This is a genomic window from Paenibacillus camerounensis, assembly GCF_000723885.1.
GTDB classification, from domain to species: Bacteria; Bacillota; Bacilli; order Paenibacillales; family Paenibacillaceae; genus Paenibacillus_AQ; species Paenibacillus_AQ camerounensis.
Genome location: NZ_CCDG010000065.1, coordinates 1 through 41,721 on the forward strand (window position 1 = coordinate 1; position 41,721 = coordinate 41,721).

37 protein-coding genes and 1 pseudogene are annotated in these 41,721 nt (G+C 51.7%); 24 read left to right on the forward strand and 14 right to left on the reverse strand.

The window, feature by feature from the left end; all coding sequences use genetic code 11:
* Positions 1 to 133: 133 nt before the first annotated feature.
* Positions 134 to 769: an alpha/beta fold hydrolase gene (locus tag BN3772_RS23250; protein WP_425280453.1), complete on the reverse strand. Its 636-nt coding sequence runs from the start codon at positions 767 to 769 to the stop codon at positions 134 to 136.
* A 256-nt stretch (positions 770 to 1,025) separates the two neighbouring features.
* Here BN3772_RS23250 and BN3772_RS23255 point away from each other — a divergent pair, with 256 nt between their 5' ends.
* Positions 1,026 to 2,618 (forward strand): sensor domain-containing diguanylate cyclase, encoded by a 1,593-nt coding sequence (locus BN3772_RS23255; protein ID WP_042202609.1) that lies wholly within the window; start codon positions 1,026 to 1,028, stop codon positions 2,616 to 2,618.
* A 494-nt stretch (positions 2,619 to 3,112) separates the two neighbouring features.
* Positions 3,113 to 3,913 carry a cupin domain-containing protein gene (locus BN3772_RS23265; protein WP_086074723.1) on the forward strand — a complete coding sequence of 267 codons (801 nt, stop codon included), beginning with the start codon at positions 3,113 to 3,115 and terminating at the stop codon, positions 3,911 to 3,913.
* A gap of 55 nt (positions 3,914 to 3,968) precedes the next feature.
* Here BN3772_RS23265 and BN3772_RS23270 read toward each other — a convergent pair whose 3' ends face one another.
* A complete protein-coding gene (locus BN3772_RS23270; protein ID WP_042202612.1) occupies positions 3,969 to 4,961 on the reverse strand; it encodes an acrylyl-CoA reductase family protein in 993 nt (330 codons plus the stop codon).
* 125 nt (positions 4,962 to 5,086) lie between these two features.
* Here BN3772_RS23270 and BN3772_RS23275 point away from each other — a divergent pair, with 125 nt between their 5' ends.
* The 5 genes from BN3772_RS23275 (at position 5,087) to BN3772_RS23295 (ending at position 7,796) form a co-directional block, all read left to right on the forward strand.
* On the forward strand, positions 5,087 to 5,683 hold the full coding sequence (locus BN3772_RS23275; protein ID WP_042202613.1) for a TetR/AcrR family transcriptional regulator: 597 nt from the start codon (positions 5,087 to 5,089) through the stop codon (positions 5,681 to 5,683).
* 79 nt (positions 5,684 to 5,762) lie between these two features.
* A complete protein-coding gene (locus tag BN3772_RS23280; protein ID WP_042202616.1) occupies positions 5,763 to 6,308 on the forward strand; it encodes an ATP-binding protein in 546 nt (181 codons plus the stop codon).
* Positions 6,309 to 6,312: 4 nt separating this feature from the next.
* Positions 6,313 to 6,777, forward strand: a complete 465-nt coding sequence (locus BN3772_RS23285) for a hypothetical protein (protein WP_042202617.1) — start codon at positions 6,313 to 6,315, stop codon at positions 6,775 to 6,777.
* Positions 6,774 to 7,319 (forward strand): histidine phosphatase family protein, encoded by a 546-nt coding sequence (locus tag BN3772_RS23290; protein ID WP_042202618.1) that lies wholly within the window; start codon positions 6,774 to 6,776, stop codon positions 7,317 to 7,319. The genes BN3772_RS23285 and BN3772_RS23290 overlap by 4 nt, the downstream gene beginning before the upstream one ends.
* A 24-nt stretch (positions 7,320 to 7,343) precedes the next feature.
* Positions 7,344 to 7,796 (forward strand): GNAT family N-acetyltransferase, encoded by a 453-nt coding sequence (locus BN3772_RS23295; RefSeq protein ID WP_244444820.1) that lies wholly within the window; start codon positions 7,344 to 7,346, stop codon positions 7,794 to 7,796.
* A 56-nt stretch (positions 7,797 to 7,852) separates the two neighbouring features.
* Here the strand turns inward: BN3772_RS23295 and BN3772_RS23300 are convergent, their stop codons facing one another.
* From BN3772_RS23300 to BN3772_RS23310, 3 genes are all read right to left on the reverse strand, one after another.
* Positions 7,853 to 8,644, reverse strand: coding sequence for an ABC transporter permease (locus BN3772_RS23300; protein WP_042202621.1), 792 nt, complete (start codon positions 8,642 to 8,644; stop codon positions 7,853 to 7,855).
* 8 nt (positions 8,645 to 8,652) lie between these two features.
* Positions 8,653 to 9,483: an ABC transporter permease gene (locus BN3772_RS23305; protein WP_042202623.1), complete on the reverse strand. Its 831-nt coding sequence runs from the start codon at positions 9,481 to 9,483 to the stop codon at positions 8,653 to 8,655.
* A gap of 70 nt (positions 9,484 to 9,553) precedes the next feature.
* Positions 9,554 to 10,369 (reverse strand): ABC transporter ATP-binding protein, encoded by an 816-nt coding sequence (locus BN3772_RS23310; RefSeq protein ID WP_244444821.1) that lies wholly within the window; start codon positions 10,367 to 10,369, stop codon positions 9,554 to 9,556.
* A gap of 379 nt (positions 10,370 to 10,748) precedes the next feature.
* On the opposite strand from BN3772_RS23310, the gene BN3772_RS23315 reads away from it, so the two are divergent.
* Together BN3772_RS23315 and BN3772_RS23320 are read left to right on the forward strand one after the other, a co-directional pair.
* Positions 10,749 to 11,240: a DinB family protein gene (locus BN3772_RS23315; protein ID WP_042202625.1), complete on the forward strand. Its 492-nt coding sequence runs from the start codon at positions 10,749 to 10,751 to the stop codon at positions 11,238 to 11,240.
* A gap of 97 nt (positions 11,241 to 11,337) precedes the next feature.
* Positions 11,338 to 13,500, forward strand: a complete 2,163-nt coding sequence (locus BN3772_RS23320; RefSeq protein WP_042202657.1) for a CotH kinase family protein — start codon at positions 11,338 to 11,340, stop codon at positions 13,498 to 13,500.
* A gap of 842 nt (positions 13,501 to 14,342) precedes the next feature.
* Here BN3772_RS23320 and BN3772_RS23325 read toward each other — a convergent pair.
* Together BN3772_RS23325 and BN3772_RS23330 are read right to left on the reverse strand one after the other, a co-directional pair.
* Positions 14,343 to 14,801, reverse strand: coding sequence for a DIP1984 family protein (locus tag BN3772_RS23325; RefSeq protein ID WP_042202628.1), 459 nt, complete (start codon positions 14,799 to 14,801; stop codon positions 14,343 to 14,345).
* Positions 14,802 to 14,894: 93 nt separating this feature from the next.
* On the reverse strand, positions 14,895 to 16,613 hold the full coding sequence (locus BN3772_RS23330) for an ABC transporter substrate-binding protein (RefSeq protein WP_042202629.1): 1,719 nt from the start codon (positions 16,611 to 16,613) through the stop codon (positions 14,895 to 14,897).
* Between the two features lie 114 nt (positions 16,614 to 16,727).
* Here BN3772_RS23330 and BN3772_RS23335 point away from each other — a divergent pair, with 114 nt between their 5' ends.
* The 3 genes from BN3772_RS23335 (at position 16,728) to BN3772_RS23345 (ending at position 21,129) form a co-directional block, all read left to right on the forward strand.
* On the forward strand, positions 16,728 to 18,239 hold the full coding sequence (locus BN3772_RS23335; protein WP_042202630.1) for a DUF4153 domain-containing protein: 1,512 nt from the start codon (positions 16,728 to 16,730) through the stop codon (positions 18,237 to 18,239).
* Between the two features lie 119 nt (positions 18,240 to 18,358).
* Positions 18,359 to 19,057, forward strand: coding sequence for a Crp/Fnr family transcriptional regulator (locus tag BN3772_RS23340; RefSeq protein WP_042202631.1), 699 nt, complete (start codon positions 18,359 to 18,361; stop codon positions 19,055 to 19,057).
* A gap of 374 nt (positions 19,058 to 19,431) precedes the next feature.
* On the forward strand, positions 19,432 to 21,129 hold the full coding sequence (locus BN3772_RS23345; RefSeq protein ID WP_052380664.1) for a methyl-accepting chemotaxis protein: 1,698 nt from the start codon (positions 19,432 to 19,434) through the stop codon (positions 21,127 to 21,129).
* 53 nt (positions 21,130 to 21,182) lie between these two features.
* On the opposite strand, the gene BN3772_RS23350 is transcribed toward BN3772_RS23345, so the two are convergent.
* On the reverse strand, positions 21,183 to 21,608 hold the full coding sequence (locus BN3772_RS23350) for a hypothetical protein (protein WP_042202633.1): 426 nt from the start codon (positions 21,606 to 21,608) through the stop codon (positions 21,183 to 21,185).
* Between the two features lie 462 nt (positions 21,609 to 22,070).
* Between BN3772_RS23350 and BN3772_RS23355 the strand changes: the two genes are divergently transcribed.
* From BN3772_RS23355 to BN3772_RS23375, 5 genes are all read left to right on the forward strand, one after another.
* Positions 22,071 to 25,898, forward strand: coding sequence for a galactose-binding domain-containing protein (locus BN3772_RS23355; protein WP_086074725.1), 3,828 nt, complete (start codon positions 22,071 to 22,073; stop codon positions 25,896 to 25,898).
* A gap of 157 nt (positions 25,899 to 26,055) precedes the next feature.
* Entirely contained in the window at positions 26,056 to 26,973 is a 918-nt protein-coding gene (locus BN3772_RS23360) for an AraC family transcriptional regulator (protein WP_042202637.1), read from the forward strand.
* 178 nt (positions 26,974 to 27,151) lie between these two features.
* Entirely contained in the window at positions 27,152 to 28,027 is an 876-nt protein-coding gene (locus BN3772_RS23365; RefSeq protein WP_042202638.1) for a DMT family transporter, read from the forward strand.
* Between the two features lie 117 nt (positions 28,028 to 28,144).
* Positions 28,145 to 29,065, forward strand: a complete 921-nt coding sequence (gene cysK / locus BN3772_RS23370; protein WP_042202640.1) for a cysteine synthase A — start codon at positions 28,145 to 28,147, stop codon at positions 29,063 to 29,065.
* A gap of 21 nt (positions 29,066 to 29,086) precedes the next feature.
* Positions 29,087 to 30,124, forward strand: a complete 1,038-nt coding sequence (locus BN3772_RS23375) for a hypothetical protein (protein ID WP_042202641.1) — start codon at positions 29,087 to 29,089, stop codon at positions 30,122 to 30,124.
* A 965-nt stretch (positions 30,125 to 31,089) separates the two neighbouring features.
* Here the strand turns inward: BN3772_RS23375 and BN3772_RS23380 are convergent.
* From BN3772_RS23380 to BN3772_RS23395, 4 genes are all read right to left on the reverse strand, one after another.
* Positions 31,090 to 31,644: a VanZ family protein gene (locus BN3772_RS23380; RefSeq protein ID WP_052380665.1), complete on the reverse strand. Its 555-nt coding sequence runs from the start codon at positions 31,642 to 31,644 to the stop codon at positions 31,090 to 31,092.
* 47 nt (positions 31,645 to 31,691) lie between these two features.
* A complete protein-coding gene (locus tag BN3772_RS23385) occupies positions 31,692 to 32,555 on the reverse strand; it encodes a D-Ala-D-Ala carboxypeptidase VanY (RefSeq protein WP_042202642.1) in 864 nt (287 codons plus the stop codon).
* A 120-nt stretch (positions 32,556 to 32,675) separates the two neighbouring features.
* Positions 32,676 to 33,770, reverse strand: coding sequence for a sensor histidine kinase (locus tag BN3772_RS23390; RefSeq protein ID WP_042202643.1), 1,095 nt, complete (start codon positions 33,768 to 33,770; stop codon positions 32,676 to 32,678).
* Positions 33,763 to 34,458, reverse strand: a complete 696-nt coding sequence (locus BN3772_RS23395) for a response regulator transcription factor (RefSeq protein ID WP_039872408.1) — start codon at positions 34,456 to 34,458, stop codon at positions 33,763 to 33,765. The genes BN3772_RS23390 and BN3772_RS23395 overlap by 8 nt, the downstream gene beginning before the upstream one ends.
* Positions 34,459 to 34,708: 250 nt before the next feature.
* On the opposite strand from BN3772_RS23395, the gene BN3772_RS23400 reads away from it, so the two are divergent.
* The 6 genes from BN3772_RS23400 to BN3772_RS23425 all read left to right on the forward strand — a co-directional run bounded on the left by BN3772_RS23400 (position 34,709) and on the right by BN3772_RS23425 (position 38,629).
* Positions 34,709 to 35,614: a sensor histidine kinase gene (locus tag BN3772_RS23400; RefSeq protein ID WP_244444822.1), complete on the forward strand. Its 906-nt coding sequence runs from the start codon at positions 34,709 to 34,711 to the stop codon at positions 35,612 to 35,614.
* Positions 35,583 to 36,248, forward strand: a complete 666-nt coding sequence (locus BN3772_RS23405; protein WP_042202644.1) for a response regulator — start codon at positions 35,583 to 35,585, stop codon at positions 36,246 to 36,248. Before BN3772_RS23400 ends, BN3772_RS23405 begins: the two co-directional genes overlap by 32 nt.
* A 43-nt stretch (positions 36,249 to 36,291) precedes the next feature.
* On the forward strand, positions 36,292 to 36,945 hold the full coding sequence (locus tag BN3772_RS23410; protein WP_244444823.1) for a YcnI family copper-binding membrane protein: 654 nt from the start codon (positions 36,292 to 36,294) through the stop codon (positions 36,943 to 36,945).
* 179 nt (positions 36,946 to 37,124) lie between these two features.
* Complete coding sequence (locus tag BN3772_RS23415; protein WP_042202646.1) at positions 37,125 to 37,619, forward strand: SMI1/KNR4 family protein; 495 nt, start codon at positions 37,125 to 37,127, stop codon at positions 37,617 to 37,619.
* Between the two features lie 52 nt (positions 37,620 to 37,671).
* Positions 37,672 to 38,124: a hypothetical protein gene (locus tag BN3772_RS23420; protein WP_042202648.1), complete on the forward strand. Its 453-nt coding sequence runs from the start codon at positions 37,672 to 37,674 to the stop codon at positions 38,122 to 38,124.
* Between the two features lie 49 nt (positions 38,125 to 38,173).
* Complete coding sequence (locus tag BN3772_RS23425) at positions 38,174 to 38,629, forward strand: hypothetical protein (RefSeq protein WP_042202650.1); 456 nt, start codon at positions 38,174 to 38,176, stop codon at positions 38,627 to 38,629.
* Between the two features lie 505 nt (positions 38,630 to 39,134).
* Here the strand turns inward: BN3772_RS23425 and BN3772_RS23430 are convergent.
* Positions 39,135 to 40,238 (reverse strand): PRK06851 family protein, encoded by a 1,104-nt coding sequence (locus tag BN3772_RS23430; RefSeq protein ID WP_042202652.1) that lies wholly within the window; start codon positions 40,236 to 40,238, stop codon positions 39,135 to 39,137.
* Positions 40,239 to 40,500: 262 nt separating this feature from the next.
* Between BN3772_RS23430 and BN3772_RS23435 the strand changes: the two genes are divergently transcribed.
* Complete coding sequence (locus BN3772_RS23435; RefSeq protein ID WP_042202654.1) at positions 40,501 to 41,046, forward strand: hypothetical protein; 546 nt, start codon at positions 40,501 to 40,503, stop codon at positions 41,044 to 41,046.
* A gap of 330 nt (positions 41,047 to 41,376) precedes the next feature.
* Here BN3772_RS23435 and BN3772_RS31380 read toward each other — a convergent pair.
* Positions 41,377 to 41,721: pseudogene (locus BN3772_RS31380) on the reverse strand (hypothetical protein); the annotation flags it as partial.

Sequence of the window (41,721 nt, forward strand, 5' to 3'; positions counted from 1 at the left end):
ACGGCATAGCCGTTTCTACTTGTCAGCTGAGCAAGAGTAACAGGTACTAATCTCTGCTGGCTTGAACAATTATGGCCGCGATCGCTTCCGGCTCTGTGTGAACCGTAGTCATATGATCTCCTCTGCCCTCAATCTATCTGAACATTCCCAAGCGGCTAGACTGCCCGGGATGCCAGCCGGTGGCGGCTTGGGGCAGTACGGCATTCTCGGTCAGATACAGGTAGCTTTTGGGAAGCTCCAGACTGTAGAACCTTTTCAAATCAAGCTTCTCAAAAGCCGGGCCGGCGGGTTCGGGAATAGCCTGTTGGAACAATGCCTGTGCCTGTTCAAGTGTAGCAGTATTCACAAACACGTCACGGAACAGAGGGAAAGGCAGCATGATTGTGTTTTTGCCAGAGGCTTTTAGCAGATTGCGGAACAGCTGCTGTATTGGAGCCGGGAACTGGTCGGCAACGCTCTGTCCATCCGGCAGCACAAAGGCATCAAAAAAGACGAGACTTCTGATCCGCTCCGGCACCTGCTCGGCAGTTTTCTGTACAACCGTTCCGCCGAAGCTGTGGCCAAGCAGAATGATGTCATGCAGGTCTTTTTCTTTTATGAAATCTACTACAGACTGAGTGACCTGCTGATGTGTAACTATAGTATTCTTGCTGTCACTGCCGTGTCCGGCATATTCGGGAGTGTAGACGGTATGGCCCATTTTCCTCAGCGCTGCTGCCGTTTCATCCCAGAAGGATGCATCTACCCGTGCTCCTTTTGCCTGCAGCAGCTGTTACAGTATTACTCAGCAGTCCTGCTATCAGGATCAGTAAGGCAGCTGCCAGAATAATTGTAATCCGGTTTGTTGTCCGCTTCATCATGCTTGGCCTCCATTTCTTTTCGAAAATCTTTTGAATGATGTCCTGAATGCAACTGAAAGATGTATAGAGTATTATCCAACTGGAAAAGAAATCTGGATGTGGATTCTCCATTCCAATCGTTTATAATTAAAGAAATATACCTGGCCGATCAGGGGGTTGAGAGAATTGTCCAGACCAGTTGCAGCAGAACCCAAACCCGGGAAGAAACTCAGCCTCACTTTGCTGCTCATGGCACTGGTGACCCTGGTGTTTCTGTTAACCACAACGATCCTGCTGATAGGTTCATATCAGTCCAAGAAGAAATCCCTTATAGAGACAACCCTTAATCTCAACTATGCTAATGCCGCAAGAATGAGTAAAACGGTCGATTCGTTATTCCGTTCGATGCGCAGCAGCCTGCTGTTCAGTGCGAATCAGATTGCCAATCTGAAAGACGTATCTCCTGAAAGTATTGATGCTTACCTGGATCTTACGCGTAACAGCAGCAATTATTTTAATTCGATTATTCTGGTTAATGCTAACGGCACCGTTCTTAATAATTCACCGGCAGAGCTGGGCATAGTGGGCAGGCAGATTACTTCCCTTCAAGTCAAGGAAGCGCTCCGCCAGAAAAAGACTTACCTGTCCTCACCGTATATTGCGTCGTCAACCGGCAGAATGCTGTTCTTTATGAGCGAGCCGTTGTATAACAAGGACGGGCATTATCTCGGACAATTAGGAGGTACGGTCTATCTGGAGGATTACAACATTCTGAATATGATATTCGGGAACAATGTTATCGACGAGTCAGGCTCGTATTTTTATATTGTCAGTGCCGAAGGACATTTGCTGTATCATCCGCAAACCGGCAGGCTGAATGAGGATGTTAGTGCAAACGAGGTTGTCCGCAATCTAAAGGCCGGCCTCAGCGGCAGAATGGAGGCTGTAAATACGAAGGAAATATCCATGCTTGCCGGCTATTCTGCAGTACCCTCCAACGGCTGGGGTGTGGTGGTGGTCTCGCCGGCGCATAACATTCAGGAGCAGCTGATGGTACATCTGAGCAAAATTGTGGCGTATACAATTATTCCTTTTGTCGTTCTGCTGTTCTGTGTGTTTGTCCTTGCGCACAGGCTAGCCAAGCCTTTTGTGGTCCTTGCGGACCTGGTACACCGGATCGGCAAAGAAAAGATCGAACTGCCTGAGCTGAAGCCCCATTGGAACCGTGAGGTGGATCTGCTTACGACTGCAGTAGTGCTTGCCTGGAAAGACATACAGGAGCATACTGACCAGCTGACTCAGGATGCAATGACGGATCTGCTCACCGGCTTGACCAACCGCAGATCGCTGGATATCAGCATCAGCCAGTCTATCGCCGCACGTGTACCGTTTTCGGTCATTGTCCTGGATGTGGATAAGTTCAAATTTGTAAATGATTCTTACGGACATCTGGCCGGTGATGAGGTGCTGCGCCAGGTGGCCGGGATTCTTGAGGAAAGCATCCGCCCCGGCGATATTTGCGCCCGATACGGCGGAGAGGAGTTTGTGCTGCTGCTTCCGCGGACTAAGCCGGAGCATGCATACACCGTTGCTGAACGGATCCGCAAAACACTGGAAGCGACTGAGGTCCCGCTGCCGATGAAGGTGACATCCTCGCAGGGCATCGCGCATTACCCTACGCATGGACGTACCAGGGAGGAGCTGCTGGGCCGGGCCGATGAGGCGCTGTACACAGCTAAGCAGAGCGGAAGAAACCGGACTGTCATATATAGCGAATAGACTGAAGAGCATCTTCCGGCCGGAAGATGCTTTTTTTGTTGAACAGGAAATTATACAATGCAAAAAAATGGGGATAACTCCGATGGAAAATAAAGGAGGGGGGACGTGAAGAACCAGGAGACATGGAAGAAACGACCTGATACCAACCCCCACATTGTATTCGTTTTTTCGCATACATTTGGCCAGTTTACCCTTATGGTGGCAGAATGTATTCGTTTTTTCGCATACATTGGGCTAGTTTGCCCTCTTGGTGGCCTATTGTATTCGTTTTTTCGTATACATTAGGCCAGGGTATGTGCCTATATTCGCTATTTCAATACAGCTGCCAGAAGTCAGCAAATTAGGTTCTTAAGTACTCTATATAGATCCACTCTTCGGGTGGATTTGTTCTTGAATACAGGTAGCATAGCAAATTAATCGTCACCCGGGCATAGGCAGATACATATTCTACCCCAGAAAGAAAAAAACGGGCTCAAAGAGAGGAAGAAGCGAAAATGACTTCATACATGGATTACAAGTCTCCGAACACACAATTTACGGCAGATATGAACTGCAATCTGCTGTTTAAGAAGGATGACTGCAACTACATTAACGTACTGGGGATCAAGCAGCTGAACACGCTGGATAACATCTCGCTGCTGGATATTTTTCTGAGCAAATCGAATGTGGTTGAACCGCATTACCATCAGAATGCCGCTGAGCTTGTATATTGTATATCCGGTGCAGCCGTGGTATCCCTGCTTAATCCTTTTACGAATGAGCTGCTCCATTTCCCGGTTACTCCGGGCCAGGTGGCGAATGTGCCGCAGGGCTGGTGGCATTATGAGATTGCAACAACGGACTGTACGCATCTGCTGGCAATCTTTAACGCGCCTACGCCTGAGGTTATTCTGGGATCGGATATCTTAAGTAAAACACCGGCCAATGTGCTGGCACATACTTATTGCCTGAATGAGGCTATGGTAAAAGAAACACTGGCTCCGGTGAAGCCGATGACGTTCATCGGACCGCCTGCAGACTGCTGTGAACCGCAGAAGGCTGCTGCCGAAAATGTTCAGGCTGCCGCCAATATGGCCCCTAATATAGCTCCTAACATGGCCCCTAACATGGCTCCGGTAATGGCAACAGCGAATATGCCTTATTATATGCCTCAGCCGTCGTCTGTTCAGGGCTTTGGATTCCAGCCGATGAATACTCAAGCCTACTACCAGCCATATGTGCAGCAGCCTTACCGCCAGCTTCCATATACACAGGGGACTCCGGCTTATGCTAATGCCGGAACAGATAACGAATAGCAGCTGCTGACGCAAATAGCCTCCCGTGCTTGCGAAGACCCGGGAGGCTATGGTGCTAGGACAGGCGGACAACCACTCTGCCTCTTGTATTTGATTCAAGGATATCAGCCAGGGCAGCCGGAAGCTCAGCCAATGTGATCTCCCGGTCAACCAGCGAATCCAGATTGTCCGGCTTCAGGTCACTAGCCATCCGCTCCCAGATGAGGGTCCGCTTACCGGCAGGGCAGGAGACAGAATCAATGCCCAGCAGGCTCACCCCGCGCAGAATAAACGGCATTACCGTGGTCGGTACTGCGGTCCCTGCGGTTAATCCGCTGGCGGCTACCGCTCCGCCGTAAGCGATCTTGCTCAGCACGGCTGCAAGAGGGCTTCCGCCCACGGAGTCAACAGTAGCCTGCCAGAGCTGCTTGTCCAGCGGCTTCACGGCCGCGCCGGCTACGTCCTCGCGGGAGATCACTTCAGCTGCGCCTAGCTGCTGCAGATAACCGGCTTCTTCCGTTCTGCCGGTGCTGGCAGTCACCTGATAGCCCAGCTTGGCCAGCATGGCAACCGCGGTCCCGCCAACACCGCCGGTTGCACCGGTCACCAGCACTTTGCCTTTATCAGGAGCTGCGCCGTGATCTTCCAGCGCCTGGATGGACATCGCAGCGGTGAAGCCGGCTGTCCCGAAAATCATCGCTTCACGCAGGCTTAGCCCGCCAGGCAGGGGAATGACCCATTCAGCGGGAATGCGGGCATATTCACTGAAGCCTCCATAATGCGAGACGCCGATCCCGTAGCTCGTGGCAATTACCGGCTGGCCCGGTTGAAAGCGGCTGTCCTCTGAGGACACGACGGTTCCGGACAGGTCAATACCGGGGATGAACGGGTAATGGCGGACAATATTTCCGTCTGGAATACTGGCAAGTCCGTCCTTGTAATTAACACTGGAGTATGCAACCTTGATCAGCACGTCTCCGGCCGGCAGTTCATTCATCGTGAGCTGCTTGACCTCAACGCTGAAGTCTTCCTTTTTATCTACAACTAAAGCTGTAAAAGTCTCAGACATGTTATTTTCGCTCCTTATGCGCAATCAGTATACTTAATATTTATTCTGACCGGTCAACTTTTTTATAGCTATGATATAATATACATTAAATTAAGCGGACAATCACGCTACACAGCGGAGGTCGTATGGTAAAGTACAAGAAATCCGATGAAAAACGCAAACAGATTCTTTCGGCCGCGTTCCGGTCTCTGTCAGAGCACGGTTATGATGCGGTGACCCTGCAGACCATTGCGGATTACGCAGAGGTCAGCAAGGGAGTAGTCCACTATTATTTTGCGAGCAAGGAAGCCGTACTGGTGGAGCTGCTGGAATGGCTGACCGGCAAAATATCCGCGAGGGAGAGGGCAGCGGTAGCGGAGCAGCATACAGCGGAAGGCAAGCTTGCCGCATATATTGATTCTGCGTTTGCCGGTCCGGTGCAGAACCGTTCATTTTACCGTGTCTATCTGGATTTTCTATCAAGGGCAAGCCGCAGCCCGGTCTACCGGGAGATCAACCAGCGGTTCTATGACAGCTGTGCGGGTATCAGTGCGGAGGTGCTGCTGCTTGGCCAGCAGGAAGGGATTTTTAATCAAGAGCTGACACCTGACAGGGCCGCCCCGGTCATCCGGGCGATCATTGACGGCTGCCTGATCCAGTGGCTGATGGCCGGCCGGGATGAGCTGCATGCTGATTTTAAGGATTCATGTTATGCGGCGGTAAGGAAAGTTCTTAGCGTGTAGCTAATGGTTACATTTTTGCAGAATCTGATCACTTATTGTGTGTTAAATTATGGATAGTTAAGACACTCAGGAGGTGCTGATGAAGCGCAGAATACATATCATGGGGGCCTCAGGATCCGGAACCAGTACACTCGGGCAGGCACTTGCCGGCCGGCTTCCGCACAGGCATCTCGACAGCGACGACTATTTCTGGGAGCACAAGTATACGAAGCAGCGCGATATCATTGAGCGGCTAAGCAGGATAACATATGATCTGGACCAGCATGAGCCCTGGATTCTGTCCGGGGCGGTGTGCGGCTGGGGAGACGGGTTGCGGTCTTATTTTGACCTGGTAATCTTCCTGTGGATACCTCCTGAGCTTAGGCTGGAGCGGCTGAGGGCCAGGGAATATGAACGTTACGGGACGGAGAGTCTGCCGGGCGGAAGCAGATATGAAGATGTGCAGGCCTTTCTGGAATGGGCAAGCCTGTATGACACAGCAGGGCCGGAGGTACGGAGCCGGAAGCTGCATGAGGCGTGGATGCTGGAGCTGGACTGTCCCGTTCTACGGCTGGAGGGAGACTTTCCGGTTGAGGAACGGGTGGAGGCTGTATTAGACTACTTATCCTGTGGAAAGGAGGGCTGAGGCTATGAGACGGACTACGGCGGTACGAATCCTTTTACTGAACGGGTTTATCGCGGTGCTGCTGCTCCTGGCTGCCTGCAACAACGGCACACTTCATCAGACCTACACTTATTCAGGAGAAGGGGAACACTGGTCAGCCATCTATAGCGAGACAAATACGGAGAAGCCTGTTATCTCAGAAGGAAAAGCAACGTATTATCAAGCTTCCAGTGATTACAGCTTTCAGCTGGCCTATAAAGGGGAAGCCAAAGATCTTAAGGAATTTAAGCAGTTCACATACGGATTCGAGGCGCCTCGCCACAGCTCCAGGCAGTCGATGGAAGGGCCGGTAAGAATGGAATCTCTGCACATGTACGGCTCAAGCAGCGGTTCGTTGAACCGGGGGCAGGCGGTCATTACGGTAAGTGTGGAGTGGGATGGACAGAAGGAGCAGTTCGTGCTGCAGACAGACGGCGATGAGCCGGAGTGAGGCTTGGACTGGTCAGGCACTATAAGGTGCTGCATCCGCCGCTGCGGGGCTGGGTGACAGGAGGTCAGTTTAACCAGTGGCTAACGGAGTATGATGAAGCGGAAATTCTCCCGGGGGATTGTATAGGGTATACACACAGCTGGGATTACTGCATAAGCAGTGATCTTTCAAGAGCTGTACATACTGCCCGAAGGATATTCTCCGGTGATGTGAAGTATAGTCCGGAGCTTAGGGAAATTGGCATAGCAGCAGCTTACGGAAGCTTGTCCGGCCTCAGGCTGCCTTCCGTGTGCTGGATGGTGCTCGGCCGGCTGCTGTGGCTGACCGGTCATGCTTCACAGCCTGAGAGCAGGCGGGAAGCTTCACGGCGTGCTAAGACAGTGCTGGATAACATGGAGTCGATGCCAGAGCACACAAGTGTGCTGCTTATAACGCATGGCGCGTTCATGAAGCTGCTGGAAAAAGAGCTGCGTCGCAGAGCCTATACGGGCCAACGGATGAACCATCCGCGAAATGGACAGCTTTATGTATATGAGAAATAACATCTGCCTTCGTAAGGGAGAGTCATGCCAACCATGGTAACGATTAAAGAAATTGAGACGGATTCACTGGCGGAATTAAATGAGCTGTACCGGGAGCTGACTGGCGAGCTGACAGACCCGGCCAGGCTCGGGGAGACGTATGCATCCGTTAAGGCTGACAGCAGATACATCTTGTTAGGCGCCTATGTAGACGGGGAACTGCTGGGCTCGCTGATGGGCATCCTCTGCCAGGATCTGGTCGGGGAGTGCCGGCCGTTTATGGTTATTGAAAATGTCGTGGTCTCTGCCCGTGCCCGCCGCCAGGGCCTTGCCAAGCAGCTGATGACCGCGATCGAAAAGCTCGCCTGTGAGCGTAATTGCTACTACATCATTCTCGTCTCCGGGGAGAAGCGCAAGGAAGCCCACGTCTTCTATGAGAAGATGGGCTACCGGGAGGAGCGGGTGGAGGGGTACCGCAAGCATCTGAGCTCTCATTGAGCCGGCAGACGCCAAATAACCATTTAATAGTGAAGCTGATCACCGCATACAGGGGGTCAGCTTCCTGTGCTTTTGTAGTGCCTTACGCCAATGCGCCAGACCAGCAGCGAGAGTCCGAGAAAAGCCGCCCCGGCGGGAAGTGACAGGTAGCCGAGCCATGGCGGATAATTCCAGCCGCATACTGCCGCAGCCGGATAGAAGCTGATGAACAGCATTGGCAGCATAAAGCTGAACACCGATTTCAGCACCCTTGGCATATAGGGCTCCGGGCAGCGGGTAATCTGGTAACTTGCATTGGTCAGCAGATAGATCCAATCCAGTCCCTTTATTGTGAAAAAAGCGAGCCCAGAGGTCAGCACGAACACTCCGCAATACATGACACAGCCGCCCGCGAGCGCCATAATGAGAATTACGGTTTTGCCGAGCGTCAGCTGCACTCCAAGCTCATTAAGCGCCCAGCCTGCTGCGCAGATTCCTGTGATTGGACGGACGAGCCGGTGCAGATGGAAGCGGGAAGCGGCAACCTGTATGAACAGGGAGCGCGGCCGCAGCAGCAGGCGGTCGAAGTCACCGGAACGCAGCAGATGCCAAGGAAAATAGTCAAAGCCCCTGCATAAGCTCTCCGCAAGTCCGAAGGAAGCCACCGCCAGCGAATAGACAAGAATAATATGGGCAACGCTCCATTCCCCGATATTGCCAAAGCGGGAGAACAGCAGGACTGTAGCAATCGGGTCTGAGACCACGACAACCAGCACCTGGATCAGCATCAGCCACCAGCCTTTATATTCCATGCCGGACAGCAGATGCATCCGCAAATATTTGAAATAGATTTTACTTTCCGCAATCATATTGTTACTCACCCTCCCTGGACAATAATGTTCTTCAGCTTACGGTTCATGATCAGCCGGCCTGCCGTGATAAAAAGAGTACTCCAGATACACTGCAGTCCAATTGCAGGCAATGCTGCAGCCGGCGGCATACTGCCGATATACAGCTGGCCCGGAATGTCGGCGAAGCCGCCGAACGGCTGAAGGTAAAGAAAGGTCTGCATAAAGTCAGGCCACAGCCGCAGCGGAAGATACGTCCCGGACAGAATTCCGCTCAGCAGCAGAAGGATATGGCTCGGACCGTCACCCCAGGTAACATTCAGCCGGATTGCCGTCACAAGCATCGCAAATGAGGAGCAGAGCACAAAAGCCATAACGACTGAGAGCAGAAAGCAGAGCAGTCCGGCAAAGGACTCAGGAGCACTCAGCGCATAAGCGGCGGGCATCAGCAGACCGGTCAGCACGGTAGCGACACTGCGGATCCAGGAGGTGCCCAGCTTGCCGGCCGAGCTTTTGACGAACCAGTGGGTGTACAGATTCATTGGCCGGCACAGCTCTATCCCGACGTCGCCGTTGTTGATCTTGCCCATAATTTCACCGTCAATACTCATCGTCTGCAGCACGAACAGCCCCTGGGCGATCCACACATAAGAGATCGTCTGCGGCAGGCTCATCCCGTTGTTGTTCCATGAGCCATGTTCGCTATATGTATAAAAAACAGTAAACAGCACGCACTCCAGCAGCGCCCAGAACACTCCAACCACTGTTCCCGAAATGGCCGATACCCGGTACTGCAGGCCTTCAGCCATCCGTATACGGAAGAGGGAGGCTGAGGCCCGGCAGGTATTTTTAATGTCCATTGCAATTGTACACCTCCAGAATTAGATAAGATAGAATTAACGGCACCTTTATGAGGCTATGCCCGTCAGGTTATGTAAGTGCCAGATCGTTGTACATGGCGGCTATCATTGCATCGGTGTTGACCTTCATCACTACCTCAGGAGCGTATTTCTCCTGCAGTCCGGCCAGCTTGCCGTCATAGAGCAGTGTACCGTGCCCGATTACCATCACCCGCTCACACAGTGCTTCAATGTCATCCATATCATGGGTAGTCAGCAGCATAGTAACCCCGTGCTTACGATTTTCTTCCTTCAAAAAATGGCGCAGGGCCAGCTTCGATACCGCATCAAGGCCGATTGTCGGCTCATCCAGAAACAGAATGTTCGGCCGGTGCAGCAGCGCTGCCACCAGCTCACAGCGCATCCGCTGTCCCAGCGAGAGCTGGCGGACCGGTGTCCGCAATAGCGCTTCCACACCGAGTGCCGCCGTTAGCTCGTTCAGCCTGATTGTGTAATCACCGGGGGGAATTGCATATATATCCTTCAGCACATCAAATGAATCTGCCACCGGCACGTCCCACCACAGCTGCGACCGCTGCCCGAACACGACACCGATTTTTGACACATGCTCCACACGGTTCATCCATGGCACTTTGCCAAGGATGGTGCATTCGCCGCTGTCCGGTGTCAGAATTCCGCTCATTACCTTAACAGAGGTGGATTTGCCGGCGCCGTTTGGGCCGATGTAACCCACCAGCTCCCCCTCCGCAATATCAAAGCCGATCCCGCCGAGCGCCTCCACCTCCGTCACATTCCGCATAAAGGCTCCCTTCAGGAGCCCCCATTTGCCTTCCGGCCGTTTGTACACCTTGAAGCTTTTCTTAATATCCCTGAGTGTAATTTGCATTTGCTCCGCCTCCTTAGCGCAGATGATCATACCATTATGGGGATGGATGGGACAGCGGCGCATAACACCCTGTAGTGCCATCACTGTTAGCAGCGGGGGAGTAAAGGTGCTTTTTTCTCTATTTTCCATAAAAATGCTTGCCAGGTTGACATTTCCGTGCTATATTAATTTTATAGTTAACGCAGGAAAACTAGATGTTTTTTTGTATCATATACATATGAATTATCTTACCGGTAACCTTGGTTGCCGGTATTTTTGCGTTGTCCGGGGATGGCGGCAGCTGCACTGGTATTATCATTATTTTTACCGGGCACGAATTCCGGGTGTGATAGACTGGAGCTACAGGGAAGAATCAAATTATGACTATCGGAGGGTTAAGATGCAGACATTGTTCCGCTATAACTGGATGGTCCGTGAAGAGTGGTATAAATGGTGTGAGACACTGAGTGAGGAGGCGCTGCTGCAGCCGAGGACAGGCGGAGCCGGCGGAATTCTGAAGACGCTGTTCCATATTGCGGATGTGGAGTGGAGCTGGATTATGGCGATGCAGGGCAAGCCTGATTTTGAAGAGGATTTTGCGGAATACAGCACCTTGGGTAAGGTAAAAGAGCTGGATGCCCGCTTCCGGCCGGAGGTTGAAGCATTTGTGCTGGGCTGGCACGAGGGGCTGGAGCGGAATGTTTATGTGGATAAGCGTTATGAAGGAGCTCATGTGACCGATGCCTGGGGTGAGATTATGCGCCATATTATTGCTCACGAGATCCATCACACCGGGCAGCTGTCGGTCTGGGCGAGAGAGCTGGGGGATAAGCCGGTGTCGGCCAATGTGATTGGACGCGGGCTGCGGGAAACGTTGCCGGGTGAGGAATAGCGGGGAATTCAGCCTTCTTTCAGGTTCATATTTTAAGCTTTTACACAGGCTTTACAAAATATGAATCTGCATAAGAGGAGGAATACACGTTTTGAGAATGAAGAGTATGTTCAAAAAAATGATGCTGACGACACTGTCACTTGCGGTGGTAGCATCGGTTGGAGGCGTTACCGGCAGCCCGTCTGCCGCTTTTGCCGCTGAGGCAGGGGTAAGCCAAGCCTATGAATCCCTGTTCACCCCGGATAAAGTGATTAATGTGAAGGTGACGATTGACGATGAGGACTGGGAGAGCATTCTGGCAAAGCCCCTGGAGAAGGAATATAAAAGTGTAACGGTGGATGTGGACGGCACGGTGCTGGAGAATGTCGGCTTTTCAACTAAGGGTAACCTGACTCTGAAATCAGTGGCGGCGATGACGGATTCCGACCGGTACAGCTTCCGGCTGAAGTTCGATAAGTATGACAAGACACAGACGCTCTTGGGCCTTGATAAAATGGTGCTGAATAACAGCTATTCGGACCCGTCGTTCCTGCGCGAGTATCTGCATTATGAAGCACTGCGGGCGATCGGTGAGGATGCGCCGCTGACTGTGTTCACGAATCTGTATATCAACGGTGAATTATATGGCTTCTATATCGGCGTTGAATCTGTGGATGACAGCTATCTGGAGCGTAATTTCGGTGAAGGTGCAGACAGCGGTGTTCTGTACGATACAGAAGAGAAAAGCTATCTCCAATATGAGGAGGATGGCGATTACGAAACTTTGACCTATGACACCGGCACGAAAGATGACAAGGCTTCGCTCAAAAATTTCATCAGCGTGCTGAACGCTATGCCTGACGGCCAAAAAGGCGATATTGAGAGTGTGCTGGACGTGGATTCCGCACTGAGATATATAGCCGCAAATGCAGTGCTGGGCAACTATGACAGCTATAACGGCGATAAAGGCCATAACTATCTGCTGTACGGGGATGCAGCCGGTAAGTATACCGTCATTCCCTGGGATATGAATATGAGCTTTAACGGGTATTCCACCGGAGGCGGCGGGGGGAGAATGCAGGCTGCAGCCGGAACTGCCGCTGCCGGTACAACGGCTGCTGCCGGAACGACAGGGACAACTACTGGAACCGCAGCAGTAAGCGGAACATCGGGCACAACGGGTACAGCTGCAGCTTCATCGGCTGTCAATGCGGTGACTGCTTCGATCGACACGCCGACACTCGGCATCAATGTGGATCAGGTGCCGCTGATCGGCAATCTGCTTGAGGTGCCGGAGTACAAAACCAGGTATAACGGCTATGTCTCTGAGCTGGTTACGTATCTGGAAGGTATCCAGGACCGCATAACAGGACTTACCACTCTGATCAGACCTTACGTTCAGGCAGATCCGACTAAGTTCTACACGATGGATCAGTTCGAGAACAATGTAGCCTATACAGCCGATACGGGAGGCAGCGGCGGCATGATGGGCGGCGGAGGCGATATGACGCCTCCGGACGGTACGAATGGAACACCGCCAGCGCGGCCAGATGCAGCAGCCGGACAAGCCGGAGCTGCTGATGGAACAGTACCGGCAGGAGGTACAAGTAACGGAACGGCACCGGCAGGAAGCGCAAGTAACGGAACGGCACCGGCAGGCACTTCAGCAGCAGCTGGAGGAACAGAAGCTGCCGGTCCGGGAGCCGGCGGTAATGCCGGGATGTCCGGCGCAGGCGGACAAGGCATGGGCACCATGGCCGCAGGGTCGCTGATGACCTTTGCCCTGAACCGGCTGGCCAATCTGCAGGAGCAGCTGGGTCTGGAAGTTACGCCGCTGCCGGAGGTGGTTGCAACCAAAGGCAGCACGGCAGCAGCAGGTGCAGCCGGATCAACAGCAGCGGCCTCTTCTTCCGGCAGTAAGGCGATTACTGTTAAGCTGAACGGAACAGCAGTAAGCTTCCAGGATCAGCTCCCGCTGAACAAGGACGGCCGGGTGCTGGTGCCGGTCAGTGCGATTTTTAGTGCGCTTGGCGCTGAAGTGACCTGGGATCAGGCCGCGAAGAAGATCACTGCCGTTAAAGGCAGTACGACCATTACGATGACTATCGGCAGCAAAACGGCTTACGTCAACGGAACAGCTGTCACACTCGATGTCCCTGCCCAGATCATTAACAACCGGACATTAGTACCAGTGCGCTTTATATCCGAAGGCTTGAATTTGGATGTAAAATGGGACGCTGCGGCTCAGACCGTTACAGCAGCGGATAAAGCTGCTGAATAGTTCAGACCAGTTAGTAGAAACGGGGCTGGAGTCGCTCGCGATGAGCTGTATCTGGTAGAGTCGCTGCAATGAGCTGAATGTGGTAGAATTGCCGCGATGAGCTGGAAGTGGTGGAGTCGCTGCGATGAGCTGTATGTGGTGGAGTCGCCGCGATGAGCTGGAAGTGGTGGAGTAACCGAGCTGAGTTGGAGGTTGTGCGTTAGTTCATCTGGCGCTGTTGCATCAGTCGATGAGAATTAGCTGGAATTAAGTCATCTAATTCGGGCCAGCATCCCTTGAAAAGGAGATTAGTTGGAAAAACGTCAGCTAATATCGCCCTTTTCGGCTCCAACAAGGGGATTAGCCGTAATTAGGTGAACAAAATCCAATTAATTACTCTAAATGTTGATGATTGGCAGAATTAGGCGGACAAAATCCAACTAATTGCTGGGAGCGACGCACGGCCCATACAAAAAAGCAAGGAGCGAGGCAGCGCCTCGCAAACATGCTGGGAGCGACAAACCGCTTCGCACAAACATGGTAGAGTGGCGCAACCCGTCCCACAACAAAGCGGCAGCCGGAAGGAACACTTCCGGGCTGCCGCTATTTTTTATACAATTTAAAGCTAACAAGTCCCCGAACCCGCCCTCACCGGAATCATACATCAGCACATGGTAGTTAACATTAAAAGAAATTCAGCCTGGTTACATGCTAAGCGCACTCTTGTTACATTATTGGGCTAAGCATTAAGTTGTGCAGATTTGGCCCGGCATCTGCTTCAAGGTCCAACTTACCCGGTTGGCGGGTTGTGCTCACCTGTATGTGTCCGGCTACCAACTTGCTATACAGTCTGACATCCTTCACTATTCCAGCAGATCTGTACTCCAGTTCTTCTCCTGAATGCGGAAATCCAGCTCACGGTACTGCTTGGACAATTCATCGACGTCCTTCTGCAGGGAGGTCACCTCAATGGTTGTATAGAACTTTACCTCCTGCCGGCCGTAACGCTCCTGCTTAATGGAGGCCTCATTAAGAAGCTCGTTCAAAATATTACGGTGCTGCATAATCCGCTCCCGTTCCGCCAGCGCTTCCGACAGGGTCAGGTCTGCACTAAATGGACTCAGGGAGTTCGTCTTGTTGATCTTCTTGACCCAGACGGCCAGCTCATCCAGTGTATGCTTCAATTCCTGAAGCAGCTCAGCAGGCGGCTCTGAAGGCTGATCGCCTTCCTGAACCTTGATGACTCTTCCCAGGCGCTGCTTCAGCTGCGCCACCTTCCGCTGGCAGTCTGCCCGCAGCACAAGTGCTTCCGCTAGTCTCATTCTAAATCCCCTCCGCTATAAACATAGTAACTCTAATATACCAAACCGGAGTTATATTTACCAATATACTATTGACGTTGACGGATTCTGGAATCACAGCTCAGGCGGAAACCACAGATGCCGCAGATCCACCCAGCCCTGGCTGTTAAAGGTAACCCCGCGGACAGAGGGGAGGTAGGCGGTTTCGGCAGGCTTTTCGTACAGGATATGCAGCTGATGCTTCTGCCGCAGCCTGTTCTCAATCTCCTGAAAGCCAGCTCCCCTTGCCAGGCTGTCCGGCTCCCGGGCGATCAATCGCAGCCGTCCTTCTATATCTGCCCGCACGGGCAGCTCCAGATGCTGTACCATAGTTGCATAAAGATCGAATAGCCGCAGCTGCTCATCCTGATCACGCAGCAGCGAGAAGACGATCAGGTCTGCCTGCAGGCGGACCGGGCCTTTGAATTCCTCCGGTGAGACGGATAAGACATGACAGGTGTAGCCGCAGCTGTTAAGCTTGGCAGCCACTGCTTCTGCATCTCCGGCATACTGCGGGATAGTTGCAATCTGCAGCATTGGTTCTTCCTGTGCAACAACCTCATTACCCGGCTGAACCGTCTCGACCTGCGGTCTTCCCGCTACTTCATCACCTGAGGCTATTGGGCCGCCGAGACACGACAGTACGTCTGCCCGGACCAGCGGATCGCTGAGCGGACCTTTTTTCTTCGTATTGCAAGTCACGAATTTGCGTACGGAATACTCCGAGTGAATCCGGCTCCAGGCAGCTGAACCGCCGGAGGACGGATTATGGATGATATGAAAGGCAGAGCTTGTCTCAGGTGCAGCTTCAGCAATATTCCACGGGACATGAAGGATTTCAACCCGGTCCAGATGCGCACGGCCCTGAAAATAGTAAGGGAACACCTCCAGCGTACATAAATCCTCGCTCATCTCCACCAGCTTGAACGGTCCTGTACCTGCCGGCCTGCGTCCGAAGCTGCCGGCAAAGGCGGCCTCCAGATCACGCGGAACAATCGCTGCCCGGCTGGTGCAGAGAAAGGGAAGGAACAGCTCATTCGGCTGCTTGAGCACGAAGCGCACGGTAACCGGATTAAGTGCCTTCACTTCCCGGATGTCCTTAAAAATTTTGCTGTACAGCATCCGCTGCGAGGTATTCATCATCCGCTGAAACGAATAAACGACGTCCTCGGCGGTGAGCACCTTACCGTGATGGAACAATACATCCTTACGCAGATGAAAGGTCCAGATGCTGCGCTGTGCGTCTGCATCCCAGGCATGCGCAAGGCCGGGGTTGATCCGTTCCTGTCCTCCGGTGCGGGTGACCAGCCCGTCAAAAACATGGCTGGATACAAAGGATTCAGCCAGCAGATTCATATACAGGGGGTCCAGATTATGCAGCTGCTGCCTGACCGGAAGCCGCAGTGTATCGATCCGCTTATCGCTGCGCAGCTCCGAATGATGCCCGAAATAGGCCAGCAGCCAGCCCTGCAGCGCATCCTGCAGGGAGGAGGAGCGCGCGTGCCCGCGGATGCCTTCAATAGAGCTGCGGATATCACTGCTGCTGATTGCCTGCTTCATGGAGCTTAATGCAATTTCTTCGGCGTCCGCAAGGAATTTCAGGGAAGAACGGCGTCCGCGGCCCCGGCTCGGGGTCCAGCAGATCCAGCCTTGCTCTGACAGCTTGTTGATGACATGCAGTGCGTTACGGTGAGTGCAGCTCAAGGTATGGGCAAGCTCATCCAGTGTAACGGAGGCTTCTTCTGCTCCCCCATGCTGTGAATGCAGCTTCAGAAATTGGCCGTGCAGCTTCATTACAGAAAGCTCCCTTCAATAAAATAGGAAATGAGCAAATTATTTTTTCTCTTTTTCTTCTTATTTTACCAGCTAGAATTAGTATGAGAAAGTAAAAAACTGGAGGGTATTCCCATGAATAAGAAAGTCCCCGTTATTCCGAGGTCTGCGCTTTCCGCGCTGGCTGCGGCATTGCTGCTGGCAATCGTGCACCAGTATTTATTTTATGGACATATGCCTGGAGTTTCGTATCCGATCTTTGTTGTGTTGTTCTATGGTTTTATGCTGTACTACGCGAAGGAACAGCTCCGCCCGCTGAAATGGTTCGATTATGTATGGCTTGCGGCCATCTTTCTGCTGGCAATGACCTTTATGCTGTTCTCGAACTGGTTTTTCTACGGACTTAATTTGCTTGCGCTTCCAGTCTTGATCCTTTTACATATGACCTATCTGCTCAGCTACCGCCGGCCTTCATGGAGCGGAATTCAGCTGATCGGCGCTGCGCTGGAGCATTTTTTTGCCCAGGGTCCGCGCCACTGGCCTACAGTGTTTACCACAATCCGCAAAACGGGCGGAGAAGGCATGAAAAGCGAGCATAAACAGATCTACCTCAAAGTGCTGGCCGGGCTGCTGCTGTCCTGTCCGCTGCTGCTGATTGTCGTTTCACTGCTCTCGTCGGCGGATGGTGTATTTAATGAGCTTCTGAATACATTTCCTGATCTGCTGGAACGGATCTCATTTGGTGAAGGCTTTGGCCGGTCGCTCTGGAGTGTGGCGCTGGGAATCGGCCTGTTCAGTTATTTAATGGGTTTTGTTGCCTATAAACGTACGGAGCGGCAGGTTATTGTGCCGAAGGAAGGTGAGCCGCAGCTGGAGCCCTTCGAATTGTCCGTTGACCCGGTAATTATTACTACTGTCCTGACAGCGGTGAATGCAGTCTATGTGCTGTTTGTGAGTGTACAGTTTTCCTACCTGTTCGGTGCATGGGAGGGGGCTTTGCCGCAGGGGAGCACGTATGCCGATTATGCACGGAGCGGATTTTTCGAGCTGATTATGGTGACGGCGATTAACTTCTGCCTGCTGCTGCTGTCTCTGCTTGCCCTGCCCCGGGCCAAAGCCAGACTGCTGTCCGTCATCCGTATCCTGCTGTACATTCTGGTTATGTGTTCGGTAGTGATGCTCTATTCGGCGTATTCCCGGCTCACGTTATATGAAGAAGCTTACGGCTATACAGAGATACGCTTCCTGGTGCATGCCTTTATGATTTTTCTGGGTCTGCTGCTGATTCTCGCTGCCGTACGGATAAGCAAGACCGATTTTCCGCTGATAAAATGGTACGTGGCACTCGGCCTGCTGTCCTATGTATTCATGAATTACATCGGGATGGACCGGATTATTGCTTCCCAGAATATTGCCCGGTATGAGGCGGCAGGGGATATGGATAAGTATCATCTGACCGGACTGTCCTGGGAGGCGGTTCCGCTGCTGATCAGCTTCAGTAAAGAGAATGATGATCTGCTCAAGCAGGAGCTTAGTGAGAAATGGACGAATCAGCGCGGGGAGGCGCAGCAGGAGTGGCCGTCCTTCAACATGTCCAAACACCGGGGACAGCAGGCGCTGCGGGATTATATCCATTCGTTAAAATAACCTTGAGGCAGGCGCTCTTACGATATTGTGCGGGATTGTGTTACAGTAAGGGCATCATGTTGGTGCTCCCGCGCGGAGCATAACCTTGTATAATTGCAGGTGCTCAAGGAGGAAATACAATGCAGTCCATGATTGATCCTGAAGCTGTCCGGCGGCTGGCGGATAGAAACGGTCTTGGTAAAATATTCAGCAGCACTGACATTGCTGCAATGGAGCTTCGGCGCTACGGGGACGGTGAAGTGATCTGCTCGGTCGGGGACCGGCTGGAGAGCATGTTCATTCTGATGGAGGGCAAGCTTAAGATTCACACGCTGCTGCCCAACGGAAAGTCAATGCTGGTGCGGTTCGCTAGGCCGATGTCGGTGATCGGGGATGTGGAGCTGCTGCGGCAGTATCCGGTCAAAAATGAAGTCGTGTCCGTCGGCAGCAGCCTGCTGCTTGTGGCCTCGCGGAAGATGCTCCTGCGGGAGCTGGAGGAGAATACGGCGCTGCTGCGTTTTCTGATGGGGGAGCTGAGCCACAAAATGTATACCCTCGGCCAGACCTCGGCACTGAATCTGCTCTACCCGGTGGAGAACCGGTTTGCCAGCTATCTGATGTCCCTGTTCGAGGAGACGGTCGGCGGCCAGCGGGTTGAGGAGATCCGTACCTCAAGCTTAACGGAGACGGCTGATCTGCTCGGCACAAGCTACCGGCACCTTAACCGGATCGTCCGGCGCTTCATCGACGAAGGCATTATCGAACGCAAGCGCGGCAGGCTGAGTGTGGTGGATCAGACCCGGCTTGCTCAGCTGGCTAACGGAAATCTGTATGAATAATTAAGGTTTAAGAGAAAGACCGCTGTACCGGTATTTGACCGGGGCAGCGGTCTTTTTATAAATATTACGCCAGAATGTATATGTTTTACGCCATCCATAATCCTTATCTTTCTCGCAGGAACGGTTACCGCCTTCTCTGAAGGACGGCATAGCCGTTTCTGCTTGTTCAGTATTGATATACACTTTCAGTTAACGTTCAGTTTATGCTCAGGCGGATTTAAGGCTGATTTAAGGCTGACCGCGTAGGATGACAATATAGAAGGAAGCAACACCATCTGATAGACAGGAGGACATGCACTGGGGCAGAAGTGGAAGATACATATGGAACAAGAAACTACCGGTATTACTGACCACATCACAGGGAGGCAACATTTATGCTAAAAGGAATCAGGGCTAGAATCCTCATGGGGTTCGCTGCCGTCATCCTCGTCTTTATATTGGCAATCGCCGGAAATACACTCTTTCAGGGCAAAGCAACGATGCAGACAGACCAGATTAACCGGAATTACAGCAAGCTGACACGGGTTCAGGAGCTGACGGATAAGATCCGCACGGCAGACGGTTTGGCAGCCAGATACGTGATGAGCAACACTGACGATGAGCGGACCAAGTATCTGACAACGTATGAAGCCGTGATTCCGGAAATCACAGAAGCAATCACAGAGCTGAAAAACGCCGGATTGAATGAAGCAGAGCTGTCTGGAATCACGAATCTGGAGAGTGAGTGGAGCAACTATCTGACAGTGCTGGAGAGTGCCTTCGCAATGGCGAAGGAAGGAAATTTCCCGGGTGCGCAAAAGGAGTTCACGAACCTGTCGCTGGATACCATTATTGAATCGCAAATCGTATTTGAGGAAGTTTTGACCACAGAAATAACGGCTGCACAGAGCCAGGCGGCCACGCACCGCGGTTCAGCAATGGGCTTCAGCTTTGGTGTAACGGGACTATCGGTGCTGCTGGCGGTGCTGATTGCGCTCCTGCTGTCAGGACGGATTCTGAAGCCGATCCGAGATGTTAATAAACAGCTGCAGGAAATTGCCGAAGGCAGGGCTGACCTGACCCGTAAGCTGACTGTCCGCAGCAGGGATGAGATCGGTCAGCTGGCGCATACCTTTAACCAGATGACAGGCAATCTTGGCAGCATTATCGGCCAGGTTAGCCAGTCGGCCGACAGTCTGGCTGCATCCTCCTCCAGGCTGACCGCGGACAGCGGAATGACGGCTGCAGTGACTGAGAAGATCGCCGGTATTATGGGCAGTGTAGCTTCCGGTACGGACAAGCAGATGAACGATCTGCAGACCAATATGACGACCATTGTGGAGATGTCCGCTGCAATCCAGCAGATTGCCTCTAGCGTTCAGGATATTTCCGATGCCTCAGTTCGCTCCGCCGAGTACGCCGCTTCAGGAGACGAATCGCTGCAGGCAGCTGCCCGCCAGATGGACACTATTAATGCCTCCATTGCCTCGTTATCACAGCAGGTTATGGGCTTTGTAAACCGATCGCAGGAGATCGGCAGTCTGGTGGGAGTCATCAAAGGCATTGCCGCGGAGACGAACATACTGGCGCTGAATGCGGCTATCGAGGCGGCGCGGGCCGGTGAGCAGGGCAGAGGGTTTGCGGTAGTCGCAGATCAGGTCCGCAGGCTTGCGGAGCAGTCCGGTGAATCCGCGAATCTGATTGCCGAGATGGCGGCAAGCATCCAGACGGAAGCTTCCGGCGCAGTAGCAACCATGAAGCTCAGCATGAGCGAGGTGGAGGATGGAACGGGTATTATCGGGAATGCCGGACATGCCTTCGGGGAGATCCGGATTTCCATTGACTCACTGGCCGGTCAGGTGCAGGAGGTCTCCGGAGCGGTCGAGGAGATCACGGCTGCCACTGATGAGATTGTCGAGTCCATCCGTAAGGTCACTCAGATCTCGGAGACAACCGCTTCCAGCACCCAGCATGTCTCCGCCGCTTCCCAGGAGCAGATGGCTTCCGTGGAACAGATCGCTTCCTCAGCCAGCACGCTCAGCACAATGGCCCAGGGTCTGCAAGGGCTGGTGGCCCGGTTCAATATTGCCTGAAGCTGCCCGTAGAATAAAGAACGGGAGACCCTGCCTGATAAGCAGGGTTTTTTCTATTGTTGCTCTTTTGCAGCACGAAGGAACCTCAGGTCTTTAATCAGGCCGATGGTAAAAAAGACGGCAGTCAGTATCAGAGAGACCGGTCCCGTAATGAAGATCAGCCAGAAGACCGTACCGCCGTTGAAGGCGGACAGGCATATCAAAGAGATGAAGTTAACAACGAAGATGATAACCGGATAATTCAGCCAGCGCAGAAACCGGATTCTTTTGACCCATTTGAATACGATGATCAGGTATACAATCAGTGCGGGTGTTGTCATCAAAAAATAAGGCCACACTTCTTTGCCCTCAGGTACGCTTGCCTCACTGAAAAAGTTATGCGAATCACCGTACGGAATAACGGCGAAGATAAAATACAGGATAACCGCAGCAGACACCGCCAGCATGCAGAAATCCGTATTTTTGTGTTTAGCTGTCATAAATTGTCCTCCTGATCTTGATTACTCTATTATTCTGGACAGTAGAAAGAATTCCTTCCAGAGAGTTGTTTTGCACATACTCCAGATAGGATCGGTCATCGACTGCTACCCTCCCATAACTTATATTATTACCATAATCAGTTAGTTGATAGTCTAATCATAAGTTCGGTCTGCTGATCCTGCGATTGCGGCTTTTGTTCTGCATGTATACGCAAAGGACGGGCCGTTCTTTTTGTTGTGTATGCGGAAGCCGGACGGTGGACGCAGCGTACAGGGGACAACGGACTAACAGCTGACCCGGGAGGGGATAAGGCAAGAAGGTTTTGTAAGCGCATTCTTTATGAAGCGGATACACACATTCTTAGGAGGTGTCTGAACGTGTCAACGGGAACCGGAGCTTCTTTTAAAAAATCATTATGGATCTATAGCCTCATTGCTCTGCTGCTTATTGGACAATTCGGGATGATTCCGGCTGTAAGCGCCGCTGCGGGAAATCTGGCCCAGGGGAAAAGCATTACAGCAAGCTCAGTCGGTGATATATATGCGGCTGGGAATGCGAATGACGGTAATCAGGGGACGTACTGGGAGAGCGCGAGCAATGCTTTACCGCAATGGATCAAGGTCGATCTTGCAGCTGAGAGCAGTGTTAACCAGGTTGTACTCAAGCTCCCCGCAGGCTGGGAGGCAAGAACGCAGACGCTGTCCGTCCAGGGGAGCATGAATGATTCCTCATACAGCAATCTGGCAGCATCCTCAAGCTACGTATTCAATCCGGCGGCGGGCGGAAACAGCGTGACGATTAATTTCACCCCGGCTGCAGCCAGATATATTAAAATCAATTTCACTGCCAATACCGGCTGGCCGGCTGCCCAGATATCCGAGCTGGAGGTTTACGGTACAGCCGCTGCAGCACCGGGAACGTATGAGGCAGAAACGGCTGCTTTAAGCGGCGGTGCCAAGGCCAATACTGATCACAGCGGGTATACAGGCAGTGCTTTTGTAGACGGTTACCTGACGCAGGGAGCAGCTGCCACTTTTACGGTAACTGTAGCCGGGGCAGGGAATGTTGATGCGGCACTAAGGTATGCGAACGCCACGGGGAGTGCCAAGACCCTCAGCATCTATGTCAATGGAACTAAAATCAGACAGACAGTGCTCCCCAGCCTGGCTAACTGGGATACCTGGGGAGTCAAAAATGAAACTTTGGCACTGAATGCCGGGTCCAACACGATTGCTTATAAATATGACCCGTCTGACACCGGAAATGTCAATCTGGACCAGCTGGTACTCACGGCCTCAACTACTCCTACAGCAGCTCCTACAGCCAGTCCGACAGTGGCACCAACTATTGCTCCAACAACAGCCCCGACTGCGGCGCCAACCATTGCTCCAACGCCTTCTCCAACTGCAGTGCCTACACCGACATCAACACCGGTTTCCACACCTACAGCTACTGTTACTCCGGGACCAACGGCTACGCCGACTTCAGGGCCTTCCTCAAATCTGGCTATAGGAAAAGCTGTCAACGCCTCATCTTCTGTCTTTACCTTTGTCCCGGCTAATGCCAATGACGGCGATGTGACCACTTACTGGGAAGGCGCAGGCGGGAGCTATCCGAATACACTGAGCGTGAACCTTGGTGCCGATGCCAATATTACCTCTGTGGTTGTGAAGCTGAATCCGGCTTCTGCCTGGGCAACCCGCACGCAAACTATAGAGGTATTAGGCCATAATCAGACTAATGCGGCATTCTCTACGCTTGTACCTTCAGCGGCCTATACTTTTAATCCGGCCAGCGGCAATTCAGTGACCATTCCGGTTACCGCTAAGGCCAGTGAGCTGCAGCTGAAGTTTACGGCCAATACCGGATCAAGCGCCGGCCAGGTGGCGGAGTTCCAAATCTTTGGAACACCGGCTGCCAATCCGGATCTGACAATAACATCATTGGTCTGGAACCCGTCCGCTCCTGTTGAGACTGACAACATTACACTACATGCCACAGTCAAAAACGCGGGAACTGCAGTGTCCCCGGCGACGAATGTAAACTTCTATCTGGGAACAGCACTTGCGGGCACGGCACAGGTGGGTACGCTTGCCGCCGGTGCTTCAAGCACTGTATCTCTGAACATCGGGGCGAAGGATGCAGGAACTTATGCAGCAAGTGCCAAGGTGGACGAAGGCAACACGGTGATCGAGCTTAACGAAGGGAATAACAGCTACACAAGTTCGTCTTCGCTGACTGTCGTACCGGTGTCCAGCTCCGACTTGGTTGCCGGAGCGGTCAGCTGGTCTCCGGGAAATCCTGCGGGCGGCAATATTGTAACCTTCACGGCAGCGATTAAAAACCAGGGGACAGCCGCATCGGCCGGAGGAGCACATAATATAACACTGACCCTGACAGATGCAGCGACGAATGCAGTCATTAAGACATTGACCGGCTCTTATAGCGGCGTTATCAGCAGCGGTGCTACAACAGCACCGGTTACCCTGGGCACCTGGACTGCGGTGAACGGAAAATACAACGTAAAAACGGAAATTGCCGTAGACGGAAACGAGCTGCCGGTCAAGCAGGCCAACAACACCGAGACGCGTCCGCTGTTCATCGGCCGCGGAGCCAATATGCCATATGACATGTATGAAGCAGAGGACGCCGTTACCGGTGGCGGAGCAGTTAAGCTGGCAGCAAACCGCAATATCGGCGACCTGGCCGGCGAAGCGTCCGGCAGAAGAGCGGTAACGCTCAATACAACCGGGAGCTATGTGGAATTTACCACCAGAGCCAGTACCAATACACTGGTAACCCGGTTCTCCATTCCCGATGCAGCCGGCGGTGACGGCATCAGCTCAACCTTGAATATTTATGTCAACGGGGTTTTTACTAAGGCGATTAATCTGACCTCCAAATACGCCTGGCTGTACGGCTCCGAGACCAGTCCGGGCAACCTGCCAAGTGCAGGCTCCCCGCGTCATATTTACGATGAGGCCAACATTATGTTTGACAGCACCATACCGGCCGGGAGTACGATCCGCCTGCAAAAGGATGCTGCCAACACCTCACAGTATGCCATCGACTTCATCAGTCTGGAGCAGGTTGCGCCCATAGCGAATCCTGATCCGGCCAAATATGCCGTACCAGCGGGCTTCACCCATCAGGATGTACAGAATGCCCTGGACAAAGTACGGATGGATACAACCGGCAAGCTTGAAGGGGTGTATCTACCTGCAGGCAATTATGAGACGTCCAGCAAATTTCAGGTGTACGGCAAAGCGATGAAAATAATCGGTGCCGGCCCGTGGTACACCCGGTTTTATGCTCCAGCCAGCCAGTCCAATACGGATGTCGGCTTCCGGGCAACTGACTCCGCCAATGGATCTACGTTCTCAGGCTTCGCTTATTTCGGCAATTACACCTCGCGGATTGACGGTCCGGGCAAAGTATTCGACTTCGCCAACGTCGCGAATATGACGATTGACAACATCTGGACCGAGCACATGATCTGTATGTACTGGGGAGCGAACACGGATTACATGACCATCCGCAACTCCCGGATCCGCAACACCTTTGCAGACGGCATCAACATGACCAACGGCAGCACCAATAATCTCGTTTCCAATAACGAAGCGCGGGCAACCGGCGATGACAGCTTTGCGCTGTTCTCGGCGATTGATTCCGGCGGTGCTGACATGAAGGACAATGTGTATGAGAATCTGACATCCATTCTGACCTGGCGTGCGGCGGGTGTTGCGGTATACGGCGGTTATGCCAACACGTTCCGTAATATATACATTGCAGACACGCTGTGCTACTCGGGCATTACGATCAGCTCACTGGACTTCGGCTATCCGATGAACGGCTTTGGCGCTTCGCCAACGACGAATCTGCAGAATATCTCGGTTGTCCGCGCAGGCGGCCACTTCTGGGGCTCGCAGACCTTCCCGGCGATCTGGGTATTCTCGGCGTCCAAGGTGTTCCAGGGCATCCGCGTCAGTGATGTGGATATCATTGATCCGACCTACCATGGCATCATGTTCCAGACCAACTATGTCGGCTCGGCCCCGCAGTTCCCGGTAGCGGACACGGTCTTTACCAACATCTCCATCTCGGGAGCCCAGAAAAGCGGCGATGCCTTCGATGCCAAATCAGGGGTCGGCATTTGGGTCAACGAAGCGGCAGAGCAAGGCCAGGGTCCGGCGGTAGGGTCGGTTGTATTTAACAACCTGAAGATTACCAATACGGTGACACCGATCAAAAATAACACGTCCACGTTTACGATCACAGTCAATCCGTAAGCTGCTGTTCCATACAGGGCCGTTTCCCGGATGCACCGGGGAGCGGCTTTTTGACGCTGGGCAGTGAGTACGCCCGAGCTGATGATTCGTTCATTGCATGAACCAGCATCTGCTTGCTATGCTTGATAGCAGAAGACAGAAGATGAGGGGATACCGGATGAACAACGATTATAAGCAGCGTATCGGGGCAGTTCTGCAATTTATTGAAGAACATATTGGAGAGGACATCAGGCTGGACACGCTCGCAGAGGTTTCCAGCTTTTCCAAATATCATTTTTCCAGAGTGTTCTCCGCCATTATGCATAAAAGCCCGGTGAACTATCTGACGGAAAGAAGACTGCAGCATGCAGCAGCCTATCTGACCACGACCAGCAAAACGATGCTGGATATATCCGCGCTGTGCGGATTCAATTCGCTCTCGAGCTTCAATGCCGCGTTCAAAAAGGCTTATAACACCACGCCCAGCGCCATGCGTAAATCCTTACTCAATCCTAGCAACATTCCGTCAGTCACCGGCAATAAACCGGAAGAATTGTCAACCTCCAAAGATTATGATTTGAAGAGTACCAGCAATAATTTTCTAAGGAGAGTGTGGGGAATGAACATTGAGCTAAAGGAGCTACCAGGCTATAAGGTGGCCTATGTAAGGCATGTCGGCAGCTATCTTGAAACGTATAAGGCTTGGGAAACGCTCGGGGCATGGGTGCGGAGCAGCGGTCTGCCGGCTGCAGAAACTTTTATCGGCATATCGCTGGATGATCCCGGTGTAACTGACGAGAGCTTATGCAGGTATGATGCCTGTATAACGGTTCCGGATGGATTTACGGCGGAGGGGGATGCGGGTATTTCGTTTAGAGACTTGCCCGGCGGTACGTATGCGCTCTATAAGTTCTATGACACCATCGACAAGCTGGCCATTGCGTATCAGAGTGTGTACGGCGGGTGGCTGCCTTCAAGCGGGTATGAGCCTGATGACCGTGACGCTCTCGAGTTCTGTATGAATGATCCCTATTCTGACCCTGAGGGCAAGGCCAAAGTTGATCTGTATGTCCCTATCAGACGGACCCTATGCTAAACTATGGCTTTCGTGTAAAATGTAATGAAATTATGCTTTTGAAAGTGAGTTGAACAGTAATGATGGCTGCACCGCGGTTTGAGTATGATGTACCAGCAGTTCTTCTTCCTTAACGGCAGAAAACTGCAACTCCGTTAAGGACAAACAAGGACTTGTCTAACAAACGGAGGGTACACAAATGAAGAAGTCGAAGGTAATGGGATCATTGTTTTTATCACTGGCTGCCAGCATCTGGGGCGGTATGTATGTTGTTGTAAAGCATGTGGTTGAGGTTGTGCCGCCGCTCGAAATCGTGTGGCTCCGCTATTTGATTGCCATTATTGCCCTGCTGATTATCGGCGTTGTGACCAAGCAGCCGTGGCGTATTGCCAAACGGGATATGCTGCTGATTATTATGATAGGCTTGATTGGCAACACAGTCTCCATCCTTACACAGGAAGCGGGCACTATGCTCTCTACTGCACAGATGGGCGCTATCATTACTTCAACGACACCGGCGTTTATGGTGCTGTTTGCCCGGATCATCCTTAATGAGCGGATTACGCTCCAAAAAGCATTGTCGATCATTTTGGCAACTACAGGTGTAGGTGTTATTGTAGGAACCGGGAGTATTGATCCTTCGCTGCGGCTTGGCGGCATTTCTCTGCTTGTTGCGGCACTTACCTGGGCACTAATGTCTGTCCTCGTAAAAAAAGTGCCGGGACAATACTCGCCGATTGTTGTCACGTTCTACAGTATCCTCGTAGCGTTTGCTGTGATTACTCCGTTTACGGTAAGCCGGCTCCCAAGGCTCGATCTCCAGGCGATGCTGCACCCGTCGATCTGGGGCGGTCTGCTGTATCTGGGGATTATTTCGACAGCCTGCGGCTTTCTGCTGTGGAACCGCGGCCTGCAGCTGCTGAATGCATCCAGCGGCGGATTATTTTTCTTCCTGCAGCCGGTCGTCGGTACACTGCTGGGGTGGCTGCTGCTTGGTGAACAGATTGGTTTGACTTTTTGGACAGGCACCGCATTTATATTTATAGGTGTACTATTGGTTGTCCGGGAGAAATGAGTGACCGGGAAATGTAACAGTTAAGTAAACGGCGGCGGTCAGGGACTTGTTCACACAGGTCCTTGGCTGCCGTTAATTGTATAATGGATATCATGAAGGCTAAGGGAGGACGAAAGGATGACATTAAAAGTAGTGAATAACATCGCCGAGCTGATCGGGGATACACCGGCTGTGCGGCTTAACTGCCTGACCGGCCCTGATGATGCGGAAGTATACGTAAAGCTGGAGATGTTCAATCCCAGCGGCAGTGTAAAAGACCGTGCGGCCTATAATTTGATCCTTCAGGCGGAGCTGGACGGACGGCTGCAGCCGGGCGGAACGATCATCGAGCCGACCAGCGGCAATACCGGCATTGGCCTTGCGATGAATGCTGCGGCAAAGGGCTATAAGGCCATTCTCGTTATGCCTGACAACATGACGAAGGAGCGGATCAACATCCTGAAGGCTTATGGCGCTGAAGTGGTGCTGACTCCGGCAGCAGAGCGGATGCCTGGCGCAATTGCCAAAGCGCTGGCGCTGGGTGCAGCCACTCCGGGCAGCTTCATCCCGCAGCAGTTCGAGAATGCTGCCAACCCGGATATTCACCGCACGACGACCGCGCCGGAAATTCTGGAGCAGATGGAAGGACGGCTTGACGTGTTTGTAGCCACCTCGGGAACCGGAGGAACCATTACCGGGACTGGCGAGGTGCTGCGCCGGGAGCTGCCGGGCATCCGGGTGGTCGTTGTTGAGCCGTACGGTTCACCGGTGCTGTCCGGCGGACAGCCCGGTCCGCATAAGCTGGTCGGCACAAGCCCCGGCTTCATCCCGGCAATCCTCAACACAGAGGTGTATGATGAAATCGTTCAGGTGGAGGACGAAGCTGCACTGGAGACTGTCCGTGCGCTCGCCGGTAAGGAAGGAATCCTGATTGGTCCTTCCGGCGGTGCAGCCGTCTGGACCGCACTGCAGGAAGCGCGCCGGCTTGGCCCCGGCAAGCGGGTACTGTGTATTGCACCGGATACAGGGGAACGCTATCTGAGTATGGGAATATTCTAATTCCCGGACGGAGGGAATAAGATGAGGCAAAAGATGAGAGGATATCATGGATTCAAGACACCCGGCATGTCTAAGCGAATGAAGCCGGCTGCTGTGCTAGCGGCTGTTATGGCAGTTACTCTGAGTCTTGCAGGTTGTTCAGATACTGGCGGCGGGCAGAATGCTAATCAGGGAGATGCAAGTCCGGTTGCGTCAGCAACTGCTGCTGCTGGAGCTGGAGTGTCCACGGCTGCTCCAGCCGCCGCGGAGACGCAAACGCCTGGTCCGGCGGCTACGCCTGCCGAGGCGGCGGTGCTAGATCCGGCTGCGCTGCAGCCGGTGTTCGGGTTTGCCGGGGAAGCCGGCAGGCAAATCCTTGTCACCCGGGAGGCAAATGGCGAGGAAGGGCAGATGCAGGCACTTGATGCTGCTATAGGCAGCAGCGGGCAGGTGCTCAAGGTGCGGTTCGCAGAGTGGCAGTCGGGCAATGACCAGAACAACGGCCGGGAGCTGGCCGTTAATCTGCCGAATATATCCGGCTATGTATTTACGGCCGATGGCGATGCTGCGGTTCCGGATGAGACCTATTATCTCGTGGATTCCTCAGCCTTCAATCTGGAGGCCCTGATCCCGGTTGAACCTGAACCTGCTGAGAGTGAGCAGCTGCCTGAAGCTGATCCGGTACGCAACAGCATAACGGATGCCAAGCACCGGGAGATCTATTCTGCCTGGAAGCTGGCCTCTCTGCCGCCGGGCCGGGAGCTATACCTTGTCCAGTTTGTACGACAGAACAAGGATATGCTGTTCAGCCTGGTGCTTGAGGAAGAAGGCAAGCTCAGCTTCATGGATTACCCGGCCGAGATCACCGACAACGAGTACTCGGTCTGGCGTGTCGATGACGGAGGTGAGATCATCCCGCAGATGTTCTCGCTGCTGTTGGCAGCCAGGACAGCCGATGGTCTGCTGCTAGGTGTGAATTGGTTCGGCGCAGAGGGGATCAACAGCTTTTTCCTGAAGCAGAGCGGAGAGATGTTTAAGGAGCTGGATATCCAGTACGGCCGGTATACTTCGCCGCTGTAGCTGTAAATGGAAAAGTCGATGATGTAGAAGGAGCTGACGCTTTCGAGGCTAACATCGATGATGTAGTTGTAGCTGTGGCTGTAGCAGTAGCTGTAGTTGTAGAGGTAGCAGTAACTGCAGATGTAGATGAAGTGTCAATGACGTAGATGGAGCTGAGGTTTTCGAGGCTAACATCGATGATGTAATTGTGGCTGTTGCTGTAGCAGTAGCTGTAGCTGTAGAGGTAGCAGTAACTGCAGAAATAGATGAAGTGTCAATGACGTAGATGGAGCTGAGGTTTTCGAGGCTAACATCGATGATGTAATTGTGGCTGTATCTGTAGATGTACCTGTAGTTGTAGTTGTAGCTGTAGATGCAGATGCAGATGTGGATGTAGCTGTAGATGTTTCGAGGCTAACATCGATGATGTAACTGTACCTGTAGGGTATAAGTCTCTGCTGTCACGGCTAATCTCAAAGTTGCTAATTCTTCACTGGTGCGTCCTGCCTTTAGTTTGATTTTCGCCACTTAAATTCAGTGAAAATTGGTTTTTTCACCCATTAGGTGGAAAAAAGTCACTTATTTCAGCCCTAAACCCGGTTTTAGATCAGATGGAGTGATATTAAGTGTCCTTTTTCCAGCTAATCGTCCCGTTCCAGCGTTTGCTAGAGAATTAGGTGACATCTTTCCACTTAATTTGTTTAGCAACAGCCTGGAACACCCGATTCCATCAAACAGCAGCCAACAGCCTGCCGGCACATAAGCACGCCAGCCCATACATTGCCGCTATTGCTTTACTGTAACGGCCAGCCCATACATTGCCGCTATTGCTTTACTGTAACGGCCAGCCCATACACTGCCGCTATTGCTTTACTGTAACGGCCAGCCCGTACATTGCCGCTATTGCTTTACTGTAACGGCCAGCCCATACACTACCCGCCGTCACTATACTGTAACGGCCAGCCCATACATTACCCGCCATCACTTTACTGTGACGGCCGGGTTTTTTGGCCTGCGCGCCACATTCGTAGCAGGACATAGCCGAGCAGACCGCCTAAGGTGTTAAGTAGCAGATCGTCGACGTCGAACGTTCCGATTGAGAACAGCCCTTGCGCACATTCAAGCACAGCGCTTAACCCGAAGGAGCGTATCATTACGCCGAACCAGGAAAGCTGCCGGTTAGAGGACAGCAGGGCAATGAAGATGCCATAAGGCATAAACAACGCAATATTTCCCGCAAAGTTCACCAGCTTGGTCACGGTAATGGGATCAAACGTATTGAAGACCGTTTCGAGCGGAGTGAAGTTGCCCAGCCGCAGCTGGCGCAGAATCGTATCCGGACTGCGCTGCAGCTGATGCCACAGAAACCGGTAATCAATCGGACTGAACTTGAACAGGATGATTTTGAACAATACATAAATATAGACGGCAAACAAGGCTTGCAGACCGGCCGAACGGAGCTTGGCTAAAGAGGCAGACTGCTGGTCGCGGCTTTTCACAGAAGCAGCTTTTTTTTCACACATGACTCTGGTCTGGTTCATAATGGACTCTCCTTTCTAAGGTGAAGGATGCTGCGGTGAGCACGGTATTATAGCTGTGACGTGACGATTACACCGTCCATGTTGTTGCCGGATATGTCATATTGCTGCCCGGCAGGTATGGGGATGAAGGCGCTGCTGCCGTCAACAGAATGGTAAGAAATCTGGTATAGAGTTCCCTTAACCTTTACCGTAAAAGACTGCTGCTCCTTCAGGAATGTAAGATATTCCTCCAGTGTAAAGTGCTTGTCGCGCATAATGATGCTGTGCGGCAAGCCGACATAACGGAAATGCCAGGGCTCGTACTGGATACCCGTGATGTCCGACTTATCCTTGGGATAACGGAGGATGAATCCATAATCCCAGGCGTTAGCCTCCAGCCATTGCCCTTCTGGCGCACGGCTCATCTCCATCTGCGAGGACCCGATATCCAGGGACAGCCCGAGGTTATGCTCGCTGTGGCCGGGCGGAAGGGCATAATCGGCTCCTTTTTCCTCATAGAGCTGCTTCTGTTTGTCCGTATCCCGGTAGCCGCTGCTGATCAGAAACTGGCTGACACCATCTCCGGCTGCTGCTTCTACCATTCTAGAAAATTGTAAGGCCACTGTTTTGGAGAGGCGTGTGCCGTTATCAAGCAGCGCGTAGCCTGTGGTCAGCTCCCTGAGCTCTTCCAGGCTAATGATGTCGGACGTGACACCGTCCGGGTACACAGGATAATCCTTGTTAACCAGCAGCAGATTGCCCTTGTGCACACGGTTTGCCGAAACGGCAGTCAGATCAGACTGCTTTCCCTCCCCGCTTATGATCTGCACCATCTGCAGACCGCCAGCCGGTGCACGGGTTCCGTTCATTTGCTGCAGAGCCTCCCAGCCCAGTAATGCCGCCAAAACCGCACAAAAAACCCGCTTCTTCATTCCGGCTTCCTCCTTGTCCTGATAAATCAAGATTAAGGGGCAGCGCTTAAAAAGAAGCGGGGTAAAAATAAATTTTTTCTTAAAATCCGGATGGAGGTGAAGAGGCAGACTGACTGCTGCTTACATACCCAGCGGAAGCTTTACTACAAAGCTTGTGCGAACCGGATCGCTGGCTACCGAAATCACACCTTTGTGCTGCTCGACAATGTTTTTGGCGATGAACAGGCCAAGCCCGGTGCTGCCTTCCTGATGGCTCCGCACCCGGTCCCCTGTGTAAAACATATCAAACACATACGGTAAATCCGCAGGCAGGATACTGCCGCCATAATTCGTTACCCGGACGACTGCCTGCCCCTCTTCTTCGTTGCAGCTGATGTCAACATACTGGCCGTCCTTGCCGTAACGGACCGCATTGGTCAGGAGGTTCTCGAATACACGGGCCAGCAGCTCCCCGTCGCCCTGGATCTCCATCACCGGAGCAAGCTCCAGTCGGGCGGTCAGCCCGTTGTTGTCCAGCAGCGGGTACAGCTCTTCATGAAGCTGGATGAGCAGCTCGCTCAAATCGAGCGGCCTGCTGTCGATCTTGAGCATGCCGTAGTTCATCCGGGTAAGCTCAAACAGCTCGTCGATCAGCCGCTCCAGCCGCCTTGATTTGGTGTACGCGATAGAGGTGTAGTGCCTTACCTGCTCGGCAGATAACGCTTCATCCTTCAGCACATAATCGAGATAACCCAGCACAGAGGTCAGCGGGGTACGCAGGTCATGTGCCAGATTGAGGACCAGCTGGTCCTTACTGTTCTCGGCAAAATCCCCGCGCTCCACCGCCTGCTGCAGCTTGCCGCTGGCCACATTAAGATCGGCGGCAATGTCGCCGAATTCATCCTTAGAGGGGATCGTGATCCTGCTGGTGAAGTTACCTTCCGCCAGCTGGCGGATCTGCTGGGAGATCTCGCGGAAATAACGTGCATAAGGCTTCGTGAACAGATAGAAGAAGACCAGGGCCAACGGTACAAAAAAGATCAGGAAAAAATTCAGATCCCCGATGTTGCTGATCATATAACGGAACCGGGCGAGCGGGTCTTCGGCCAATACAGTGGAGGTATAATACAGCTGCAGGATCTTGTACAGCGCATAGGTGATAACACCGGAGCAGAGCATGCTAAGCATGAGCAGGAAGATCATCTGGAAGCGGAAGCTGCGGAACCTTTTAGCCATTGAACGTATAACCTACTCCCCATATGGTTTTGATCAGTTTGTTCTTGTTCTGCTCTTCTCCCAGCTTCTTGCGGAGGGTGCGAATGTGGACCATAACCGTATTTCCGCTCTCAAAATAAGCCTCGCCCCACACCTGCTGGAACAGGTTCTCCGCGCTGAACACCTTCTTCGGATAGCTGGCCAGCAGGTACAAAATGTCGAATTCCTTGGGAGTCAGCTCTACATTCGTTCCGAACAGCTCCACCGTCCGTCGGTCAGGGTCAATGACCAGTCCGCCGGACTCCAGCACCGGCCTGCGCTCTGCCTGCGGCTGGTTAAGCTGCATAAAGCGCCGCAGCTGCGCATTCACCCGGGCAACCAGCTCCATCGGGTTAAACGGCTTGGTCATATAGTCGTCAGCGCCGATAACCAGCCCGGTGATTTTGTCGAGGTCCGAGGTTTTGGCACTCAGAAAAATAATCGGCAGCTGATGCTGCTCCCGGATCTGCCGGGTCACCTCATGCCCGTCGAGGCCAGGCATCATAATATCAAGTACCGCCAGATCAATATGGCGGGATTGGACCGCTTGGACTGCGGCTTTGCCGTCGGTCACCTTGACCGTGTGATAGCCCTCTTTTTCCAGATGAAGAGCTACCAGACCGGCAATTTCGGCATCGTCGTCGGCAATAAGGATGGTTATCCGTTTCATTTCGTGTTCGCTCCTGTAATAATAAACTTGGCTACGCGCATACATAGCGCTTTGCTCCTAGTGTACCTTATCGGAAGTTGTTTCGCGAACAGGAATGTTGAATAATAGAATAGGCTGTACATAATACATGTGGTGTATCAGGATGTGCTGCGTTTTCCGGCAGGCATCTGACAAGATTTAAAATACTTAATTTTGTAACATTTAGGGTGGAGGCATAGCCCGAAAGAGTCATGCCTTGGGCAGGCTGGCAGTGATAAATTTAACTAAGGATTGGGAGGGGACGGCAACGTATACGACAATTAAGCTGCTGATTCTGCTGATTCCCACATTAATGGTCGGGATCTGGGAGTTCGTGCGCCACCAGTTTCTGATGCCGTACATCTCAATGGATATGGGGAATTACTTGACGCCGGTGCTTGTGTTCGTGTTCAGTGTTATTTTGCTGCTGCCGCTGTTCCGGATTATGGAGCGCAATCAGCAGGAGTTGGAACAGAAGCGAGCGGCAACAACGGCTATGAAAGCACGGGAAGGGCTGGCGAAGGAGCTGCATGACGGGATGGCACAGTCGCTGTTTCTGTTATCTGTACGGATCGACCGGCTGGAGCAGAACCAGATGAAGGGCGCAGTCAGCGCAGAAAATGTGGATCAGCTGAAAAAAACCGTGCATGAAGTGAACCGCTATGTACGCCAGGCGATCGCCAGCCTCAAGGTGCCGGTCTCGGGTGAAGATGATTTTTCCCTGGAACGGTCGGTGCAGGAGCAGCTGAAGCAAATTGCCGGTGAGGTAATGATCGGGGTCGCGCTTGATTGGCAGCTGCAGGCGGATGCCCTGACCAGTAAAGAGCAGGCCGAGCTCCTGTCGTGCATCCGTGAGGCGGTTATTAATGTGCGGAAGCATACACGTGCCGGCCGGGTAACGATTAAGGGCACAGGTGACAAGCAGAGCTGGAAGGTAAGCATAGCCGATAACGGTGCCGGGGTTGTGCATGAGGACCCTTTTAAGGTAAATGGAAGCTACGGACTGCAGATCATGAGAGAGCGGACGGAAAGTATGGGCTGGCAGCTTAGCATGACCTCCGGTCCGGACGGAACAACTGTTGAGATAGCGAAGGGAGGGACCACAGATGAACCGCTTCCGGGTGCTGATCGTCGATGACCATGCGCATGCGCGTGAAGCGATGACCGAGATTATGTCGCTGGATGAACGTTTTGAGGTAATCGGAGCAGTCGGCAGCGGTGCCGAAGCGATTGTTATGACCGGGCAATGGATGCCGGACCTGATCCTGATTGACATCGAGATGCCGGGAATGGACGGGCTGGAAACAACACGGCGCATCAAGCTTGAATACCCGTATGTCCGGATTGTTATCGTCACCGTCTCGGATGAGATCTCCTATTTGTTTGAAGCGCTGAAGCAGGGCGCACAGGGGTATCTTCTAAAAAACCTTGCCCCGTCAACCTGGATTGAGTATTTACTGGCAATTGTGAGCGAGGAGGTTCCGCTGAGCCGGGAGCTGGCTTTTCAGATTCTGAAGGAATTTGCTGTAACCTCAGGCAAGGAGGAGCGGGAAGCATTAACGGCGCGCGAGAAGGAAATACTGGGCTGTGTATCCTCCGGCTCCACAAATAAAGAGATTGCTGCAACCCTTGGAATCTCAGAGCATACGGTCAAAAACCACCTTAAGAACATTTTGCAAAAGCTGCAGCTCCAGAACCGTACGCAGCTGACCCGTTATGCCCTTGAGCAGGGACTGGCAGTGAAGGACCGGGATTTTCCGCGGAAAAGATAAATCAATATAGATGATAAAGAACATCCATTGAGGGGGAACTAACTTGAATAAACTGCTTCGTAAACTACTCACACTCGCTGCCCCGATGGCAGCTGCACTATCCTTATTCGCTGCTGTAGCCAGCGCACATGTGACTGTATCACCGGCCGAATCGACCACAGGTGCCTGGGAGACCTATACACTAAAAGTCCCGTCAGAAAAAGAGGCGGCTACCACACAGATTGATCTGCGTATGCCGGAAGGTGCCGAGTTCAAGCAATATGAAACGGTACCGGGCTGGACAGTAACCGTCGAGGGCAACAAAATCAGCTGGATCTCCACCGGAGAAGGCATATCGGCCGGCCAGTTCCAACGCTTCTACTTCACAGCCAAGAACCCGGATGCCGCGGGCGATATCGCCTGGGATGCCTACCAGCATTATGCGGACGGGAGTCTGGTGCAGTGGTCCGGTGAAGAAGGCAGCGACACGCCGCATTCCATTACTGAGATTGTAGCAGCGGCGGCGGGCAGCGACAGCCATTCCCACGGGGCAACAGGTTCGGCACACTCCGGCTCGATGACGATGGATGAGCACGAGGCGATCATGGAGAATACGGAATCCGGCAGCACTTCACCGATGGTATACATTACGCTGGGGATTTCCCTGCTGGCCTTCCTGCTGTCGGCGATCGCGCTGCTGCGGGGGAAGAAGGAGTAGGGCAGGGATAGACAACGGAATAGCTATGTGAAGATAAGTAACTGCGGAATGCTTAGTCCTTTGCCGGGATGGGGGTTTCGCAGTTTTTTGTTGTGTAGATGGTTATGTATGTATAAATTAGATTTAGAGAAGGGAATAGCTTGCGTATTTCGCATGCATGCGAGTTTCGAGGAGGAGCTATGATCAAAGAACTTATTGTTGAAATCAGCCGTATGGAAGGCTGTGAGCTGCTGCCGCCTGCGGGAATACCGGAAATAATGAACGAGAACCACCGGTTGCCTGCAGACCTGCTGGAATTTTATTCAATTTGCGGCGGGGCAGTCCTGTTTGGTGGAGCAGACTATGCCATTACCCTCGTTCCGCCAGATCAGTTTGCACCTGCCAATCCGGTTATAGTAGGGGAACTCTTTGAAGAGGATATAAGTGCATCCTGGTACATTATAGGAGATGCCGGAGAGGGGGATTATATTACGATCGATTTAGCAGCCGGCCGGCTCGGCAGGAGCTATCAGAGCTTTCATGAAACGCACGGGTTAATCGGAGACTGTCCGGTTATTGCCGAATGTTTTACCAGCTTGCTCCAGTATCTGCTTGCCAACCAGGGCGGGTATTTTTATTGGCTAAAAGATGAATTTATCTCTTTGGGCGATGCTTATGATGGTGAAGGGGGATGAATGGTGGGTGGAGCAGGAAAATTTGCCAGTGAGGATGAGGAAGTGACCTAGTATGAAAAGGATATTTTTTGTGAGTTATAAAAATATGATTTTAGGCTGTTTATTTTATCTCTCATGTTCTTTCGTTCCATTCATCATAATTAAATTTGGAAACTATGAGAGTTCAACAAATAGTATGATCGTAATTTTTTGGAGCTTATTTTTAGTTGTTTTTGGCTATTTTTCATACTTCGATAAGAGAGTGTATTTTAATGATGAAGGAGTAAGATACCAATCCTTATTAAAAAATAAATTTATCAGGTGGGATGAAGTGCAGGAAGTCGGGCTTGCTATTTATTCTCCTTTTTCCGGTAACAGATCCGTAGACTTTTTATGTATTTCTACTCAACAGGCGGTAACCGGCAGGATGCTTATTGCTATGAAAGATCACAGCATTTATATGAACTACAGAAAATCGCTGATCCCGCTCATCCAGAAATATTGGTCTGGTGAGATTATAAAGTGAGCTGTTTGCCTCGGAATTGATTGATGATTAACCCTAAGGAGTAAAAAACATGTCCATATCCGCATGGATTGATATTTATTTAAGCGAACAGAGTGGCGCCAAACTATCAGCCTTGGACTTAATGAAGCAGTTTGCAAAAGAAGGCTGGGATTACGCTGACCGTAACGGAGAAGTCACATTTCTGCCCTTAGGGGACGGAGACCATTTTAACTGGCAGAGTGAAGCTGTGGATAGCGACTGTATCTTGAATATCATTGAACTGAAACAGGCACAACAAGAAATGGTGGGTATCCAGTTGTTGCTGAGGGATTCTGAGATTAGATGCGATATGCTGATGTTTAACACCACACGTATAGGTTTCAGTCTATCGATAGCCAGAAAGAGTATTGGAATTCAGGTTGGTATAGATATGACTGATTTTAGCTGGTACTTGAAAAGAATATTGCCGGTTTTTAAAAATGCAGGCTTGCAGGTTGAGCGGGTACAATGTGAACAAATCGTCTAATAAATCACAGTTTTATGATTAATTGTACCTTACTGGAAAAAGATAGAGTCATGGAATCATGCAAATACAGACTTCTGGTAGTGGAAGGTATGGAATCAATTGAATTATTGGTTACTGAGTGTGAAGAGGGTAGCTTTCAGAAGCTGCTAAATACAAAGCTCAAACCGTTTCTCGAACAGGGTGTTAAGGTTTTGATTGATTTAATGAATTTATAAAGGAAAGAAGGGAATCAAATTAATAAAAGATGGAAGTATTACATACCTGTTTACATTGTCGGGTACATAATTTCATTAAATGGGACTGGTGTTCCACACTGGTATTATCTGATTCCCTTAATATTAATATCTTTTTGTTTATTGCGAATTGGTGGTAACGGGATCTACTATATAGCAGAAGAAAAACAGACTTTATCTCTGGCCTCGTTTAGATCGCTGAAGTACGTATTGTTTTCTATTTTACGTAGCAATCATAAAAGAATGTATGTTCGTTTATTACTTCCAACCAATCAAACTCCCCGGCTTGCTGCCCATTCCGACAGCTCAGTACGTACACGGTCCGTCAGCTCATCGACCACACTGAAATCCATGGCGGCAACATAAATCTTCTCTAATTGATCCCGGTGCACCTTTGCCTCGGCCAGAGCGGCTATTGCATCCTTCATCTGGGCTTTATATTGCGTGCTTACTTCAGCAAGCGCTGTGGCATAACGCTCATCTGTTCCAGGTGCAACAAGGATCTCATAGGTATCAATGATTACATCCCCTTCACGGTCCGGAAAATATTCATGCGGACTCGTGCTGTCAAAGATCGCAAAACCAAGCTCACGTACAATGACCATATCCAGACTATGGGGATCAAAGCCGCAATGATAGATTTCCGTATTGAGGCCACGCTTCTCCGCTTCAGCAGCCATTTTTTTGAGCATGGTGGATTTGCCTGTTCCTGCCCGGCCTTTGATGAATAAGCGGTTTGACAGCCCTTCTGTCAAATTAGGCACGAAGTCAACCGCCCCGGCTGGAGTCGCTGCTCCCAGAAACCGGTGCTTAACGACGGCACTTTTAGTGAGATTCGTATCTCCAAAAAGCTGCTCCAGCATTCCGGCTGTCAATAGATCCGCCTTGTTAAAGTCCATGTGCTCGATGTAAATCTTTTCCCAAGCATCATGAATCTTCAGAGCCTTAGCAAATCCGCTATACGCTGCTTTATATAAATCCGCAACCCGTTGATTAATCTCACCGATGATTTCCCGTTGATTGATTAGTGCTCCCGAATCCCACGCCGCGCCTAGGTTCACATATTCCTCAACTGCTCCCGGTGCTTTGGGTTCGATTACGTGAGGGGCAGTGCCGTCAACGATGCCCACGCTTAGCGCCGGAATAATGACCGCGTCGATGGAATCCTTATCTGATGAACAATAGATCAGCTCAATATCATATCCCTGTTCCGCCCACTCCGAGCCAATCGCCTTCATTAGGGATGATTTTCCGGTACCAGGACCGCCTTTCAAAATAAATATCCGCTGGAGTCCCTGAAGATTCGATTCAAACAAATTATAGAAACCAAGAGCTGTATTACCGCCTGCAAAATATCTTGAAATCCGCGCAGCCATACATCCACTTCCTTTCACTTTGTCGCCGGTTAGGCTATACCCTACAGTATGCGTTAGGTATTTGTAAGGTGCCTAGAGGCTAAGATGGTGTCAGGAGCGCTTTCTGGAGGTTATCAGGCTTTAGGGTAGACCCAAACATTATGCTACCTTGCACCAACTCTTCTTTGTTATCATTGGGGAATACAGCACTTAAGCAGTTTGGTAATGTGATTATTGGTAATTGGAGTAGGAGAGCGAAAGGGAGTCTTACTGAGGAGGTTTTATGAATACTACGAGAATAGAAGAGATTGTTAACGCACTTGACACAGTTAGCACTGAAATCGTTGTACCGCTGAGAGGGAAGGTTATTGACGAAGCAGCATTCAGGCGGCTTTTTGACTTAATGGATGAATTGCAGGATTTGCTTTGTGATGAAAAGCTTATGCCTAAAAAACTGGTCCGGATTTTATTTCACACATACACACAGCTTGATATGCAAGCAGGCTATGTCAGGGAAGATAAAACGAAAATAGTATTCACTTTGTATCTTGCTAAAATGAGAAGCAGAATGCGAGGGGTTTTTGGGGAGAATATACACCAGAACACTGCTGTGAAGGAGCTCTCAGCTAAAGATATTATGGAAAATTCGGGATTCACTGACTTGCAAGAAGTAATGGATGAATTTAAAAATATGATTAGTAAAGTATCTATGGTTCAAGCACCGAAATATAATGAGAAAAAGGTAAAATTTCGTTATTTTGTACGGATTGTACATCATTCAAAGATATTATTGCCGGTTGATGGAGCTGGATGCGGTAGTGCAAATTAATTAAATGGAAAATCACCATCTATTTTTCGTTAAAGACTCTATTAATAATATTAATTGGAAAAAGAGCGCTTAATTTTACTATTTTCGCGATTAAATGGGATTTTGGAGCTGAATAGGTGGTGATTTTCAAACTAATCATCATAAATTTATAGAAATGACGGATTTAAATGGAGAATATCTAACTAATTCTTTAGAATCTGCACAGTGCAGAGCTGTTAGCCACTATAGGCGTGATGTGCACATTTCAAAAGCGAATAAATAAACCTCAGACGGTTTGTCGTCTGAGGTTTATTTTGTACTAATTAAGTGTTATGTCCAAATCGCGCGAGCCTATAGCCGTTTCCGTTTATAAAATGTAATGAATGCTGCGGCCAGGAGGAGGACAACAATCGCTATGCCAGTAGTGATGGCTTCGCTGGTGCTGCCTTGCTGCTGGGTACTGCCTGGTGCACCGCCGAAGTCGCCGTCAAAGCCGCCGCCCATACCGCCGCCGAAGCCGCCACCCATGCCGCCGCCGAATTCGCGGCCGCCGGCCATGTCTCCGCCGGGGCCGTTGCCGCCCTCAGGCATGGCTGGTCCGCCCATGGAACCCGGCCCACCGCCGAAGCCGCCGTACTGGCCGGCCGGCCAGCCTTGCTCTTGCAGCGCCTTGCCCAGAGCCGCGGCGCCATCGCC

What these genes read in the sequence shown, in the direction of transcription:
- BN3772_RS23265 (WP_086074723.1), top strand. Translation starts at nt 3,113, where the DNA reads ATGACTTCATACATGGATTACAAGTCTCCGAACACACAATTTACGGCA.
- BN3772_RS23270 (WP_042202612.1), bottom strand. Translation starts at nt 4,961, where the DNA reads ATGTCTGAGACTTTTACAGCTTTAGTTGTAGATAAAAAGGAAGACTTC.
- BN3772_RS23275 (WP_042202613.1), top strand. Translation starts at nt 5,087, where the DNA reads ATGGTAAAGTACAAGAAATCCGATGAAAAACGCAAACAGATTCTTTCG.
- BN3772_RS23280 (WP_042202616.1), top strand. Translation starts at nt 5,763, where the DNA reads ATGAAGCGCAGAATACATATCATGGGGGCCTCAGGATCCGGAACCAGT.
- BN3772_RS23285 (WP_042202617.1), top strand. Translation starts at nt 6,313, where the DNA reads ATGAGACGGACTACGGCGGTACGAATCCTTTTACTGAACGGGTTTATC.
- BN3772_RS23295 (WP_244444820.1), top strand. Translation starts at nt 7,344, where the DNA reads ATGCCAACCATGGTAACGATTAAAGAAATTGAGACGGATTCACTGGCG.
- BN3772_RS23300 (WP_042202621.1), bottom strand. Translation starts at nt 8,644, where the DNA reads ATGATTGCGGAAAGTAAAATCTATTTCAAATATTTGCGGATGCATCTG.
- BN3772_RS23305 (WP_042202623.1), bottom strand. Translation starts at nt 9,483, where the DNA reads ATGGACATTAAAAATACCTGCCGGGCCTCAGCCTCCCTCTTCCGTATA.
- BN3772_RS23310 (WP_244444821.1), bottom strand. Translation starts at nt 10,369, where the DNA reads ATGCAAATTACACTCAGGGATATTAAGAAAAGCTTCAAGGTGTACAAA.
- BN3772_RS23315 (WP_042202625.1), top strand. Translation starts at nt 10,749, where the DNA reads ATGCAGACATTGTTCCGCTATAACTGGATGGTCCGTGAAGAGTGGTAT.
- BN3772_RS23320 (WP_042202657.1), top strand. Translation starts at nt 11,338, where the DNA reads ATGAAGAGTATGTTCAAAAAAATGATGCTGACGACACTGTCACTTGCG.
- BN3772_RS23325 (WP_042202628.1), bottom strand. Translation starts at nt 14,801, where the DNA reads ATGAGACTAGCGGAAGCACTTGTGCTGCGGGCAGACTGCCAGCGGAAG.
- BN3772_RS23330 (WP_042202629.1), bottom strand. Translation starts at nt 16,613, where the DNA reads ATGAAGCTGCACGGCCAATTTCTGAAGCTGCATTCACAGCATGGGGGA.
- BN3772_RS23335 (WP_042202630.1), top strand. Translation starts at nt 16,728, where the DNA reads ATGAATAAGAAAGTCCCCGTTATTCCGAGGTCTGCGCTTTCCGCGCTG.
- BN3772_RS23340 (WP_042202631.1), top strand. Translation starts at nt 18,359, where the DNA reads ATGCAGTCCATGATTGATCCTGAAGCTGTCCGGCGGCTGGCGGATAGA.
- BN3772_RS23345 (WP_052380664.1), top strand. Translation starts at nt 19,432, where the DNA reads ATGCTAAAAGGAATCAGGGCTAGAATCCTCATGGGGTTCGCTGCCGTC.
- BN3772_RS23350 (WP_042202633.1), bottom strand. Translation starts at nt 21,608, where the DNA reads ATGACAGCTAAACACAAAAATACGGATTTCTGCATGCTGGCGGTGTCT.
- BN3772_RS23355 (WP_086074725.1), top strand. Translation starts at nt 22,071, where the DNA reads ATGATTCCGGCTGTAAGCGCCGCTGCGGGAAATCTGGCCCAGGGGAAA.
- BN3772_RS23360 (WP_042202637.1), top strand. Translation starts at nt 26,056, where the DNA reads ATGAACAACGATTATAAGCAGCGTATCGGGGCAGTTCTGCAATTTATT.
- BN3772_RS23365 (WP_042202638.1), top strand. Translation starts at nt 27,152, where the DNA reads ATGAAGAAGTCGAAGGTAATGGGATCATTGTTTTTATCACTGGCTGCC.
- cysK (WP_042202640.1), top strand. Translation starts at nt 28,145, where the DNA reads ATGACATTAAAAGTAGTGAATAACATCGCCGAGCTGATCGGGGATACA.
- BN3772_RS23375 (WP_042202641.1), top strand. Translation starts at nt 29,087, where the DNA reads ATGAGGCAAAAGATGAGAGGATATCATGGATTCAAGACACCCGGCATG.
- BN3772_RS23380 (WP_052380665.1), bottom strand. Translation starts at nt 31,644, where the DNA reads ATGAACCAGACCAGAGTCATGTGTGAAAAAAAAGCTGCTTCTGTGAAA.
- BN3772_RS23385 (WP_042202642.1), bottom strand. Translation starts at nt 32,555, where the DNA reads ATGAAGAAGCGGGTTTTTTGTGCGGTTTTGGCGGCATTACTGGGCTGG.
- BN3772_RS23390 (WP_042202643.1), bottom strand. Translation starts at nt 33,770, where the DNA reads ATGGCTAAAAGGTTCCGCAGCTTCCGCTTCCAGATGATCTTCCTGCTC.
- BN3772_RS23395 (WP_039872408.1), bottom strand. Translation starts at nt 34,458, where the DNA reads ATGAAACGGATAACCATCCTTATTGCCGACGACGATGCCGAAATTGCC.
- BN3772_RS23405 (WP_042202644.1), top strand. Translation starts at nt 35,583, where the DNA reads ATGAACCGCTTCCGGGTGCTGATCGTCGATGACCATGCGCATGCGCGT.
- BN3772_RS23415 (WP_042202646.1), top strand. Translation starts at nt 37,125, where the DNA reads ATGATCAAAGAACTTATTGTTGAAATCAGCCGTATGGAAGGCTGTGAG.
- BN3772_RS23420 (WP_042202648.1), top strand. Translation starts at nt 37,672, where the DNA reads ATGAAAAGGATATTTTTTGTGAGTTATAAAAATATGATTTTAGGCTGT.
- BN3772_RS23425 (WP_042202650.1), top strand. Translation starts at nt 38,174, where the DNA reads ATGTCCATATCCGCATGGATTGATATTTATTTAAGCGAACAGAGTGGC.
- BN3772_RS23430 (WP_042202652.1), bottom strand. Translation starts at nt 40,238, where the DNA reads ATGGCTGCGCGGATTTCAAGATATTTTGCAGGCGGTAATACAGCTCTT.
- BN3772_RS23435 (WP_042202654.1), top strand. Translation starts at nt 40,501, where the DNA reads ATGAATACTACGAGAATAGAAGAGATTGTTAACGCACTTGACACAGTT.